We start from the raw sequence: 57472 nt of genomic DNA on the forward strand, positions 1-57472 counted from the left end.
CAGCTCCCCCGTCAGCTCCAAAGCACCAGATTTGGACGTCAGCGTGATCGGCTCATTTGCGAAAGATGCAGTCGCACAAAGAAAGAGTGCGGCACCGAGTACCGCACGCTTTCCATAGTTTCTTAACGGGTCCGCGTTTCGCCAAATCATCTCGCGGCGAATGTCAGGTCCTCGTAGATGTTTTTCAAGACGAGAATTTCACCAATCGCATTACAGTCCGGAAGTGTCATTTCTAGGTCAGTAATTCCGGTGGTGCGGTTCGGGCCAATTTGAATGGCCTGAGCATTGATGACCTTGCCACAGTTTTTGTCTTGGATAACTGCTTCCACACTCAACTGAATGCTGCTTGTGGAGGAAGATTGACCGGCCGGATAGGTGTAGATCTCTGCGGCATAATCGCCATTGGTAAAGCTCGCGACCATGCCGGTTTCGGCAGATCCATTCACGCCCTTCCAGATATGACCGTCTTCGCCATAACTCGACGATTGGCGCAAGGCGTGCAACTCAAAGCCGTGCGCGCCCTGCCACTGAAGCACAGCGCGGTCATAGTCATTCATGTCGGAGACGAAGGCTTGCGCCATTGTGGAGGCGCCATCCTCGAATGTGACAATGAAGAGCGCATGTTCATTCAAAGCAGGGATCGACAATTGCGCGAGGCCCAAATCATCGGTCATGGCAGAGATCGTCATGCCCTGATGATAGATGGCAAAAGACGCTTCTGTTTGGCAGGGTGCGTCAAGCGTAAGGTCCACCATCGCCATGTCAGAGGCCGTAGCGAGAACGCGCAAACCACAGCTTTGCGCAACGTCTTGCACTGTATCAACCACTTCGGCGTCGAGTGTCATCGGTGAAATCGTCAGGTCTTCAACAACGTCTGCGGCCGCCAGTTCCATCTCCGGCGCTTCGGTCGCAGTTTCATCTATCGGGCTCTCGGCCTCTGCCGCCTCATCATAAGGCAACAAAAGGGTCGGCACATTGATATCTTCTGGAATCTCGGTCAGGGCAACATTGCTGGTTGCGGGAGCTGTTACCTCTGGCGTCGGCAACACCGGTGGAGCAACAACGCTTGCCGTTGCAGGCATGATGATCTGCTCATCAGTTTCGGCGGCGGCTTGCGGTTCAGGAGCCGTATCTTGGCCACCAACACGAGACGCAACCGCGTCGCCATATTGAATGACAAAACCAATCGTCAGGGCTGTTGCGAATGTTGCGGCGCCAATGCCGTAACGCTTCAATTTTGTACGATCCATAACCAATTCCCTTCCCAAGAACGGGAAACAATCTGTTCCAGATCAGTGACGGCAGAGGGACCCTAGCGGGGTATTTGATAGGCCTTAATGTGGCAAAGATCAGGCCAAACGGCCGTGACAATGCTTGAATTTCTTGCCAGATCCACACGGACAAGGGTCGTTTCTGCCCGGCGATCCCCATGTTGTTGGATCGTCTTCCACAAAGCCTTCGCGCGGGGTTGAGCCCTGTCCAGTTGGGTCAGACGTCGCACGTTCAACACCTTGGGCTGCGGCCTCTGCCGCGGCCTGCTGTTGCTGGCGCATCTGTTCGATCAACTGAGCCTGCTCTTCCGCGCTCATCGGGCGAATTTGGGCCAGCTTTTGCGTCACATCCGTGCGCAAACCATCCAACAACCGCTCAAATAGCTGGAACGCCTCAGACTTATATTCGTTCAAGGGATCGCGCTGTGCATAGCCACGGAAGCCAACAACAGACCGCAAGTGTTCCAAGGTCAAAAGATGCTCACGCCACTTCGCATCGATGGTCTGCAGCAACAGCTGCTTTTCGATGTTGCGCATGGTCTCAGCCCCGAAGGCCTCTTCCTTCTCGGCCATGTATTTGTCGCTGGCCTCTTCCAAGCGCTCGCGAATGGCGTCGTTGTCGACACCTTCTTCATCGGCCCAAGCCATCACAGGAACATCAACGCCGATGTCCTTAATCACTTCAGCATACAGACCCTCAGTATCCCACTGATCTGCATAGGATTTTGGCGGCATGTAGTCATCGACCAAATCTTCAATCACCTGATACCGCATATCCTGAATAATCTCGGACTGGTCCTGGCTTTCCATGATGTCGCGACGCTGGCCGAAGATGACCTTCCGCTGCTCATTCATCACATCGTCGAATTTCAAAAGCTGCTTACGAATGTCAAAGTTACGTCCTTCAACCTTCGCCTGCGCGCGTTCAAGCGACTTGTTCACCCAAGGGTGCTCAATCGCCTCGCCTTCCTTCATGCCAAGCGTTGAGAGCACTTTGTCCAAACGCTCAGATCCGAAGATACGCATCAAATCATCTTCCAAGGACAGGAAGAATGACGACCGGCCCGGATCGCCCTGACGGCCGGAACGGCCGCGCAACTGGTTATCGATCCGGCGGCTTTCATGACGTTCCGTCGCCAGAACATAAAGGCCACCCGCATCCAGCACCTTTTGTTTTTCGTCCGCATGGCTTGCTTCGATCTCAGCCCGCACGGTATCTGGATCAGCGTCCGGATCAGCGGCCAGCGCTTCCAACACCTTCATCTCAACGTTGCCGCCTAGCTGAATATCGGTGCCACGTCCGGCCATGTTGGTCGCAATCGTTACCGCACCCAGCTTTCCCGCGTCGGCAATGATCTGCGCCTCTTGCTCGTGCTGGCGCGCGTTCAAAACGTTGTGCTCAATCCCCTGCTGTTTAAGCAACTGGCTGAGGAATTCTGATTTCTCAATGGACGTCGTACCCACAAGCGTCGGTTGACCCTTTTCATTCGCCACTTTGATCTGTTCGACAACACCGTCGAACTTCTCCTGCACGGTGCGATAGACCATGTCGTTTTCGTCAACACGGGCGACAGGCCGGTTGGTGGGCACTTCCACCACGCCGAGGCCATAGATTTCGTCAAATTCGTCGGCCTCTGTCATCGCCGTACCAGTCATTCCGGCCAGCTTGTCGTAGAGGCGGAAGTAGTTCTGGAATGTTACCGAAGCCAAAGTCACGTTCTCTGGCTTGATGGTCAGCCCTTCCTTCGCCTCAATCGCCTGATGCAAACCATCGGACAAACGGCGGCCAATCATCATACGACCGGTGAATTCGTCGATCAGCACCGCTTCGTTATCGCGAACGATGTAGTCCTTGTCCTTGGTGAACAGCTTATGCGCCCGCAAACCTTGGCTGACGTGGTGCACCAGCGATGCACTTTCAGGATCATAAAGCGACTGACCTTCGGGTAGCAGGCCCACCTGCGCCAATCGTTCTTCTAGGAAATCGTTGCCTTCATCATTGAACGTGGCAGAGCGGCTCTTTTCGTCGATAACGAAATGCTCGTCTTGCACCTCTGGGATCAGCTTATCAATCTGGCGATACATCTCTGACCGGTCCTGCGCAGGGCCGGAAATAATCAACGGCGTCCGCGCTTCGTCGATCAAAATCGAATCCACCTCATCGACAATCGCAAAATTGTGGTAGCGCTGATGCATCTGAGACAGCTCAGATTTCATGTTGTCGCGCAGATAATCGAACCCCAGCTCATTGTTCGTCGCATAAGTCACGTCACAGCCATAAGCGGCGGCTTTTTCCTCTTCCGGCTGATGCGGGATCACAACGCCAGTGGTCAGACCCAAGGCGCCATAAACCTTACTCATCCACTCCGCGTCACGCTTCGCCAGATAGTCGTTCACAGTGACGATATGCACGCCCTTGCCGGACAGCGCGTTCAAATACGCTGGGAAGGTCGCCACAAGGGTTTTACCTTCACCCGTCTTCATTTCAGAGATGTTGCCTTGGTGCAGAAAAATCCCACCCAGTAGCTGCGTATCAAAAGCACGAAGACCCAGCGCGCGTTTCGCCGCTTCACGACAGTTGGCAAAGGCTTCCGGCAACAGCGCATCCAAGCTTTCACCACCGGCAAGACGCGATTTCAGCTCTTCGGTTTTTTCCTTCAAACCATCATCTGACAGCTTCTCAAATTCTGCCTCAAGATCGTTGATCTTTTTGACCATCGGACGTGCTGCTTTGACCTTCCGATCACTCGGGGTTCCAAAGACTTTTTTGGTTATTGATCCTAAACCAAGCATATTTTCTCCGCGGTCGGCGACCTGTCTGACATCTAATTGAGAGGAGGTTGCTTGTCGCCGTCGAAGCAGACGCCTAAACAGGGTCGAAGCCAGCCCTCTCGAGGCATTTATCGCATGTAAGGGGCTGTGTATGTTGTGTCAACGGCGCGGCAAGCGCGCAAACATCAAGGGAACGTAAAATGCTGAAACATATCACCGTTTTGGGGGCATCTGCGTTTGCCCTGATCACCGCCACAACCGCCGTCGCTCAAGACGCGGATACCGTCGTCGCAACTGTTGGCGACGTTGAGATCACGTTGGGCGAAATGATCATCGCGCGCTCACAGCTGCCGCAGCAATATCAACAGTTCCCGCCAGAAATTCTGTTCAATGGCCTCTTGGACCAATTGATCCAGCAGCAACTTTTATCGAACGACCTGGAAGACGCGCCAAAGCGTCTGGAGCTGAGCATTCTGAACGAGCGCCGCAACCTGATGGCGGCGGAAGTCATCAACGAAATCTCTGAGCAGGTTTTGACCGAAGAGGCTCTACTGGCCGCATATGAGGCGCGTTACGCAGATGCCGAACCGGTTCTGGAATGGAACGCGTCCCATTTGCTTGTCGACACAGAGGAAGAGGCTATCGCCGCAAAGCAGCGCGTTGAAGGCGGCGAAGTCTTTGCCGACGTGGCGCGCGAGGTCTCAACTGGGCCATCCGGCCCAAGCGGCGGTGAACTCGGCTGGTTCGGCACAGGCCGCATGGTGCCTGCGTTTGAGAGCGCCGCGGCAGCACTTGAAGTTGGCGAAGTTTCTGACCCTGTTCAAACGCAGTTTGGCTGGCACGTGATCATCCTGAATGACACCCGCGAGCTTCCTCCTGTCACATTCGAGCAAGCGCAAGGCGAACTGGCCAATGAAATTCGCGAAGCCGCTATTCAGGCGCGCTTGGCGGAGCTTGAAGCTCAGTACGACGTGGTGAAGCCAGAAGCCGGTGCATTCGATCCAAACCTGCTGACCAACTTTGATCTGCTGGACTAAGACATGGAAAAATCCCCGCTTGCTCCGGATCACTTCCCTGATCTGCCTGTCATCGATGGCGTTACCTTCGCGGCGATCGCTGCGGGGGTGAAGTACAAAGACCGCACGGACGTGATGCTGGCCGTCATGGCACCCGGCACGCAGATTGCGGGGGTTTTCACCAAGTCTAGCACACGATCTGCGAACGTATTGGACTGTCAGGCCAAACTTGGCGGCGCGTCAGATGCGGGTGCGGCGATCATCGTGAATTCGGGGAATTCCAACGCTTTCACCGGTAAGGCAGGGGAAGGATCGGTTGCAGCGGTTTGCGAGGCCACGGCGGATGCTCTTGGCATCCCAACGGAACGTGTCTTCACAGCAGCCACCGGTGTGATTGGTGAACGTCTTCCGCACGACAAAATCACTGCCAAGATCGATGAACTCGTCGTCGCGCAAAACGCGGGTGGCTTGGAAGCCGCCGCCAACGCGATCATGACGACCGACACCTTTGCCAAAGGTGCTACGAAAACAGTTGAGATTGACGGGAAACCGGTAAAGATCGCCGGCATCGCCAAAGGCTCTGGAATGATTGCGCCGGACATGGCGACGATGCTGGTCTATATCTTTACGGATGCAAAACTTGGCCAAGACGAACTTCAAGCGACGCTTGGTTCTCTCTGCGATGAGACGTTCAACTGCATCACTGTGGACAGCGATACCTCGACATCCGACAGCCTGATGTTGGCCGCGACCGGCGTGTCTGGTGTAGATGTTTCCGGCAACGCCTCTTTCACCAACGCGCTAAAAGATGTGATGCTCGATCTGTCCCACCAAGTCGTGCGCGACGGTGAGGGCGCGACCAAATTCGTCGAAGTCACCGTGACAGGCGGCGCGACGGACGCGTCAGCGAAAACCATTGGCCTTGCGATCGCAAACTCACCTCTCGTCAAAACTGCCATCGCTGGGGAAGACCCGAATTGGGGGCGTATCGTCATGGCGATAGGCAAATCCGGCGAACCCGCAGATCGCGACAAAATCTCGATCCACTTTGGCGACATCCTCGTCGCTGAAGAAGGCTGGGTCGCAGACAGCTATACTGAAGACGCTGGTGCCAGCTATATGAAGGCGCAAGACCTTAAAATCAGCGTCGATCTCGGTATTGGCACCGGTACCAGCACTGTTTGGACCTGCGACCTGACCCACGGCTACATTACAATCAACGCAGACTATCGGTCATGAAAACCGTCCTCGTTTCCGCCGTCGCCCTGATCGACATCGACGGGCGCGTCCTGCTGGCCCAGCGCCCAGAAGGGAAATCCATGGCGGGTCTTTGGGAGTTTCCGGGCGGCAAAGTCGAACCTGGCGAAACACCCGAAATCGCATTGATCCGAGAGCTTGAAGAAGAGCTTGGCATCAACACATGGGAAAGCTGCCTCGCCCCGCTGACCTTTGCCAGCCATAGCTATGATGACTTCCACCTCCTTATGCCGCTCTTCGCCTGCCGCAAGTGGGAAGGCACCCCGCAAAGCCGCGAAGGGCAGGCTTTGAAATGGGTGAAAGCAAACGCGTTGAAAGACTACCCGATGCCAGAAGCGGACATTCCGCTGATCCCAATTCTGAGGGACTGGCTCTAAATTTCGCTCAGTATACCGTTGTATGCCGTAGACGTTTCTGACGGCTTCGTCTAAAGAGCACTCAAACGTCATAGAGGTTCGATTCCATGTCTACTCCCGATATTATCTACACAAAAGTCGATGAAGCGCCCGAGCTTGCCTCCGCGTCCTTCCTTCCGATCATTCAGAAATTTGCTGCCGCTGCTGGCGTGACTGTTGGCACCAAGGATATCTCTCTTGCTGGCCGTATCATCGCGACCTTCCCAGAAGCACTGACCGAAGATCAGCGGATCAACGACGATCTGGCTGAACTGGGCCGCTTGGTCAAAACGGCGGAAGCAAACGTCGTCAAACTGCCAAACATCTCCGCCTCAGTCCCTCAGCTGGTTGCCGCAGTCGAAGAGATGCAAAGCCAAGGCTACGCGCTGCCGAACTATCCAGAAGACCCGCAGACGGACGAAGAAAAAACCGTGCGCGCGAAATATGATGGGATCAAAGGGTCTGCCGTGAATCCTGTTTTGCGCGAAGGCAACTCTGACCGCCGCGCCGCGAAGGCCGTCAAAAGCTACGCCCAGAACAACCCGCATCGCATGGGCGATTGGGTAAGTGACAGCAAAACACGCGTCGCATCGATGGACGGGAACGACTTCCGCTCCAACGAAGTATCCGCGACTTTGGCTGCGGAAACTGGCGCGAAGATCGTGCTGGAAACAGCGAATGGCGAAACGGTCCTTAAGGACGGGTTGAGCTTCCCAGCAGGCACCGTTGTTGACGCGACATTTATGTCCGCCGCAGCATTGGACGCCTTCCTTGAGGCCGAAATTGCAAAGACCAAAGAGGAAGGCATCCTCTTCTCGCTGCATATGAAAGCAACGATGATGAAGGTCTCCGACCCGATCATCTTTGGCCATGCGGTGAAAGCCTTCTTGAAACCTGTATTCGACAAATTCGGTGCAGAGATGGAGGCACTTGGCGTCAACCCAAACCAAGGGCTGGGCGCGGTGCTTGAACGCGTAGAAGGCAATGCAGAAATCAAGGCCGCCATCGACGCCTGCATGGCCGACCAGCCACCGATGTATATGGTAGACAGTGACCGCGGCATCACCAACCTGCACGTACCATCCGACGTGATTATCGACGCCTCCATGCCCGCCCTGATCCGCGCAGGCGGCAAGGGCTGGGGTCCAGACGGCAAGGAAGCGGACGCAGTTTGCGTAATCCCCGATAACTCCTACGCGCCGGTCTATGATGAAACGATCAACTTCTTCAAAGCCAACGGCAAACTGAACCCCGCCACAGCTGGCACCGTTCAGAACATCGGCCTGATGGCGCAGAAGGCAGAGGAATACGGTTCCCACCCGACCACGTTCGAGATCGCTGAAGCGGGCACCGTTAAAATGATCCTCGACGACGGTACGGTTCTGCATAGCCACGACGTGCAGCCAGGCGACATCTGGCGCTCTGCCTCTGCGCGTAAGGCCCCGATTGAAGACTGGGTGAACCTTGCAATCTCACGGCAAAAGGCCGAGGGGTGCGAGGCTGTGTTCTGGCTTGATGAAACGCGCGCCCACGATGCCGAACTGATCGCCTACGTTACACCGATTCTTGAGGCCGCTGGCGTGGCCGACAAATTCAAAATTATGGCACCGCGCGAAGCGACCCGTGCTGCGTTGGAAACGATCACCGCTGGCAAGAACCACATCGCCATCACCGGCAACGTGTTGCGCGATTATCTAACCGACCTGTTCCCGATCCTGGAACTAGCGACATCGGCGAAGATGCTCTCTATCGTGAAGCTGATGCAAGGCGGCGGCTTATTTGAAACCGGCGCTGGCGGCTCCGCACCAAAGCACGTGCAGCAATTGAACGAAGAAAATCACCTGCGTTGGGACTCGCTAGGTGAGTTCACAGCGCTTGGCGAAAGCTTCCAGTTCCTGGCTGAAAACCGCGGCAACGCCAAAGCGAAGATCCTCGGCGAAGCTGTCGATGCCGCAACGCAAGGCATCCTAGACAACAACCGGTCGCCATCCCGCAAAGTCGGCGAACCAGACAACCGCGACAGCCACTATTGGTTCGCGCGCTATTGGGCCGAAGCTCTGGCAGCCCAGTCTGATGATGCTGACCTTGCCGCGCATTTTGCGCCAATCGCAAAGGCGCTAGTCGATGGAGAAGAGGCAATTGTCGCTGAACTGGCGGCTGCACAGGGGGCGCCAGCTGATTTGGGAGGGTACTACAAGACCGACCCAGCGAAGACGGCTGCAGTGATGCGCCCGTCCGCGACGCTGAACGCGATTATCGACTAAACGAACTGGCGCCCTGTGAAAGCAGGGCGCCGCTAGAAACGTTCGGCCCGCAGGATTTCGGTATCGGTGATTGACACCACGCCGATGTGCTTCTCAACCACCTCAAAGGCCGCTTCGAGTAATCCATCCAAACGCTCTGGCCTGATCAAACAGATCACAGCAAACATCCCAGACCCGCGGGAGATTTGTCCATCCCGCGTCCATGGACCAGACCGACCGGAACCACCTTTCACCGGAAGAACGGTATAGCCGCTGACGTCAGCCGATTGCAAAGAATCCGTCAAACGGGACAAGAGCGCCGCTTCGATGATAATCTCAACACGTTTGGCCTTATGTCGTTGCATGGCTTAGCCTCCGGCAAGGGTCGTTGAAATCGCGGTATAGAGCGGTATCCCAACGGTTAGGTTGAACGGGAATGTGACGCCCAAAGACAGCGTCAGATAGATTGAGGGCTTGGCCTCCGGCAGTGCCACCCGCATGGCAGCGGGAACCGCGATATAGGACGCAGAGGCCGACAACGTCATCAAGAGCGCAGCACCACCTGGAGACAAGCCAATGGCAAGCGCGGCCATCAAACCGAACGCGCTGCCGACCAGCGGCATCAGCAACCCAAATGCAATCGCACCGCCGCCGACTTCGCCGCGGCTGTCTCGCAAGCCGCGACCTGCGACCAGACCCATATCCAGCAGGAAGAGGCACAAAACACCTTGGAACGGCGCGACAATGAACGGCGCGATCTGGTTCAAACCGTCCTGCCCTGTGATCGCGCCGATAAAGAATGACCCGACCAAAAGCACGATGGAGCCGTTGAGCAAAATCTCTCGATAAAGACCCTTCGTTGCAGATGCACCGCCCCCTTTCCTCGCCACGATCCAAAGAGCGGACAAGATGGCCGGAGCCTCCATCACCGCCGCCGCTGCGACCATGTATCCTTCGGCCACCAAACCTTGGGTTTCGAGAACCGACGTCGCCGCCACAAATGTCACAATGGAAATTGACCCGTAGTGCGCTGCCACAGCGGCCTTATCCAGTGTCGTCAGCTTGGTCATGAACCCGAGCAAGCCAAAGGCGATGAACGGCAGACCAAAGGACAGCACTCCAGCCGCAACCAGCGTGCCGACGAGTTTGGCATCAACGCCATGCGCCGCGACGCCGACGCCGCCTTTGAACCCAATTGCAAACAGCAGGTAGATCGACATCCCCTTCGCGACCGCCTCAGGAATAGTCAGATCGGATCGCGCGAGGGCAGCGGCAACGCCCAAAACAAATGACAGAATGATGGGAGAGATCAGGTTGCCAGCGGCAAGGGAGAAAATGTCAGCCATGTTACCCTACGTCGTTTTGAGGGAAGTAGCGCGACAGGGTGGGGCTTTCAATATGATGGGGCGGTTTTTCGGCACTCAGAATAGAGGCGCGATCAATCCAGCGAACGCTCCATAAAATAAACCCTTTCGCGCCATATGTCGGGGACATCGTCAGGTGTTGGCATGAGTGTGAAGCCTGCGTTTTCGTACATTTCATGCACATAAGGAAGGAATGTCGCGGACGAGAAAAAGGCGCGTTTGTAGCAGTCTGATTTCATCTGCTCAAACATGCGTTCCAGCAGCTTGCGTCCGATAGCGTTTCCGCGGGCCGAGGTGCTGACGAACAACCTGTTAAACCGCGCTGACCGGTCTCCGGCATCAGCATACATCACGCAGCCCGCCGGTTGGTCGTTCAGGTACGCCACGAGTATCCCGCCCTTTGGGCGCGCGTGGAGGTTTGGGAGGTCTTCGATGATGGCACCAAAGCGTTTGGAGTCCATCGGGTGGTCGTCGCCTTTGGGCCAATCGTCAGGGTAGATTTCCCAGTGGACCTTTAGCCACTCGCGACAGAGGTGCTGCGCGGCGTCGAAGTCGCTTTCCGTATCAGCGAGTTTGAGGGTGAGGTTGGTCAAGATGGTGCGTCCGGTTCGGCTTTGCTGGACCGTTGCCCGATAGGGTTGTGGTGTCAATAATGGGATATGACGCAGGTCATCGTTCGGTGATCCAACGCGTTGTTCAGGAACGGATGGCAAAACCGTTGTCGGACGTCCCGAAGGCGCGGATCACTTCCCGCGCCCCGTAGATCCAGGTTTCACGAGTGCTGTGCGATTGGGCGCGCAGTGCCAGAGTACCGACCCCCTTGGGGTTGACCGCCAAGGGTTACTGGAACCAATTGCAAGGCGGCCGCCACGCACTGATCTTTCCCATTATCTATGCACACCCCGGTTGCCGATTCAGGCAAGCCGGGCTGGTGGTGCTTGTGGGACGTAAGCTGGGCTCATCGCCGACCCGCGGGGTGGCAAACAGGGTCGGAGACCTAGGCACTCAATCCCAGCAAAGCACATCTTTCGGGTCTACCGAAAGCCACTGCAGCAAAATCGCCTCCCCTCCGGGGTGGGTCGGCGATGAGCCCGGCGCCTTCGGTTAGATTCCGGGCTTGTTTGCACAAATGTACGTTTTGAACCCAACTTGCAAATTTCTCCCCGCTCCACCAACGTCTGCTTAAATGCAAAAGCAGAAGCGATTGAGAGCATGAATTTAAGTTGGAAGAATTTGTCAAATAAGCAAAAAACCATACGAACCGCAATCGGCGGAGGTATTGCTATAGCAGCAAGCCTTTATTGGTTTGATGAAATTTTGCTGTGGGAAAGAGGCAGAGGTTATGTGTTCCTGGCGGCATCCTTTATTGTTGCACCGTTGCAAACACTTTTCTTTGGTATGAAATGGCTCAAGGAGTAATCCAAATAGTCTGAATTTAGCTGTTCTACCACTAGTCAAGAATTACCAATGGGTCCTCGCCCTAAACTAGAGAACGGCGACCTCATCAGAAACTAGCTGAACTGGAAAATTGTCGAGAAACCCGATCTTCAATCAAAAAAGGCGGCCCATCGGCCGCCTCTCTAATCCTTAATCCAACTTCCGTTCGACTTCTTCGCGTTCGAAGATTTCGATCACGTCGTCGGGGCGGATGTCGTCGTAGTTTTCGAACGCCATACCGCATTCCTGACCGGACTGGACCTCGGCCACTTCGTCCTTGAAACGCTTCAAAGTTTTCAACGTCCCTTCGTGGATCACCACGTTGTCACGCAGCAAGCGCACGCCAGCGGAACGACGCGCGACGCCTTCGGTGACAAGACAGCCCGCAACCTTGCCGACGCCTGTGACCTTGAACACCTCTTTGATGTTCGCGTAGCCGATGAAGTTCTCTTTGATCTCCGCTGACAGCAGGCCAGAGGCCGCGGCTTTCACATCATCCACAAGGTCGTAGATGACGGAGTAGTAGCGGATCTCCACACCCTTCTGGTTCGCGGAATTCCGCGCTGGTGTGTTCGCACGAACGTTAAAGCCGATCACAGGCGCGCCGGAGGCTTCGGCCAAGCCGACGTCTGTTTCGGTGATCGCACCAACACCGGAGTGCAGCACGCGCACGCGGACCTCATCGTTGCCGATTTTCTCCATCGCTTGGATGATCGCCTCGGCAGAGCCTTGCACGTCTGCTTTCACAAGGATCGGCAGTTCGGAGACGTTCTCATCCGCTTTGGCGTTCGCCATCAACTGATCGAGCGTCACAGCCGCACCCGCCGCTGCGCGTTTGTCTTTCGCCGCAGATTCACGATAGTCGGCAATCTCACGCGCCTGCGCTTCTGTGTCGACCACGTTCAGAACGTCGCCTGCTTCTGGCGTACCGTTCAGGCCCAAAACCTCAACTGGCACAGATGGACCAGCCACTTTCACACGGCCACCTTTGTCGTCGACAAGCGCGCGAACTTTACCCCACTGCTCACCCACAACGAAGATATCGCCTTGTTTGAGGGTGCCGTTCTGAACCAGAACGGTGGCAACAGGGCCGCGTCCCACGTCAAGCTGCGCTTCGATCACAGCGCCAGAAGCGGCGCGATCCGGGTTTGCTTTCAGTTCCAGAATTTCCGCCTGAAGCGCAATCGCCTCCAGCAGTTCATCAAGGCCCTGACCGGTGATCGCAGAAACTTCGACGTCCTGAACCTCACCCGACATTTTCTCAACGATCACTTCATGCTGAAGCAGATCGGTGCGCACTTTGTCTGGGTTTGCGGCTTCACGGTCGATCTTGTTGATCGCGACGATCATCGGCACGTCCGCCGCTTTCGCGTGGTTGATGGCTTCAATCGTCTGCGGCATCACAGCATCGTCTGCCGCAACCACCAGAACAACGATATCCGTCACCTGAGCACCACGGGACCGCATGGACGTAAACGCCGCGTGGCCTGGTGTATCGAGGAACGTCAGAACCTGGCCGCCTTCGGTTGTGACCTGATACGCACCGATGTGCTGCGTGATCCCGCCTGCTTCGCCGGCTGTCACGCGGGTTTTGCGGATCGCATCCAAAAGCGATGTTTTACCGTGGTCAACGTGGCCCATGATCGTAATGATCGGCGCACGCGGCTTGAGGTCTTCTTCTTTGTCCTCAACAGCGTCGATCACGTCTTCCACGTCAGCGTCAGAAACGCGAACAACAGTGTGGCCGAATTCTTCGACGATCAGTTCCGCTGTATCGGCGTCAATTGTCTGCGTCTGAGTCGCCATGATGCCGTTGGTCATCAGCGCCTTTACAACGTCAGCAACCTTTTCGGACATCCGGTTGGCCAATTCGCCGACCATGATCGCCTCTGGCAGCTGGACTTCGCGCACAACCTTTTCGCGCTCGACCTGACCGCCCATCGCTTTTTGACGCGCACGCTCTTGCTTGCGCTTCATCGCTGCGACGGATTTCTGATGGCCACCGCCACCGCGCAAAGCGTCGTTCAACGTCAGCTTGCCAGACCGGCGGCCTTCATCCTGACGGCCTTTCTGTTGCTTTGGCTGGCGCGTATCGCGCTGTTCGCGGTCTTTGTTCCGCGGTGCGGAAGACGGACGCGCAACGGCTGCTTCACCCGGGATATCTGCTGGGTTTGGCGCGGCGGGCGCAGACTTTGGCTTGGCCCTTGCCGCAGCCGCTTCGGCTTTCTTGCGCTCTTCTTCTTCCGCTTTGGCCTTGGCGCGGGCTTCGCGTTCGCGATCTTCAGCCTCTTTCGCTTCAGCTTCGGCACGGCGCCGCGCACGCTCTTCGTTTCGCGCCTTTTCTTCGGCTTCGCGTTTCGCAGCTTCTTCCGCTTCACGTTCTTTCGCAGCCTGAAGCGCCTTCATGCGGCGCTGATACTCAGCCTCGGAAATCCCACCAGGGCGCCGCGATGGATCACTGCCCGCAGGTTTCGACCCACCAGCAGTTGGCTTTGCGGCACCGGGCTTTGGAACCACAACGCGCTTGCGTTTGGTTTCCACCACCACGTTCTTGGTCCGTCCGTGGCTAAAGCTCTGCTTCACATTGCTTGGACGTGATCCGCCAAGACCCAGTGTTTTTTTGCCGTCGTTTTCGCTCATCTAGCTTCTATTCCTTCTCGGTGGCCGGTTTGCCACCGTCTAACTCACGCAAGCCACGTAGCTTTGTGGCTTCCTCTACAACACGATCGCCGAGTCCACCAGCCGCGAGTGCGCCATGTATCACACTTTGCCGCCCAAATGCCAAACCCAACTCGGCAGATGTGAAGCAGCCGAAATATCTGGCCCCTTCTGGCGTCCATAATTTTGCTTTCCCGCGTTCTGATCCGTCGCTTGCTTGCAACAACACCCGAACCCGTTCACCGCCTGCAAGCCAGCCTTTGACTTTTTCAAAGCCACAGACCGCACGACCCGCCTTGCGGGACATTGCGATCAAATCCAACGCCCGTCTGACCAACTGACGCTCAACTTCGTCAACAAGCCCTTCGGGCACCGTCACAGCCATCTTAGCAGACCGTGAAAATTGACCCTTACTGGCAACCTCCAAAGCCGCCCGATCCGCCGAGACATACATGCCGCGCCCTGGCAGTTTGCCAAGGATGTCGGGCACGACCTGATTGTCTGGCCCGACAACGAACCGGATCAAACCAGCTTTGGGCTGGCTTTCACCTGTGACGATGCATTTGCGTTCCGCACCGCCCGATCGATCTTTCTTTTGGCCGCCCCGCGTCATACGCGTTTCTCCGGAGGCCTGAAATCAGACCTCCGCCTCCTCGGCGGCTTCGCCTTCTTCGGCCTCAGCAGCTGCGGCCGCTAATTCCTCTGGATCGACCCAACCCAGCATCACGCGGGCTGTCATGACCAAGTCTTGCGCTTCTTCGAGCGAGACGTCGAATTTCTCCAAGACGCCATCATCTTTCACGCGCTCGCCATCAACCATGGTCCAACCACCGGCGAGTTCCCAGTCAGCACAGGTTGCGAAGTCTTCCAGCGTTTTCACACCATCTTCGGCCAGCGCTTCGATCATCCGCGGTGTCAGACCCTCGAATTCAACAAGGCTGTCTTCCACACCCAATTCGCGGGCATGGTCCATCGCCTTTTTGTTCTGCGCATCCAGATAATCACGGGCACGGGCCTGAAGCTCACTCGCGGTGTCTTCATCAACACCTTCGATAACGAGAAGTTCTTCGATCTCGACGTAGGCGACTTCTTCCAAGCTGGTAAAGCCCTCAGAGACAATAAGCTGGGCAAAGAACTCGTCCAGATCAAGGGTCTCCATGAACATTTTTGTCCGGACTTCGAATTCAGCCTGACGACGCTTGGATTCTTCTTCTTCAGTCAGAATGTCGATATCAAGGCCAGTCAGCTGAGACGCCAAACGCACGTTCTGACCACGGCGACCAATCGCAAGGGACAGCTGCTCATCCGGCACAACCACTTCGATTTTTCCGGCTTCTTCGTCCAGAACCACCTTAGCCACTTCGGCAGGCTGCAACGCGTTCACAAGGAAGGTTGGCATATCTTCATTCCAAGGAATGATGTCAATCTTTTCACCCTGAAGCTCATTCACAACCGCCTGAACGCGGGAGCCGCGCATACCAACACACGCCCCAACAGGGTCGATGGAGCCGTCATAGGAAATAACAGCAATCTTCGCGCGAGAACCCGGGTCACGGGCAACGGCTTTGATCTCAATGATGCCTTCATAGATTTCAGGCACTTCCATCTTAAAGAGCTCAGCCATGAATTCTGGCGCTGTCCGAGACAGGAAGATCTGTGGCCCGCGCTGTTCGCGGCGCACGTCTTTGATGTAGCAGCGGATACGATCGTTCGGGCGATAGGCTTCGCGGCCGATCTTTTCGTTCCGGCGCAAGACAGCTTCGCCCGCGCCCACATCAACGATGACGTTGCCATACTCTTCGCGCTTCACAGCGGCGTTGATGATTGTGCCTGCACGGTCTTTGAATTCCTCGTACTGCTTGTCACGCTCTGCTTCGCGGACCTTCTGCAAGATCACCTGCTTTGCAGATTGTGCAGCAATACGGCCCATTTCAACAGGCGGCACTTCTTCGATGAACTGCTGACCCACTTCAGGGTTTTCCATGTACTGCTTGGCCTGCTCAACCGTGAACTCGGCCTGATAGTTTTCAAGCAATTCATCCTCTACAACCGTCCGCACACGTGTAAACGTCGCTTTACCGGTCTTGCGGTCAATCGACACGCGGATGTCCATTTCAGAGCCGTAGCGAGATTTCGCGGCACGGGCGAGCGATTCTTCCATCGCCTCAACAACCAACCCAGGGTCGATCATCTTTTCGCGGGCCACGGCCTCTGCTGTTTGCAAAAGCTCAAGCTGGTTTGCGGATGTGATTGCCATCAGGACTTCTCCTCGCCATCAATGATGGTTTCAATTTCGTCAAATTGCTCTTCGTCAATTTGACCTTTGTCTTTGCGACCGCGCAGAACGTCGCGGATCAAGTCATCTGTCAGAACGAGTTTCGCATCTGACAGCCATTCGAATTTCAAGCCAATTGTGCCCTCGGCGATGGTGATCAGAACTTCGTCACCCTCTACGCCAGCCAACTGCCCCTTAAAGCGGCGGCGACCATCGATCAGCTCATCAGTTTCGATCTTGGCCTCAAAGCCTTCCCACTGGGCGAAATCCTTCAATCGTGTCAAAGGACGGTCAATGCCCGGGCTGCTGACCTCTAAGTTATACTGATCGAGGATCGGATCTTCGACGTCGAGAACCGCGCTCACAGCAGTACTGATCTCGGCACAGTCATCAACCTCAATTGTCCCGTCCGGTTTCTGCGCCATGATCTGCAGAACCGTATCTTTGCCCGACATCAGACGCACGCGCACGACTTCATAGCCCATGTCCTCAATGACTGGGGCGATGATCTCTGTCACGCGGCGGTCGATGGCCGCTTTGGCAATCAAATCGTTCATATCTTTCACGCACAAAAAAACGGGCGCGCGGCCCGTTGTCGTTTTCCGGTGGGCGTTGGGTTTGGACCCCAGCGCGCCGCTGTTGCAAGTCATATACGGATTGATCGGTGAGTCTGCAAGGGCTCTCTCATCTTGGCCCGCAAACTCCCGCTGGAGGCATTCAAAAATGAGGACGCCCCGCCAATTGGCGGGGCGTCCATTGTTTCAAATCAATCCGGCTTACGCCACAGACCAACGCTCAGCCATTCGGCCGTTATCCATCTGCCAAAGGTTACCGACAGTTTCAGGCGACGAAATCCGGTTGTTCACCGCTTGTACGTAGTTCGCAAACATTGGCACCAGAACGCCACCATCATCACGCAAGATCTGCTGCATTTCGAAGTATTGCGCGCGGCGCTTGTCACTGTCGAGCTCTGCGCGTGCCATGACCAGAAGTTCTTGGAAGCGGGCGCTGTCCTTCTCATCCCACTGGCTGTCGTTCCATGGAACACCAGCTTCATAGGCTGTTGAGAACATCCAATCCTCCGTCGCGCGGCCAGACCAGTAACACGCACAGAAAGACTTCTTCAGCCAAACATTGGACCAGTAACCGTCAGCCGGTTCTTGGATCACATTGATATTGATCCCGCCTGCGCTCATCGAGGCTTGCATCAACTGAGCTGCGTCAACCGCACCTTCGAAAGCTGCGTTAGACGCAGACAGATCAAGGTCGATGCTGCTTAGGCCTGCTTGCTCAAGATAGAACTTTGACTTGTCTGGATCATATTCCAGCTGTTCCATCTCGGTGTTGTAGTATTGGTTCGCAGGACCGATTGGCGTGTCGTTTCCAACCGCGCCGTGCCCTAGAAGGATCTTGTCGACCAGTTCCTGACGGTTTACGCCGTATTTGATCGCGCGACGGACATTTACGTCATTGTATGGCGCTGTGTCGGTCAGCATCGGGAAGGTATACTGCTGGTTGCCGGTGACTTCCTGAATGCGCAGCGCTGGGTTTGCCCGCAGAAGCGCCTCTGTCTTGAAGTCGATCCGGTTGATGGCATCCACTTGACCCGTCATCATCGCATTCATACGCGCTGTGTTGTCGTTGATGGCGATATATTCGATCTCGTCAAACAGCCCAACAGAATCGCCTTTGTAGTGATCGTCGACACGTGTTGCGACCATGCGTACGCCTGGATCGAACGACTGAACCTGGTAGAGGCCCGTACCTATGCCCTGCGCGATCGCTTCTTCGATCTGACCGGCTGGATACATCAGGATGTGATAGTCAGACAAAAGGTATGGGAAGTCAGCATTCGGAGCAGAAAGAACCAATTCCAACTGATGTTCACCCAGTTTGTTCATCTCAACGATGTTTTCAACAATAGGCTTTGCCGCAGATTTGGAGTCTTCTCCAAGGTGCATGCTCAGCGACTCTATCACGTCGTCAGCGCCGAATGCCTTACCGTTATGGAATTTTACGCCTTGGCGCAGGTTAAACACCCAAGTTTGCGCGTCCGAAGACTCCCAGCTTTCTGCAAGCTCGCCCACGAGGCTACCGTCAGCTGCGACTTCTGTAAGGGAGTCGAATACCGCGCCTTGAGCTGAAGCAATCATAAACAAGTCGGAGTGCGTCCGGCTGTCCCAACTGTCTGATGTGTTTGCACCTGACAGCCCTGCCGTCAGCTTGCCGCCGCGCGTCTGTGCCCGCAAAGGCATACCCGTCAAGCTCAAGACACCTGCCGCGGTGCCTGTCTTGAGCAGGCCACGTCTGCTAATTCCGTTCATATTGAGTTCTCCCTTGTTTTAACAAATGGACCCATTCAGGCCCGCTTATTTTCTCAATCACCGAAGTGATTCGATTTACATCTTATCAACTGCAGCGTCGCCGATGTTATCAACTCCGCGCTCATTGAGTAGATTTGTGAGCCAATCCGGGTCCATTTCGGGTACGGATGACAGCAATAGGTCCGTATAAGCGTGGTGCGGCGGCTGGAACATTTCAGCTTTTGCGCTTTGTTCAATCACACGGCCATCTTTCATCACGACGACCTCATCTGAGATCGCACGCACGGTCGCCAGATCATGCGTGATGAACATATAAGACAACGACAGCTTGTCTTGTAAGTCGGCAAGGAGTCGCAGGATGCCTTCCGCAACCAATTGGTCCAGAGCCGAAGTAACTTCATCGCAGATGATGAATTTAGGTTCCGCAGCCAACGCCCGTGCAATACCGATACGCTGCTTCTGACCACCTGATAGTTCAGACGGAAGGCGGTTGAAGTACTTATCCGGCTCCAACTCAATCTGTTCCAACAATTCGTCCACGCGCTGACGAAGCGCTTTGCCAGAGAGACCCATGTAGAACTGTACGGGCCGCTCGATGATCTTGCCGATCGACATTCGCGGGTTCAGCGCCGTGTCTGCCATCTGATAAATCATCTGCGCCTGACGCAGTTGGAATTTGTCACGAGCTTTGTAGCTCGCTGGCAAAACCTGTCCATCGAACAGGATCTGACCCTTCGTCGGAGGCAAAAGGCCAGTGATGCAACGTGCTGTTGTGGATTTACCAGAGCCTGACTCGCCAACGACCGCAACCGTTCGACCTTCGTGGATGTCAAAACTCACATCTTCCAAAACCTTCACTGTGCCGTATGCGGCATCGACGTTTTGGATGCTGACAACAGGCGTTGCACCTGTGTTGATCGCGGGTTTTGCTGGGCGTTCAAAACTACGAACAGCCCAAAGCGATTTCGTATATTCCTCTTGCGGCTTCGACAGCATCGTGCGCGTGTCGGCGGTTTCAACCTCATCGCCTTTCAGCAGAACTTTGATATTGTCAGCCATTTGCGCCACAACCGCGAGGTCGTGGGTGATGTAGATTGCCGCCGTGTCGTACTCCTCGACGATCTCTCTGATCGATGCGAGCACTTCAATCTGCGTCGTCACATCAAGCGCAGTCGTCGGTTCGTCAAAGATGATCAGATCAGGCCGGCAAGACATGGCCATCGCCGTCATCGCACGTTGTAGCTGCCCGCCGGAAACCTGATGCGGATAGCGGAAACCGATGGTTTCGGGGTTCGGCAAACGCAGCTTGTTGTAGAGCGTGATGCCGTCATCCACACTTTCGTTTCGCCCCATGACACCGTGCTGAGTCGGTGCCTCTGTGTGTTGATCGATGATCTTATGGGCTGGATTAAAGCTCGCCGCCGCGGACTGCGCGACATAGGCGATCCGCTTCCCGAGCAAACCGCGCTTTACAGCCGCAGATGCCGTCAGAAGGTCGATCCCATCAAATTCGACGGACCCTTCAGAAATGCGCACGCCATCGCGGGTATATCCCATGGCCGCAAGACCGAGGGTGGATTTACCGGCACCAGATTCACCAATCAGCCCAAGCACTTCACCGCGATTGAGGGTGAGGTCGACACCATTAATGATAGGCATCCACATTTCATCTGAACGGCCTTCCAACTTGAGGCCGCGAATTTTGACGAGAGGATCACTCATTCTTTCAGCCCCGATGATCTATGCAGCATCCAGTCGACCACGAAGTTCACCGCAACGGTCAGAAGCGCAATCGCGCCAGCTGCAAGGAGAGGTGTTACCGCCGCCAGTGGCGCGAAGGCTGCGAAGTTGATGAATGGTGCGAGGTCGCGAACCATTGTTCCCCAGTCAGCCAACGGCGGCTGAATACCCACGCCAAGGAAGGACAGTGCCGCAATCGTCAGGAACACAAAGCAGAAGCGCAGACCGAATTCCGCTAGCAGCGGTGCGGTTGCGTTTGGAAGGATTTCACGGAAGATAAGGTGCCCCATGCCTTCACCGCGCAGCTTTGCTGCTTCGATATAGTCCATGACGACGATATTCACGCCGACCGCTCGTGCTAATCGGAACACCCTCGTACTGTCGATCACAGCGATAATGACGACCATAAAGATCGTGAGCGGTATACCCCATTCGCTCGCCCAGACGGATGCAATTGTCATCAGCAAGAGCGCGAAAATCAAAGATGGGATCGCCATCAACACGTCAACCGCGCGCGACAGGAGTTGATCCAACCAACCGCCAAGAACGGCGGCCAACAAGCCGAAGGTCGCACCAAGTGCAAAGGCCAGACATGTCGTTGCAAAGGCGATACCGACGGTGTTTTGGGCGCCGTAGATCAAACGGCTCAGAATATCTCGACCGATCTGGTCAGTACCCAGTGGATGTGCAGGGTCGCCGCCCAGCGCAGGATCACCGCCCGGAAGCACGTTAGCCTGTTCGAAAATCTGTTCCTGACCATACGGGGCGATCGCGTCCGCAAAAATCGCGAAAATCGCGTAGATGATGATCGTCAAAATCCCGAATGCTGCGGTAAGCGGCATCGCACGGAACAGTTTCTTCGAATTTGCTGTGCCGATGAGGCGGCCAAGAAATCTAAAGACATAGGCCGCGATCATTGCGATGATGAGGCCTTGAACACCCCATCTAAAGAACATCACACCTGCGTTTGGCAGCCCTTGTTCTGTCGTTACGGGCTGGAAGTAATACCAGATCGCCCATGCAAGGATGGAAACGCCAAGAACGTAGCCGAACGCGACGCCATACGGCATGTCACGAAACCTTGGCGCGTTTCCTGTTACTGTTTGACCAGCAAACCGGAAGACCCAGCCAGCAACCGCAATACCGCCAAGAACGGTAACCAACCAAAGCAAAGTACTCATTTAGGATGCCTCAGTCGTGGGTTGGACAGGATCGATAAAATGTCGGCCATCAAGTTCAGTAGGATGTAGGCCGCTGCAAAGATCAGACAGCAGGCTTGCACAACAGGGATGTCACGGATTTTCACCGAGTCGACGAAGAGTTGCCCGATGCCCGGGTAAACGAACACCACCTCCACAACGACAACGCCAGTGATCAGGTAGGCAAGGTTCAACGCAATAACGTTAATGATCGGCGCCAAAGCGTTAGGCAAAGCGTGCTTCACAATAACACGCATCGGCGAGATACCTTTTAGTCGCGCCATTTCGATATAGGGGCTCGCCAGCAAACTGATGATCGCTGCGCGTGTCATCCGCATCATATGCGCAGTCACGACCAAAGTGAGCGTCAGTGCTGGCAACATTGTTTTTTCGAGCTTTTCGCCGAAGGTCATCCCTTCGTAGATGTTGGACAGCGATGGGAAGATTGGGTTTAGAACCGCAAGGAACAGGATCAGGATGTAGGCCATGAAGAATTCAGGCGAACTGATCGAGCTTAAGGTTGCGATGTTCGCGACTCGGTCAAACACGGTGTTTCTATAAAGCGCCGCTAAGATACCGAGAGTGACGGCCAACGGAACAGCGATCATCGCGGTGACCGACGCAAGGAACATCGTATTCGCGAACCGTGGCGCAATTTGCTCCGCAACAGTCTTACCGCCGGTGCCGCCAAGGTTTGTTTGGAAGTTAAGCTGCGCAAAGCTTGTCCCAAGATCACCAGTGACCATGCCACCAAGCCATGAGAAATAGCGCGTGACCATGGATTGATCCAAGCCAAGGTCACGCCGGATCGAAGCAACCGATTCCGGTGTCGCCGCCTGCCCAAGGATCAATTCAGCGAAATCCCCGGGAAGGAGGTTCACGGCAATAAAGATCACGATGGAAACGACGAGAAGGGTGAGGAGACCAAGCGCTAAGCGCTGCAAGATAATCTTGAGAACATTCTGCAATGGACTTGTTACCCCCCCCTAAGGTTCTGACACCTTAGCAAGGGAGTGAAACCTGTAAACCCTCAAAGTTTCAAGATTTTTGCGCGCGTCGCGAAGGTATCCATGGATCGGACAAGTTCAGCACTAATTCCCCGTTCCGATAAAGCATGCCCAGCGCGGCCCACCATCGTCAGTCTGGCTTCTGGCCATTTTTGAGCGAGATCATAGGCAGATTGAGGCGGGCAGATCATATCAAACCTACCCTGAACAATAACGCCGGGTATGTGCGCAATGCGGTCCATTCTAGCCAATACTTGTTGGCTTTCGTCCAAGAAACCGCTGTTTACGAAATAGTGGTTCTCAAGCCGAGCGAAGGCGCGGGCGTAGTCGGCCGGGCTTTCGCCCGTAACCCCGTCGCTGTCGATAGAGGCTAAAGCATTTTCCCATGACGACCAAGCGCGTGCGTATCGCGTTTCGGTCGTCAAATCGCCGGAGAACAAGCGCCTGTGGTAGGCTGCAATAAAATCATTGTGTTCGTCTTTTGGGATACCAACCGTGAACTGCTTCCACAAATCCGGCCAAAAGCGTCCTGCACCGCCACCATAGAACCAATCCAGCTCTTCCTGACGCATCAGAAAAACACCACGCAATGCCAATGCAGCCGCGCGATCTGGATGTTCCTGCGCATAGATCAAGGACAATGTGGCGCCCCAGCTTCCTCCAAAGACAATCCAACGGGCGATCCCAAGCGTTTCTCGGATCAATTCTATGTCGCGCACCAAATGCCAAGTTGTGTTGTTTTCGACGCTTGCATGAGGGCGCGACCGTCCGCAGCCACGTTGGTCAAAGAGAACAACCCGAAACACCTCTGGATCGAAATACCGGCGCATCGCGGGGCTACACCCACCCCCCGGTCCACCGTGCAGAACAACCACTGGAATGCCATCAGGATTGCCACACTGCTCTACATAGACACGGTGACCGTCCCCAACGTCCAACATCCGCTGGTCAAACGGTTCCACCGGCGGGTACAAATAGGAGATTGCGCTCTTTTGGCTCAAGACCTTGTCCATGTTTGTCCTATATAGCGTTGTACCGGAAGAAGCCACGTTTAGCCGACCATGCAAAGGCCCAAGATGCAAGCAGAAGCAACCAATACAGTCGACCCATCTGAAATCGCTAAGTTTGAGGCGATGGCAGCGGAATGGTGGGACTTAGAGGGCAAGTTCAAGCCCCTTCACATGATGAACCCTGTTCGGCTGGAATACATCACAACACAAGTCGCGGCAGAGTTTGATCGCGATCTTGATGATCCACTTCCCTTTAAAGGTCTGCGCATTCTCGACATCGGTTGTGGCGGCGGCCTTTTGTGCGAACCGATGGCGCGGTTGGGGGCTACGGTTGTTGGCGCCGATGCAGCAGAGCGGAATATTCCTGTTGCACGCATCCACGCCGAACAATCGGGTTTAGAGATCGACTACCGCCACACGACGGCGGAAGCGATGGCCTCAGCGGGTGAGCAGTTTGACGTGGTTCTGAATATGGAAGTCGTTGAACATGTTGCCGATCCACAGGGGTATCTAACAGCCTGCCAACAGCTTCTGCGACCCGGCGGGCTTCACCTGTGTTCGACAATCAATCGCAACCCAAAATCCTTTGCGATGGCGATTGTCGGTGCGGAGTGGGTCATGCGTTGGTTGCCGAAAGGTACGCATGAATGGTCCAAGTTCATAACACCTGATGAGCTTTTTGATCTGATGACCAAAGCGGGGATGGAGCCGGTGGATCGCAAAGGCTACGTATTTAACTTCGCCCGGTTCACTTGGTCGATCTCTGATCGGGATTTGTCAGTGAACTATGTCACCGCGGCAACAAAGCCCGCCTAGTCCTCGTTCAGCTTGATTCGAAGGTCACGCAAAACAGGGAGCGTTGCGCGGACCTTTTCCTCTCCAACGCTGTCGACAGCGTCAGAGATGATCGGAGCAATCGCAGCTATCGCGGCGTCGCGCGCGGCGATGCCAGCAGGGCTGATAGACACCAATTTCTTGCGGGCGTCATCCCAATCTGGCCTGACATGCACCCAGCCCGCCCATTCTAGTTTGGACAGCGTATTTGTCATCGCACCGCGCGTCAGATGAAAGCTGCGCGCAAGCTGGCCTGGCGATTTCTCTCCATTCGCGTGGGCGAGATGGTTCAGAACGGAGAAATGAGACAGCTCCATTCCTTTCGGCAAAACGCGCGCAATGCTCATCCGCGCCAACTGATCGAGGGTCAGCAGCTCGCTAAAGAGAGTGATGGCTAGATTCTGTTTCGCGTCGCTCATTCAGGGTCTTCAAAAGGTCGATCATGGGTCAAAGCCGGAATTTGGCTACGCACCTTAGATACCTCTGAAGGATCAATTTCAACAATTGATACACCTGTCTGCGTTCCAGCGTCACAGATCACCCTGCCCCATGGGTCCACGGCTAGGCTGTGGCCATGTGTGGTGCGGTGGCGTCCTGTGGATGTCGGATGGTTGCCGGTTTGGGCCGCCGCAAACACAAAGGACCCCGTTTCAATCGCCCGCGCACGTAGCAAAGTTTCCCAATGCGCAGCACCCGTGACAGGTGAAAACGCAGCTGGCACAAGCATTAGCCCAGCGCCAGAATGGGCGAGCTTTCGATATAGATGCGGAAACCGGACGTCATAGCAGATTGTCATGCCTACTTTGATTACGGGCATATCTACCGTGACGGCCGTGCCACCCGGCCGATAGCCGTCGGATTCTCGGTAGGTCTCTGTTTCATTCACCGCAACATCGAACATGTGGATCTTGTCGTAAGTCGCGACTACTTCGCCCATCGGATCAATCATAAAGGAGCGATTTGCAAACCGACCTTCGGGATCATGCGTTTTTAGGGCAAGCGACCCAATCGAAATCCATACGCCCAGCGCCTTAGCTTCATCACGCAAAGCCTTTAGCGTGATGTCATCATCCTGATGCTGCAGCACGGATTGTTGGTGCGCGCGGTCAAGCGTCACACAATTCGTCACTTCGGGCGTGAGAATGAGGGATGCACCCTGCCCCGCCGCCTTGCGCACCAATTCAAGAGTGCTCGGCAAGTTCTCAGCTGGCTGATCGCCAGAGGTCAGCTGCAGCAGCGCAATTTTCATGAGGCGAGCATTTTGTCCAATTTGCCGTTGCTTTCCGCGGCGGCGAGATCATCAAACCCACCGACATGCTTACCGTCGATGAAAATCTGCGGAACAGTGCTGCGACCATTCGCACGCTGAATCATCTCTGGGCGCTTCTTTGGTTTGAGCAGAATGTCGGTCTCTTCAAAAGAAACGCCTTTTGCTTTCAGCAAGCGTTTTGCGGCGTGGCAGAAGCCGCAGGTCATCTTTGTATAAATCTCAACGCGGGCCATGGTCTTTCCTTAGGCTGATGTCCCGCCCTATTTAGGTGTCTTTGGCGACGCGGGCCAGTACCAGCACGGACACAGTTTCGGCACCGGCCTTTTTGCAAGCTCCCGTGCAGGCCGCGAGCGTGGCGCCAGACGTCATAACATCGTCGATCAAAACGATTGATCTGCTTTGGATTTGTTTGCTCCGTTCAGAGTTTGGCTTGATCACATCTTGTAAGATTTGAAACCGCTCTTCCCTTGATTTGCCATCCAACTTGGGCGTTTGCTGCGCTCTTACCAACGCGTCTAAGCATACTTCATGCCCCGTTATTCGCCCCATAGATTTCGTGAGTTCTGCAGCCTGATTGTATTTCCGACGAAATAACCGCCAACGATGTAGCGGGACGGGCACCAACAATGGGTTGCCTTGAAAGAGGTCTTTGCCGGACGCCGCCATCCACCGCGACATGGTGGGGAGATAGTCCAATCGATCTCCATGCTTTAGCCCCAGAACCAGTTTCCGCCCAACATCGGCATATGCCAGCGCAGCCCGCCCTCTGTCCCATGGCCGGGCAATCCTCATGCAGTCATCACAATGGAAAACCACACCTCCAGCATCGCCAGGAAGCGGGACACCACATTTGTCGCAGATCGTCCCCGTGATGAACTTTGTCTGAGGCCAGCACTCCCCGCAAAGTCCGTGTTCCATGTCAGTCGGCGCGGCGCAGGCAATGCACTGCGGCGGATAGATCGCTTGAATCAGGCTTTGCATCAGCATTGGCATTCTCTAAAGCAGCGTCATGACAACAAACCGTCCTGACTTGTTTGACCCCAACGCCCTCGCAAAAAACCGAGCGCGCGCCAAATGCGCACCGGTGGATTTTCTGCGCGAGGCAGCGATTGACGATGTTCAGGAAAGACTCAACGAGGTTAACAGATCGTTTAATTCGGTCGCCGTCGTGACGCCTCGCCCTAATTTGTGGGACAGTTTTCAAGAAGCGGCGACATTTGTAGCTGACGACGAAATCCTGCAGCTCGAAGAGACTGCCTTTGACCTCGTGATCCATGATCTTTGCCTGCATTGGTCGAATGATCCGGTTGGTCAGATCGTGCAAAGCCGTCGCGCACTCAAGCCGGATGGGTTGTTTATCGGAACACTTTTCGGAGGCCAAACGCTCAACGAACTCCGATCATGTCTCGCCCAAGCCGAAGCGGAAATCACCGGTGGCCTCTCTGCCCGCATCGCTCCAATGGCCGAAATTCGCGATCTTGGCGCTCTGCTCCAACGCGCTGGGCTGGCCTTGCCGGTTGCAGACGGAACACCGTTTAATGTGAGCTACGCGAGCCCGTTCGATCTGATGAAAGAGCTGCGGCAGATGGGCGAAGGCAATTGCATCACCCAGCGGGCTAAGCACTTCAGCAAACGCGCGATATTCCTTCGCGCCACCCAAATCTACGCCGAAACCTTTGGCACCGAAAACGGCCGCGTCACAGCAACGTTCGAGATTATCACTCTCACAGGTTGGGCGCCGGATGCGGGCCAACAACAACCGCTCAGGCCCGGAAGTGCAAAAAACCGACTGGCTGACGCGCTTGGGGCCGTGGAAACCAAATTAAAACCGTTCTAAGATTGATCTGGCAGTTGTTCCGACTAAATCACACCTCAAATGAATTGAACCGCTAGGATGACGATGTTTGACTCCCAAAACTCCGACGCCACGGGAACCTGCCCGGTCCACGCACCTGCGGACCATCCAAAGGTAAAACCGGCAAAAGTTGGCATCTTGATCGCCAATCTGGGTACACCTGATGCGACCGACTATTGGTCGATGCGCCGGTATCTGAATGAGTTTTTGTCTGACAAACGCGTGGTCGACTATTCGGCGTGGCTTTGGCAGCCACTTTTGCAGCTGATCATCCTGTCAAAACGCCCGTTTTCCTCTGGTGCTGCCTACCGGTCCATCTGGAACAATGAAGCGGACGAAAGCCCGCTTTTGACCATCACCAAAGCTCAGACGGCAGCCATCAAAGACGTGATGCAGCAGCGTCATGGCGATCAAGTACGCGTCGATTTTTGTATGCGTTACGGGAATCCATCAACGAAATCCAAGGTACGCGAAATGGTTGAGGCGGGGTGTACCAAGATCCTGTTCTTCCCGCTGTACCCACACTACGCGGGCGCAACATCGGCGACTGCGAATGACCAATTCTTCCGTGCCTTAATGGAAGAAAAATGGCAGCCAATTGCCCGCGTGGTTGAGCCTTATTTTGAAGAACCGGCCTATATCGACGCTTTAGCCAAATCGATCGAAACTGCCTACGCCAATGCTGAAACCAAACCCGAAAAGCTGGTTTGCTCCTATCATGGTGTGCCAGAGCGGTACCTGCGTGAGGGTGATCCATACCATTGCCAGTGCCAAAAGACGACGCGCCTGTTGAAGGAGCGGCTAGGCTGGAGCGACACGGATATTATGACGACCTTCCAATCGCGCTTTGGCCCCGAAGAGTGGCTAAAGCCCTATACTGTGAATGAGGTGGCTCGATTGGCGGAAGAAGACGGCGTCAAAAACATCGCCGTTTGCGCGCCCGCCTTTTCTGCCGACTGTATTGAGACGCTGGAAGAGATCAACGAAGAGATCAAGGAAAGCTTTGAAGAAGCGGGTGGTGAACATTTCACCTATATTCCATGCCTCAATGACGACGACGCGCATATTCAAGCGCTCGCCGGTGTCATTGATCGCAATCTACTCGGCTGGATTGATCAATAGCGCCTCAGATCAACAAGACCTGAGTGCCAACCTTCGTCATGTTGTAAAGCTCGGCAATATGTTCGTTATAAAGGCCGATGCAGCCATTTGACGACCGGCGTCCGATCTTCCGCGTGTCGTGTGTTCCGTGAATACGGTAGTACTGCCACGTCAGATAAAGAGCGTGCGTGCCCATCGGATTGTCAGGTCCGGGTCCAATGAACTCTGGCCACTCAGGATTGCGTTCCCGCATCGACGGTGTCGGACGCCAAGATGGGCCTTCGACCTTGCGGATGATTTCGGTCCGACCCAATCGGGTCAGGTCTTCAGTCAATGGTACGGAAGTCGGATAGAGTTTGTAGATCGACTCATCCTCTGACCAATAGTGCAACGCCCTACTCTGAATATCGACCAGAACCGCACCGTTATTGAGGTTGTCGAAATACGGTTGCCAATCGAGCGACCGGAAGCTGGAGATATTCCGTTCTACCGCACCACTGATCTCGGCTTCAACTTCGGTGCTGTTTTCCGTCTGCCCAGTGGCAGCAGTTCCAAGTACAGCTGCTGAGCCGGCTACAAATGCGCGGCGGGACAAGGAAGACTTCAAAAATTCGGCCATCTGGGAACCTCCGAAGGCTCAGTATCAGTTTTCAGCGGTTTAGAGCTCCCGGACATTCGCATCAATTCAAAGTTTCGTCAGATTGGCGATCTGTTGCCGCTGTGGGTTTGAACTACTTATGCATTGCAGTTAGAGAAATCAAAACGACGCGGGTGCGATTGCGATGAAAAGAAGAGTGGTCTTGGCAGGATTGGCTGGTTTCAGCTTAGCGGCATGTGCGTCGACCGCGGGCCGCATTGGTCCGGATGGCCTCCCTCTTCCGCAAGTCTACAATATCAGCGCGCAAGAACCCGGCGATATCCAATTCAGAATGCTCGACAGTATCAACGCCTTGCGACAGGCGGCGGGCGTACCTCCGGTTGAATTGGATGCAAAGCTGAACGCGGCCGCTGCGACGCACGCACGCGATATGTCGATCCAGAACAGGCCATGGCTCTTTGGGTCCGACGGTTCATCGCCGCTTGACCGCGCGAGACGTGTTGGATTTGAAGGCCGTGTGCTGGGCGAAAATATCTCCGAAAGCTATGAGACAGAGCTTGAAACGCTGGCCGCTTGGATGAACCAAAACGATACAAGAGCGGTTGTTTTAGACCCTAACGCGAGGCGAATTGGGTTTTCTTGGTTTCAAGAAGAAGCTGGGAAGCTTTGGTGGACCTTGACCGTTGGAAGCGATCCTGCGGAAATTCAGCCGATACAATCGACAGCGCAGATCACGACGCCAGTCTAGGCATAAATGAAGATTGGTGTACCGACTCTTACCATTGCGTAGATATCTTCCATCTCGTCGTCAGAAACGGCGATGCATCCATAGGTCCAGTCGGTTTGACCTGCAAAGAGTCGAGGGGTTCCGTGGATGAATATGTCGCCCCCAGGCTCGCGACCGAGCGACCTAGCATACGCAATGTCGTCTGCGTTGGGGTATGAGATTCCAAGGGACAAGTGATAACGGCTATTCGGATTTTGCCGATTGATCCGATATGCGCCTTCAGGCGTGCGCCCGTCACCGTAAAACGCCTTATGCCCTTCCGGCGCGAAACCGAGTTCAAACTTGTAAGCCGCAAGCTGAGTGTTGTGGTGCAAAAGCTGCATCGCCCGCTGGCCTTTAAACACCTGAACGCGCGTCACTACAGGACCTGTATAAGTCTTGAACTTGCTGCTACACGCGCTCACCGCAAAGGTCGCGCTGCTCGCCAAGAACATCCGTCTTGTGATCATTGCCCTGCCTCTTTTTTTAACAGTTTACAGCAAAAGATACCCTGGCGTCATCACTTTCGTTTCAGACTCGCGTAAATCGGCCAACAAGCTCCACATGGGCCGACCATCTAAATTGGTCGATGGGCCGAACCCAGTTCATCTGGTAGCCAGAATCTATGAGAGTTTCCGCGTCGCGTGCGAAGGTAATTGGATTGCAAGACACCATCGCGATTTCAGAGATATGTGCCTTTGTTAGACACTGTATCTGAGCCTCCGCACCTGCGCGAGGCGGGTCCAGAACAACCGCCTCAAACTTGTTAAGCTCGTCTGGCTCCAACGGCCTGCGGAACAGATCGCGCACCTCGGTGGAAACTTTCTTGAGGCCGGCCGTCTGACGCCACGCTGTATCCAAAGAAGCGATCAAATCGGCTTCTCCTTCGACGGCATGAACTTCTGCCGTTTCAGCCAGAGGGAAGGAAAAGGTACCACAGCCAGAAAACAGATCTGCGACGCGTTTTGCGTCACCGAGACAGTTTTTCACAGCTGCGACCATGACGTTCTCAGCATCTGTCGTCGCCTGAAGAAACGCACCAAACGGAGGAACGACTTTTGCCGGACCCATCGTCACGAACGGCGGTTTCAAGGTGACAATGGTTTCATCGTTCCAAGACAGTCGCGCAAACTGGTGCTTTTGGGCGATATTCGCCAATTGAACGCGAAGTGCGTTGTCGACAGGTTTGTCGGCTTGTACCCACACATCCGGCCCAGCTTCGCTTTGGTTCACGGTGAACTGAACCTCTGACTTTCGGGACGCGCCCAAGGGGACAAGCTCCAAAAGCCCTTCCTTCACCTCGAGAAGCTCTGACACGACCAATTTGCAATCCGGCGTTTCCACCAATACAGCCGATGACGCCCCGTGAAAGCCCACGATCGCGCCTTTCTTCGTCCGACGACCCGAGAATTTTGCGCGGCGGCGGCTTTCCGCTGGTGATGTGTAGATCGGGAGGATCTCAGTCTCTAACCCGCGTGCGGACAAAGCACTTTCGACGATGCCTGTCTTCCATTTTGCCACGAATTCATCAGAGGCGTGCATGACCGAACACCCACCACATGATTTGGAATGTCGGCATGGCGGATTGACGCGATCGGTCGAGGGCTCTAGAACCCGAACCTTGCCGCCGTCTGCGACTTCAATCGTCTCGCCTGGCAATACATTCGGGACCAGATCGCCAGAGGGCGTTCTGCCCAAGCCGTGATGGGTTAATGTTTCGATGACTTCAGGCATCTATTCCGCTGCGCGTTGCACGTTGATGAAGCCGCCCGATTGTCGGTTCCAATAGCGGGTGTAAAGCCCATTTTGAGCGATAAGGGTCGCATGGTTCCCCTTCTCCACAATCCGGCCCTCATCCAGAACGATGATACGGTCCATCTGCGCCAAGGTAGAAAGCCGGTGGGCAATTGCGATCACCGTTTTTCCATCCATGACAGACTCTAACGCTGCCTGAATGGAAGCTTCCACTTCCGAATCCAACGCGCTGGTGGCTTCATCAAGCACCAGGATTGGTGCGTCTTTCAGCATGGCTCGCGCGATGGCGATCCGTTGCCGTTGGCCACCTGACAGCTTTACCCCACGCTCACCAAGATATGCGTCGTAGCCTGTTCGCCCACTGTGATCCTCAAGCCCCTCGATGAACTCATTCGCCTCAGCCCTCTTCGCGGCATTGCGCATATCATCTTCGCTCGCTGTCGGGTCGCCGTATAGGATGTTGTCGCGGGCGGATCGGTTAAACATCGCCGTTTCTTGCGTGACCATACCGATATTCTGACGCAGGCTTTCTTGCGTGACTTTGCTGATGTCAGACCCATCAATGCTTATGGTACCCTCTTCAGTGTCGTAGAGGCGCAAAAGAAGCGCGACCAAAGTAGATTTGCCCGCGCCAGATGCACCAACGATGCCCAAACGTTCGCCCGCATTGATCGTAAGGTTCACGTCGTGAATGCCGCCCACTGCCTTGCCGTAAGAGAACGAGGTGTGATCAAAAACGATCTGGCCTTTGGTGACCTCAAGCTCAGTTGCACCAGGCAAATCCTTTAGCGTATGCGCAGGTGACAACGTTCGAATAGCATCTTCGACTTCGCCAACATCCGCGTACATGGTCATCAGCGTAAAGCTGACCCAACCCGTCATCTGTGACAGCCGAAGGCCGATGGCGCCGCTGGTTGCAATTGCTCCGGCGGTCGAGTCTCCAATCGTCCAGGAATAAAGCGTAGCGCCCACCATCAGGATTGGAATGATCCCAGCGAGGGTCGTCAGAAAGAACCGGAAGCTCGCAGACGTCCAACCGAAATTAACAGATGCGTCCCAAAGTTCAGACATGGCGTCGATAGCGGCGCGGTCTTCACGGTCTTTGTGCGCAAAGAGCTTTACCGTTTTGATGTTTGTGACGGTATCAACAACCTGCCCCGTCACCATCGCGCGCTTGCTTGCCCTTTCTTTCGAGGCCGCGCGGATCTTTGGCATGAAGAAGCGGATCAAGAAGAAGTAACCGATCAGCCAAACCGTCATCAGCAATGCGGTGCGCAGGTCGATTGTCAGCATAAGGATTATGGAACCGATCAACGACGCGAGGGCGAACATGACCGTATGGATCATCTCAACCACCAGATTTGTGGCCGCGCGCGAGGCTTGAAGCTGTTTCTGCGCGATGCGACCAGCAAAATCGTCGTCAAAGAAGGAGACAGATTGACCAAGCGTATGCCGATGCAATCGCGAAAGGATCAAATTGGCGAGTGATGGACCAATTACGACAGATTGCATGATGCCGGACAGGCCCATGACAACAGGTCTAAGGATAAGAAAAAAGAGTGAAATAGCCAGTAATAGAGTCGTATTCTCTGAAAAGAACGACGCGCTATCCGACGTCAAAGCGGCATCAATAACTAGCCCAAGAATTAATGCCGTCGAAACGTCGACAACACCTGCCAAGATGGAAATGACGGACCCAAGTGCGACGTATTTGAAGCCCCCCGAGAATGACCAAACCAAGAATTTGAACAGGGTCGCCGGAGGGGGGCCATCAGCGGGAGCATAGGGATTGATAAGTTTTGCGACGTTCACATCGATCCCTTGCCTTTTGCTACGGTTTCGGCTTGATCACACGTTTTCAACCTCTCGGTGTCAACGCGAATTGTCGTGAACGCTCACGCAAAGATCAAAGCAGAAAAGATCACCAACCCTACCGCCATGATCCGCATGAAAATCCGCCAAGAGGTTTCATCCACTAATAGTCGAGATAGGAGCGATCCAAATCCCGTCCAGAATGAGCAGACAAAAAGGTTCAGTATTGAGAATGTTAGACCGAGTGTGATGGCTTGGCTTACGGGGGGTTGGTCAGCGAGAAAGGCGGTCGCCGTTAGGGCAACGGCCCAAATCTTTGGATTGACCCATTGGAACAAAAGCGCTTCAACGAATGTGAATGGGCGGTCACGGCTATCTACTTCTTTCGGCGACGAGCGCCAGAGTTGGTATGCCATCCAGAGAATCCAGCAACAGGCGATCACCTGAAGCACCACGAATAGGTTTGGGTTCGATGAAAGAACTTGACCAATGCCAAGACCCGTGAGGCCCGCAATAACTCCAACGCCAACCACGATCCCCAAGATGTGCGGGATCGTTCTGTTCCAACCGAACCGCGCACCTGATGCTGTGACGAGAATGACGTTTGGGCCTGGTGAAAACAGTCCGAAGAAGACGAAGCCTGTCAGCGCGAAGTTAATCAAGCAATTGATCCTTGGTCAGTTGGAACTCGGAAATAATCCAACGTTGTTCCAACTCCTTCAATTTGTCCCCTAATGCCTTACCGCTGAGGGTTGGCATAAGATCTAGAGCTTTAACCGGAAACTCTACTGACATACCGATTTTAGCATTTTCGACCTGTTTAGTGTCTAGATTCACACCAAAGTGCGCGGCCTGAATCATCAGATTGTGCAAAGCCAAATCCCTTAGGCGATAGCCCGCCTCATAAGGTGTTTCATAAACATCCCGATAAGCGGATAGTGTTCTCTCTTGGGCTTTGGAAAGTCTCATGTGGTTTTCCGGCTCTCCGCCCAGCGCGCAAAGCCGCGCGATGGGATCAACCACCAAGCCATATTCCGCCTCCAAATGGATCAAGACTGGAAGCGCAGTCGCACTTGATCCCGGCAGCACATGCATGAGAGCGCCGATTGCTTCCATTGAGGCCACAGCCACGGACGGATCGGGTGCACTCAAGAGTTTCAAAAGCTCTGTCGTGACTCGTTCTTTCGACAGGGATGGCAACTGATCCACATGCTCGGCGCAGGCTGCCAAACCCTCTGGCTCGATACCCTCGTTGGTGTCCCCATACCACGCATGAAACCGGAAGAACCTTAGAATGCGCAGGTAGTCTTCCTTGATCCGAAGATTTGCGTCACCGATGAAGCGCACAATGCCAGATTTGAGGTCAGTCAGCCCATCAACAGGGTCTAACACAGTGCCGTCGGGCTTTGCATAAAGCGCGTTCATCGTGAAATCACGGCGCTTGGCGTCCTCGCGATAGTCGTTGGAAAAAGCCACGACCGCGCGGCGACCGTCGGTTTCGACGTCATTTCGGAATGTCGTGATCTCATATGGCACGCCATCCTCAACGAAGGTGACTGTGCCATGGTCGATACCGGTTGGGATGACTTTGATGCCCTCGGCATCCGCTAAGCCCAGCATCTCAGAGGGTTCGGCGTTTGTTGCAAGATCAAGATCGGTCACTTCACGATCCATCAACTGATTTCGCACGCACCCCCCAACGAAAAAGATCTCATATCCACGCGACTGAAACGCGTCGCAAATGCGTTTTGACGCCGATGACGTTAACCAAGGCGCGTTGATCCGTGTCACGACGAGATCCGTTCAGCCAAACCGCGCAACATCCGAGCGGTTGCGCCCCAAATGTAATAGGGGCCAAAGGGCGCGACGTAGAAATGCCTCCGGCGGCCTTGCCAGCGGCGTGATTCAACTCGGAAGTTTTTTGGATCAGTCAGGAAAGAGAACGGAACCTCGAAAACTTCCTCGACCTCGCCCTGCTCCGGCTTTATATCAAATGAGCCCTCAATAACTGCCAATATCGGGCTGACTTGAAAGCCTGTGACCGTTTCATGGGCATCCATTTGCCCTAAGACGGTTGCGTTTTCCCTAGGCAGTCCAATCTCCTCCTTCGCCTCGCGTAGCGCCGTTTCGGCCAAGTTAGAGTCTGTTTCGTCCTGTTTTCCGCCCGGAAAAGCAATCTGACCGGGGTGGTGTTTTAGCCGAGACGAGCGTTTCGTCAGGATCACCGATTGCGTTTCCGCCCTCACCCCGATCAACACAGCTGCGGGTTTAAGCGTCCGGCCTTCCGGCAAGACAATATCGGGATTGAGATCAAAATCAGAGGATGCGCCGCCCGGCCGGGTCAGCGCATCGCTCAATATTTGATGAAGATCAGTTGCCATCGCCTGTAGCTTCAGCTTCAAATCCAAGCGTTGCCGGATCGAAGGCGTAATGTGCACCGCAGAACTGACAATCCGCTTCAACGATGCCTTCGTCAGTGGTCATCGTTGAAATGTCTTTTGCCGAGTAGATTGAAAGACTTTGCCGGACTCGCTCTTCAGAGCAGGTACAACCAAATCGGATCGCCTGCGTGTCGTAGACCCGCGCATCTTCTTCGTGGAACAAGCGCAGCAACAACTCCGTCGGCGTTACGGTCGGGCCGATCAATTCGATTTCTTCGACCGTATCCAAAAGCATATTCGCGCGGGACCAGTTTTCGCCTTCGTCATCGTCCAGCAAACTTGCCGCTGTCAACAGGCCGTCGGAATCCGGCTCGCCCTGTTCCATCAAGGGCGACGCCTTTGGCATGTGCTGCAACATCACTCCGCCTGCCCGCCAATGTTCGTTTTCGCCCGGCTGCTGGCTGCGGCCATATGTCAAAGCAAACCGCGTTGGAATCTGCTCAGATTGTGCAAAATAAGTCTCTGCACAGGCGGAAAGCGATCCCCCTGCAATCGGTGTGATGCCCTGATACGGCTGCATCCCTTCACCTTGGTCGATCAGAATGGCAAAATACCCCTGCCCGATCTGGCTGAATGGATCAGCGGAATGTTCCAGCGTTTCCGCATCATAGCTTGCATAGGCCCTGATCCGCGCCGGTTCACCCTCTTCGGTTGGCCCGTAGTAATCGGTCGCGATCAACCGCGCCGCGCCACTGCCGCGCACCTGCAATGAAAGTTTCCAGCGCAGTTTGACCGTCTGCCCGATCAAAGCGGTCAGCAAAGCCATCTCTGCCACCAACGCCTCTATCACAGGCGGGTAGTCGTGCTGTTTCAGAACAGACTCCAAAACCCCATCCAAACGCGCCACGCGTCCACGGATGTCGGATCGGTCGAGTTGGAACGGCAATACTGTGTCGTCCCAGGCTATTTTTGCGCCTGTGGTCATGTGCTTTCCTAACCTGTACGGAATTGCAATACCGCGCCTATATAGGTGGAACAAGCCAAGGTCCAAGGGGAGACGGCAGATGAAGCGATTTGGCGCAGCACCAAAATCGGGTCAAAAGTACAAATCGCGCCCCGGCGCCTACGCTATCTTACCGCGGCGCGGGCAGCTTTTGCTGACATGGCAGGGCGACCCGCATTTTGAGGTGCAACTGCCAGGCGGCGGGATTGATCCGGGCGAGTCTCCGATCACCGCTTTGCATCGCGAGGTTTTTGAGGAGACCGGATGGCGTATCGCCAAACCAAGGCGATTGGGCGCGTTCCGCCGGTTCACCTTCATGCCAGAGTACGACATGTGGGCCGAAAAGGTCTGCCATATCTATCTCGCCACCCCAACGATGCGTTTGGGCGATCCTGCAGAACCAGACCATGACGCCATTTGGATGCATCCAGATATGGCGATCAAAACCCTTTACAATGATGGCGACGCAGAGTTCGTGGCTGGCTTGCTCTGACAGGTAAATCGCGGTATCGCGCGCTGAAATGGAATCATCGCTGAAAGCTTAGAACATGTCCGCACCTAAGAAAGTCGTGCTTGCCTATTCTGGCGGGTTGGATACCTCGATCATTTTGAAGTGGCTACAAACCGAATACGGGTGCGAAGTTGTCACATTCACAGCCGATCTAGGGCAGGGTGAAGAGCTTGAGCCTGCGCGCGCCAAAGCAGAAATGATGGGCGCGAAAGCGATCTATATCGAAGACTTACGCGAAGAGTTCGTGAAGGATTTCGTGTTCCCAATGTTCCGTGCAAATGCCCTTTATGAGGGTCTATATTTGCTGGGTACATCAATCGCGCGTCCGCTGATTTCCAAACGTTTGGTTGAAATTGCCGAAGCTGAAGGCGCGAATGCCGTTGCGCATGGCGCGACCGGAAAAGGCAATGATCAAGTGCGGTTCGAATTGGCGGCATATGCGTTGAATCCAGACATCAAAGTGATCGCGCCTTGGCGGGATTGGGATCTGACAAGCCGGACGAAGTTGTTGGAGTTTGCAGAGCAGAACCAAATTCCTGTGGCCAAAGACAAGCGCGGTGAAGCACCGTTCAGCGTTGACGCGAACCTGCTGCACACCTCTTCCGAAGGCAAAGTTTTGGAAGATCCGGCGGAGATGGCACCAGATTACGTCTATCAGCGCACCGTAAACCCTGAAGACGCGCCAAATGAAGCAGAGTACATCGAAATCACTTTCGAAAAAGGTGACGCGGTTGCGATCAATGGCGAAGTAATGTCGCCCGCAACGATCCTCACGAAGCTGAACGAACTTGGCGGCAAACATGGCGTTGGCCGCTTGGATTTGGTCGAAAACCGCTTTGTTGGGATGAAGTCGCGGGGCATCTACGAAACGCCTGGCGGAACCGTTCTGCTGGAAGCGCACCGTGGGATCGAGCAGATTACGCTCGATAGCGGCGCAGGCCACCTGAAAGATAGCATCATGCCGCGCTATGCGGAACTGATCTACAACGGTTTCTGGTTCAGTCCAGAGCGCGAAATGCTGCAAGCACTGATCGACAAGAGCCAAGAGCATGTCTCCGGCACCGTTCGGATCAAGCTTTACAAAGGCTCTGCCACAACTGTCGCACGTTGGTCAGATCATTCGCTCTATTCAGAGGCCCATGTGACGTTCGAGGATGACGCTGGTGCTTACGATCAAACAGATGCGAAGGGCTTCATCCAGTTGAACGCGTTGCGTTTGAAGCTGCTGGCTGCAAGGGATCGCCGGCTGAAGGGTTAAGATGGACGTTAAGCTAATACCGATCACAGGCGCAGACGTTTGCCGTTGGAAAAGATCACGGTCACTGATGAACAGGATCGGTTTGTAGCGCCAAATCCAATCACTATTGCGCAAGCTCGTTTTGAGAAGGGTGCGTATGATTTTTGTATTTGGGATGGCAACCGCCGCGTCGGTTTGATCGCGCTCATCGACATGTCAGAGCACGACGATCTCGACGAAATCGATGATCCTAACGCAGCCTATGTTTGGCGTTTGTTGATTGGACAAGACCATCAGGGCAAAGGCTACGGCAAAGCAGCTATGCATTTGGCCGAAGACTGAGCAAAGATGCGTGGTTGTCCATTGGTACAAATCCAAGCCGTCGAAGATAACGACGCTGCAATTGGATTGTATGAGTCGCTCGGTTACGAAAAGACTGGCAAGCGGGCCGGTAAGGAAATCCAGCTGGAAAAGAAGCTCTAAACCTTCATTTTTGCGAGCTTCTCATAGATTGGCAATGCTTGCTCTAGCAATTCGACTTGATCCTCACAGTCAGGCAGTGGGCCCTCGGCACCGGCGAATCCGGTACTTTTATGAACTGCGTCATACCAATGTTTCGCCCAAACCCCGTCAAAGCGCCTTGGCCCAGCCTCCCAAGAGAGCATCGCGGGATCAAATTCGAGGCCGATTTCAGCACAGATCTGCTCTAGTTTTGATCTTGGATCTGCTCGGATATCCGCGCTGTCTACGATAAGGCCGCCAACTTTCTCATACACATCGAATTGCTGTTGGAAACCGATATCGCTTAGAGTTGCTTGCTCTCGCTTTCTGCCATAGCTCGCGATCACTCGGGCAGGGTGGCGTATGAGATGTATGTTCACGCATTCAGACGCCCAATCCAGGGGAAAACCATCGATCATATGATGCGGCATGTGCTTCATATAGAAGTGCGGTTTTTCGTCTGGAATAGACCCTAAACAGGCGTTTGCGACGCTAATCGGATCGGACTCGTGACTGGCAATGATTTCTTGCGCAAGCGGATGATCCAGACCCGTTGCTTTGAGGTAAGGCGCATAAAACGGCTCATCCCACGCGGCAAAATCTTCGCGATTGGCAAAACTGTACATCATGGCTGTCGATAGATTTCTTGGCCCGGACCACATCGCAATGCGCATTTCACCCTCCGTTTTTTCGGACGCTAGCTTCAAAGGGTGACTATTCCAAGCTGTAAACTTCCTGTGAGCTCACGGGTCAGTGAATTGAAATTTCAGCCGCTACTTGACCAGAAACGTTCGCAAAGGAGATGTGTTATGTCTATCAGCATTCAAACGACTAAAACTGCACTTCTGGCCGCCGGCATTACACTCGCCACAGTGATGTCCGCAAAGGACGCGCAGGCAGAAGATATTCAAACCACTGTTTTTGCAGGTGGGTGTTTCTGGTGCGTCGAATCTGACTTTGAGTCACTCAACGGCGTTGTTGAGGTTGTGTCCGGATATGCTGGGGGGTCCATCGCAAACCCGACCTACAAACAAGTGACAGCTGGCGGATCGGGTCATTATGAAGTGGTCGAAGTCACCTATGATGCAGATGTGGTTTCCTACGGCCAGCTCTTGCACGCATTCTTCCGCTCTGTTGATCCAACTGATGCAGGCGGGCAGTTCTGCGACCGGGGTGAAAGCTATAGAACAGCCATCTTCGTGGAAAACGCTGATGAGCGGGCAATCGCTGAACAAGCAAAGGCGCTTGCGGGTCAAGAGCTCGGTCAGCAAATCGTGACGCCTATACTTGATGCAGCAACATTCTACCCTGCTGAAACGTACCATCAAGACTACTACAAAGGCACATCAACCGTTTGGACGCGTCGCGGCCCAAAATCGCAGGCCAATGCCTACAAGTTTTATCGCGAGGCTTGTGGACGGGATGAACGCGTCAGTGAGCTTTGGGGAAATCAAGCTCTGTTCGCGAGCTAAGGCCTGAAGTCCCGAACTTCCGCTAGGTCGGGGATCACATCTGCGGTCCCCTGCCTTGTGACCATTAAAGCGCCAGCCTTTGTTGCAAGATGAATGGATTGATCCAGCGGCAGACCTCTGTCTAATCCGGCCAGGACGTAGCCGGTGAATGTATCGCCTGCGCCAGTCGTATCAATCGGGCTAACGGGGATGGCTTCAAACGAAGTTGGTTCCCAGTCATTTGAAGACGAATAGAGGTCCGCGCCATAACCGCCTTTGGTGACAATAACAGTGTCTATTCCAAGATCTTTTGGTTCTTTTCCCAACGAGGCGCGCAGTTGGCCCATCTCAATTTCATTCAGAATGAGAAAGTCCAAGTATTCAATCAAGGCCTCCACCGCATCCGCGTCGAAGGGTGCAGCGGCGTAGGCAACCTTTAGCCCAAGCTCACGTGCCATCCGTACGCCTTCAGCCTGAAGATTGGTTTCATTCTGACAGACAAACCAATCACCGACCGCCGCTTCCGCGAGTGCAGATTGAAGAGCATCGAGAGGAATCTGAACATTTGCCCCTTGGAATAGGATGATTGAATTCTCTCCGGACGAATCCACCGCGATGATCGCTTGGGCAGTTTCATGCGCAACTTCGGCAATGCTTCTGGTGTCGACACCGTATTCCAAAAGGCGATCTATAGCCCAACGCCCGTCAGCCCCAACAGCACCGATATGGCGGACATGCGTGCCTGCGCGCGCAGCGGCGACCGACATGTTTGTACCTTTACCGCCCAAGAACACTTGTCGATCGGTTGAGGCGAGGGTCTCACCCGGTGCTGGAATATGCGGCACAGAATAGACGAAATCAGCGTTGATAGAGCCTAAATTCCAGATCGTCATAGCTTACCCAACCCGACAAGCAGCAAGAACGGCCATGTTCATGATGTCGTTGACGGTCGAGACAGTTGAACAGATTTGGACGGGTTTATCGATGCCGGACAAAATCGGACCGATGACTGTGGCACCAGCCATTTCCTGCATCAGCTTTACCGAGATTGACGCCGAATGTCGGGCAGGCACGACAAGCACGTTGGCCGGGCCCGACAGGCGTGAGAAAGGATATTGCTCCATGGCTGCGGCGTTAAGTGCCACATCCACCGTCATTTCGCCTTCATATTCGAAATCAACGTTTCGCTCGTCGAGGATGTTTGGCGCGAGGTTCATTTTCTCTGCTCGTTCCGACACCGGATAACCGAAAGTCGAGAACGACAGGAACGCAACACGCGGTTCCAAGCCCAAATTGCGCGCAACTGAGGCACCGCGTTCGGCAATATCCGCAAGGTCTTTTTCGTCCGGCCACTCATGCACCAAAGTGTCGGACACAAGAACGATCCGACCATTGTGTAGCACCGCCGATACACCAACCGCGCCGCTTTGCGGCGTCGCGTCAAAGACGTGGTTTATAAGCTCCAACACATGCGCGGATTTACGTGTAGCTCCCGTGACCATCCCGTCGGCGTGACCATGTGCCAGCATCAAAGACGCAAAGACGTGCCTGTCCCGCGCGGCAAGGCGGTGAACATCGGCGGCGTCGAAACCTTTTCGTTGAAGGCGCTCGTATAGGAACGATTTGTAGTCTTCGAGATGCTCGGTATTGGCGGCGTTGACGACCTCTATCTCTTGGATTGCATCTGCGAGACCAAGATCAGTCAATTTTGCTGCGACATCGCCCTCGCGACCAACGAGTAGGGCCTTACCCAGACCAGAGCGTTGGTAAAGTACGGCTGCGCGAATAACACGGGGATCATCGCCTTCAGCGAAAACCACAGTCGATTGAGCCGAACGTGCCCGTGTGTTGAGATTTCGAAGGATCGACGCCGTGGGATCCATGCGCGATTTCAACGAAAGCTCGTAACCCTCCATATCCACGATCGGACGTCGTGCGACGCTGGTGTCCATTCCTGCCTTTGCCACTGCAGGGGGAATGCGATGGATCAATCGCGGATCGAAAGGCGTCGGAATGATGTAGTCCCGCCCGAAGCTAAGCTTCGTGCCATAAGCCATGGCGACCTCATCTGGGACGTCCTCACGCGCAAGGTTTGCGAGAGCGTGGGCACAGGCGATCTTCATCTCATCATTAATGGCGCGAGCATGAATGTCCAACGCCCCACGGAACAAGTAGGGAAAGCCAAGGACGTTATTGACTTGGTTGGGGTAGTCGGATCGACCCGTCGCAACGATAGCGTCCTCGCGAACCGCCTGCGCGTCTTCTGGCGTGATCTCTGGATCAGGGTTCGCCATGGCGAAAATAACAGGGTTTGGTGCCATGTTAGACACCATTTCTTGCGTGACAGCTCCCTTTGCGGAAACACCCAAAAACACGTCCGCGCCCTTCATCGCATCATCGAGCGAACGAGCTTCGGTGGATGCGGCATGTGCCGATTTCCACTGGTTCATACCTTCGGTGCGTCCTTGGTAAATCACCCCTTTGGTGTCGCACATGATGCAATTGTTATGCTTTGCGCCCATGGCCTTCAGCAACTCCAAACAGGCGATGCCGGCCGCACCTGCGCCGTTCAAAACGATCTTGACGTCCTCGATCTTTTTGCCGGACAGATGCAGCGCATTGATCAAACCTGCTGCACAAATCACAGCCGTACCGTGCTGATCGTCGTGGAAGACGGGGATGTCCATCTCTTCCTTCAAGCGCTGCTCGATCATGAAGCATTCAGGCGCTTTGATGTCTTCGAGATTGATGCCGCCGAAGGTCGGGCCCATCAGTTTGACCGCATTACAAAACGCATCAACGTCTTCGGTATCCAGCTCAACGTCGATAGAGTTCACATCTGCGAAGCGCTTGAAGAGGACCGATTTCCCTTCCATGACCGGCTTCGACGCTAATGCACCAAGGTTCCCAAGACCCAAGACGGCAGTACCGTTTGAAATGACGGCGACCAGGTTGCCTTTGTTCGTATAGTCGTAGGCCGTGCTTGGCTTTTCTTCGATCTCTTCACACGGAACTGCAACACCCGGCGAATACGCCAGCGACAGATCCCTTTGTGTGGTCATCGGAACGGTGGCCCGAACCTCCCATTTGCCGGGGGTCGGGTTGAGGTGAAACGCGAGCGCGTCTTCGCGTGTCATCTTTGAATTCTTCATAAAGGCCTCCCTGCACCGAGTTGCCATTTTGGGGGAGTTCGAAACAGGGCGCAACAGGTGGAATTTGCACTTTCGTCGCTAACATTGCGTCGGTACTGTGTTTTGAGGCGCTTCGGGGGAAACGATGGCAGGCAAATCGGGCAATGTGACGCCAATGATGGCACAGTATTTGGAGCTTAAGGCCCAATACGCTGATGCACTGCTGTTTTACCGGATGGGCGACTTTTATGAGATGTTTTTTGACGACGCGGTCGCGGCCTCGTCGGCTTTGGACATCGCGCTGACGAAGCGCGGGAAGTTGAACGATCAAGACATTCCCATGTGCGGTGTACCTGTTCATGCGGCTGAAGGGTATTTACTGACGCTCATCCGCAAAGGGTTCCGTGTCGCAGTTTGCGAGCAGATGGAAAGCCCTGAGGAAGCGAAAAAGCGAGGGTATAAGGCCGTCGTTAAGCGCGATGTTGTGCGGTTGGTGACGCCCGGAACCTTGACCGAGGATTCCTTGTTGGACGCACGGCGGCATAACTACCTTGCGGCCTATTCGGAGGTTCGAGATAGTGGCGCACTCGCTTGGGTCGATATTTCAACCGGTGCATTTCATGTGATGCCATGCCCAAGGGTGAGCTTGGGACCGGAGCTGGCCCGATTGAGTCCGCGCGAACTGATCGTGGTTGATGGGTCGGAGGCTGAGTTTCAGGAACTGGCTGACGACGCTGCGATTAGTCTCAGCAGTTTGGGAGGCGCTGCTTTTGACAGCACAGCGGGCGAAAAGCGCATGACAGCATTCTTTGGTGTTAAATCACTGGATGCTTTTGGGCAATTTGAGCGCAGTGAGGTCGCCGCGTTGGCCGCCATCCTTGAGTATTTGGAAATCACGCAGAAGGGTAAACTCCCGCTCTTGGGGTCTCCAGTGCGGGAGCAGCAGAATAGCGCCATGCAGATCGACGCGGCGACGCGGCGCTCTTTGGAGCTCACACAAAGTATGCAAGGCGGGCGGAATGGGTCGCTTCTCTCTACCGTTGATGCAACTTTGACGGCGGCAGGCGCGCGGTTGTTGGAGCGGCGTATTTCCAGCCCGTCACGGAATTTACAGACACTAATAAGTCGTTTGGACCCCGTTTCTTATTTTGTCGACCGCTCCGCCGACGGCGAAAACCTACGCGACTTGCTCCGCGCTGTGCCAGATGTGGATCGGGCGCTGTCTCGTTTGGCGCTCGATCGTGGCGGGCCGCGTGACCTTGCAGCCATTCGGAACGCAATTGGTCAGGCCACACATTTGGCGGATCGTATTATAGACGACGAGCTGCCTGAATTGCTGACGTTCGCGGCATCGTCTTTGGTAGGGCATGACGACATTCTTGATCTCTTGGATCAGGCGCTTGTGGCCGAACCGCCCTTGTTGGCGCGCGATGGTGGATTTGTCGCTGAAGGCTACCACGAAGAGCTCGACGAGATGCGCACTCTGCGGGACGAGGGGCGCTCAGTCATTGCGAAAATGCAGGCCGAATATGCTGAGCTTGCGGGTGTTTCGAGTTTGAAGATCAAGCACAACAACGTGCTCGGATATTTCATCGAAACCACGGCAACCCATGCCGAGAGGATGATGTCGGAACCTTTGAATGAAACCTTCATTCATCGGCAAACCACCGCAAACCAAATTCGATTCACAACTGTCGAGCTTAGCGAAATTGAAACGCGGATCTTGAATGCCGGTGGGCGGACGCTGGAGATTGAGAAGCAGATATTCGAGACACTCAAAGACACTGTTGTTGGGAATTCGGCTCAATTGAACCAACTTTCTGCGTCCTTGGCGGAGTTTGACATTGCGACTTCCTTGGCAGCCTTGGCGCGTCGAGAACAGTGGGTAAGGCCAGAGTTGGACAGCAGCCGCGCATTTGAAATTGAAGGCGGGCGGCATCCGGTGGTTGAGGAGGCTTTGAAATCGTCAGGCGATCCGTTCGTCGCGAATGATTGTTCGCTCACCGACGCGTCGATCTGGCTTTTGACCGGGCCGAATATGGCCGGTAAATCGACATTTCTGCGCCAGAACGCGCTGATCGCTGTTTTGGCTCAGGCAGGGTCTTTTGTTCCTGCGCAATCAGCCAAAATTGGCTTGGTTAGCCAGATATTCAGCCGAGTCGGTGCCTCCGACGATCTTGCGCGCGGGCGATCAACGTTCATGGTTGAGATGGTGGAAACGGCAGCGATCCTGAATCAAGCAGATGATCGCGCTTTGGTCATCTTAGATGAGATCGGGCGCGGCACGGCAACGTACGACGGGTTGTCGATTGCTTGGGCCACTTTGGAACACCTGCATGACGTCAACAGATGCCGCGCGCTTTTTGCGACACACTACCACGAGATGTCAGCGCTCTCGGCCAAATTGGACAACGTGGACAATGCGACTGTCGCCGTGAAGGAATGGGAGGGTGACGTGATCTTCTTGCATGAGGTGCGGAAGGGAACTGCCGACCGGAGTTATGGTGTTCAAGTGGCACGGCTAGCAGGGCTACCGCCAGCAGTCATTGAACGGGCAAAGGTTGTTTTGGAAGCTTTGGAGAAGGGCGAACGGGAAGGGGGATCGAATCGAAAGGCAATAATTGATGATTTGCCATTGTTCGCGGCCACTCCTCCACCGGTGGCGGAACCAGCCAAGGTGTCGGAAGTTGAGATCAAACTAAAAGAGCTTCTTCCGGATGAACTCACCCCGAAAGAAGCTCTGAATTTGATCTACGAATTGCGAGGTCTTGTCGACTAACTCGCTGGCATGGACGACACGCCAACTTGGGCAGGTCGGAGCAGGCGGTCGTGCAGCATGAAGCCTTCGGCCATAATCTCTAGGATGTCGCCGGTTTTCGTGCCTGGTACAGGCGCCTCAAACATGGCTTGATGGAATTGCGGATCAAACTTGTCGCCAACTTCAGGCACGATTGGCTCGATCCCATGCTTTTTGAACACGTTGAGCAATTCGCGCATCGTAAGTTCAACACCTTCCAACAACGCAGCATTGGCGTCGCCTTCAACCTCATCCTTGGATTTCAACGCACGGCGCATGTTGTCGTAGACTGGCAGCAAATCACGCGCCAGCTTGGAGCCGCCATAATTCTCTGCTTCACGACGGTCGCGGTCGGCGCGCTTGCGCATGTTTTCTGCATCAGCCAAAGCGCGCATGAATTTATCTTTGAACTCATCGCGTTCCGCTTCGAGTGCCGCGATCTCTTCAAACGCACCTTCGCCAGCCGCTTCCATCTCATCCGCTTCGGCAGCGAGTTCGTCCAAGCTCATCGGTTCAGCGTCTTGTTCGTTCATTTTGTCATCCTTTAGGAGCGGTCGGTGATGATCTTACCGATGCGCTGCGCGGTGTAGTTCACAATGGGGACAATACGTCCGTAATTTAGTCGAGTCGGGCCGATGACGCCAACGGCGCCAATAATCTTGCGGTCGGCGTTCATATAAGGAGAAACGACGAGAGAGGAACCCGAAAGTGAAAAAAGTTGGTTCTCTGAGCCAATAAAAATGCGAACGCCTTCACCTTCCTCGGTCAGATCGAGAAATTTGGCAATATCTCGCTTGCGTTCAAGGTCATCAAAAAGAACGCGGATGCGTTCTAGATCTGATTCAGATTCGTTTTCGGTTAGAAGATTTCCGCGGCCTCGAACGATAAGGCGTTCGTTGGTTTCGCCTTCGTTCTCCCAAAGGGCCATGCCACTTTCAACGAGAGTGGCGGCAAGGTTATCGATCTCTTGCCGACGCTGTTGGATTTCGCGGGAAATGATCCCACCAAGAGAAGACAACGTTTGGCCCTCTGCAATGGCATTGATGAAATTCGCCGCTTCGCGCATGGATGAAGGTGTCTGGCCAGCGGGAGGAGTAAAGATACGGTTCTCAACCTGACCGTCGGCAAAAACCAAAACGACCAAGGCGCGGTCCGCCGCAAGCGACACGAATTCGATGTGCTTAATTGGCGCTTCGTGTTTTGGCGTGAGGACGAGGCTCGCGCCTTGCGTGACGCCTGAAAGCGCGGAACCGACGCGGTCAAGAAGAGCTGTGACGTCATCCTCGCCGTCTGTCAGTGTTTGGTCGATTTTGCGACGATCTTCTCCGCTCAGGTCGCCAACTTCGAGCAGACCATCGACAAACATACGCAACCCGAGTTGCGTCGGTATCCGTCCCGCACTGACGTGCGGACTGTCGAGTAAGCCTAGATACTCGAGATCCTGCATCACGTTGCGAATGGTCGCGGCGCTGACATTCTCCGAAAGTGTTCTGGTCAGCGTGCGCGATCCGACTGGATCACCTGTTTCGAGATAGCCTTCGACAACGCGGCGAAACACTTCGCGCGAGCGGTCATTCATATCTTCAATGTTTGGTGTCTGATCTGACATTGTAAGAGAGGCAAATTTCGGCTGGTCAATTAAAACCAAGGGCGCGGGAAGGTCAATCGGGGTTGGTTTTTGAAATCAGGGCGCGTATGCCAAACGGGAACAAAAGATGGAGAGTTTTATGCGTCCTTCCGGCCGTCAGATAGATCAAATGCGGAGCGTTACAATTGAGTTAGACGCCACACGTCACGCCGAAGGGTCTTGTATGATCAAATGCGGGGATACGCATGTGCTTTGTACCGCCACGGTTGATGAACGGGTCCCGCCGTTTCTGAAAAACTCCGGTCTTGGCTGGGTGACGGCGGAATACGGGATGCTGCCACGTGCAACACATACGCGAATGCGGCGTGAGGCGAAGAATGGTCAATCCGGCCGGACGCAAGAAATCCAGCGTTTGATTGGCCGCAGCTTGCGCGCGGGTGTTGACCGCGTTGCATTGGGTGAACGTCAGATCGTTGTGGATTGTGATGTCATTCAGGCCGATGGCGGAACTCGTTGTGCGTCGATCACTGGTGGATGGGTCGCGCTTAAATTGGCCGTAAACAAACTGATGAAGGCGGGCGAGATTTCGTCTGATCCGTTGACTGATCCTGTGGCTGCGATTTCTTGTGGAATTTATGCGGGGCAGGAAGTTCTTGACCTTGATTACCCTGAAGACAGCGACGCCGGTGTTGATGGAAACTTCATTATGAACGGATCAAAGTTGGTTGAAGTTCAGATGTCGGCTGAAGGGTCAACCTTCACGCGGGCTCAGATGGATAAGCTTCTTGATCTTGCGGAGAAGGGGATCGGCGAACTGAACGCGATCCAAATGGACGCGGTTTCTTAATGCGAAGGTTTGAAGGGACAGAGCTGGTTGTGGCGACCCACAACATTGGGAAGCTGGAAGAGATTGCAGCCCTTCTTGAGCCGTACCAGATAAAAGTAACATCGAACAGGGATCACACTCTGCCTGAACCGGAAGAAACCGAGACCACCTTTGCGGGCAACGCACGGATCAAAGCCCATGCTGCTGCAAAGGCGACGGGGCTGCCTGCGCTTGCGGATGACAGTGGGATTGAGGTTGATGGGCTTGATGGTGCGCCGGGTGTTTACACCGCGGATTGGGCCGAAGGCCCGGAGGGTCGTGATTTTTCGAAAGCGATGACACGGACATGGAAGGAGCTGGAAGAACGCGACGCGCCTTTCCCTCGAACGGCGCGGTTTTGTTCGACGCTGGTTCTGGCCTGGCCAGATGGGCACGACGAAGTTTTTCCTGGTAAGATCGAAGGCGAAGTTGTGTGGCCCATGCGTGGCGATCAAGGGCATGGATATGATCCAATCTTTCGACCAAATGGGTATGACATCACTTTCGGGGAAATGGACCGTTGGGAGAAGAACAAAATCAGCCATCGGGCAGATGCGTTTTCGAAATTGATCGCTGGTTGTTTTGACTGAAAATTGGCAGCGCGGCGGGTTTGGGCTTTATGTTCATTGGCCGTTCTGCGAGGCCAAGTGCCCCTATTGCGACTTCAACAGCTACGTTTCCCAATCGATTGACCATGATCGATGGAAGGCCGCCTATCTTTCGGAGCTTAATCGTGTTGGGTCTGAAACACCCGATCGTGTTTTAACGTCTATCTTTTTCGGTGGTGGTACGCCGAGTTTGATGGAGCCCAGTGTTGTCGAAGAGATTATCAAGACCGCTGGTAAGCTTTGGCCGTTCACAAACGATATCGAAATTACGATAGAAGCGAACCCATCTTCGGTTGAGGCGGAACGGTTTAAGGGCTTCCAAGCCGGTGGTGTCAATCGCGTCTCGCTTGGTGTTCAAGCGTTGAACGATACGGATCTGAAGGCGCTCGGCCGGCTTCACTCGGTGAAAGAAGCGCGTGAGGCTATCGAAATCGCGCAAAACACCTTCGAACGTGCGAGCTTTGATCTGATCTATGCGAGGCAGAATCAGACACTAAGTCAGTGGGAATCCGAACTTTCAGAGGCTGTGGCGATTGGAACCGACCATCTGTCGCTTTACCAATTGACGATCGAGCAGGGGACAGCGTTTGGGGATCGGCATAAGCGCGGGATGCTACGTGGTTTGCCGTCAGAGGATTTGGGCGCCGACATGTATTTCGCGACGCAAGATATTTGCGAGGCGGCCGGGTTGCCTGCCTATGAGACCTCCAATCATGCGCGGACAGGCGAGGAAAGCCGGCACAATCAGATTTATTGGAGATCAGGGGATTATGTCGGGATCGGGCCTGGGGCGCACGGGCGGGTTACTTTGAACCAAATGCGCCTCTCGACGGAGTCTTTCCTTGCGCCAGGAGAGTGGTTGAAATCCGTGGAAGATCTAAATTCTGGGGAGTCTGAAAGGGATCCCTTGGACCTTGGTGACCAAAAAGACGAATTTCTTCTGATGGGATTACGAATGTCGGAAGGGGTTGATCTTTCTGTATTCGATTTTTCTGATAAATATAATGAAATCAATAATTTATCGGAATTGGGATTGGTCGATAAGAAGGACGATACCCTTAGAGTTACACCTCAGGGGCGGCCGTTGCTCAACTCAATACTGGCGCGGCTCGTTTAACCCCCAGACAGAACGCGCAACAGATCATCGAGCTGCTCAAAGCTCTTGTAGCTGATTGAAATCTTACCACCTTCACCACCAGCTTGATGTTGAATGTTGACCGGCATCTTCAGCGTCGCAGAGAGCTCTTTTTCGATCTGGACTGTATCTGCATCTTTGACTTTGGGGGTTGCTTGTCGCGCGCTCGGTTTATTCAATCCGGTCTTCACCAATTTCTCGGTATCACGGACGGATAATCCTTTCCGGATAATATGAGCAGCGAGTTGGCTCGCTTCTTCATTTCCGACCAACGCTCTTGCGTGGCCAGCGGTAAGAGAGCCATCTTTGATCCATGATTGGACATCTTTGGGAAGCGTCATCAGGCGAAGATAGTTCGCAATATAGCTCCGGCTTTTGCCAAGGGCCGATGCAACCTGTTCTTGGGTATGGCCGAACCGGTCCATCAGCTGACGGTAACCTGCGGCCTCATCGATCGCGTTGAGATCGGCGCGCTGGATGTTTTCAATAATCGCAACTTCCAGCACTTCAGTATCGGTAAAGTCGCGCACGACAACCGGAACTTTGTGAAGCTGAGCGATTTGAGACGCGCGCCAGCGGCGTTCACCAGCAACGATCTCATATCCGTCTCCCTTTTGCCTGACGATGAGCGGTTGGATCACTCCTTTGATCCGGATAGACTCGGCAAGCTCTTCAAGGGCGCTTTGATTGAAACTCCGACGCGGCTGATCTGGATTTGGTGACACCTTCTCGATCGGCACCATTGCATCGAGTTTCTGCGGTTTAGACCCTTCATTCATGTCTTGAGGAATGTCAGCCATCAAAGCGGATAGACCCCGACCGAGGCCGCGTGGTTTGCTCTTTTTATCAGCCATTTTTCCCTCCCACCGGGTTTTGTCGTTGGTCTAATTCCTGTGCCAAGAGACGATACGCTTGGCTGCCCTTTGACGCACTATCGTAGGAAAGCACTGGCATCGCAAAGGATGGTGCTTCACTCAAGCGCACATTGCGCGGAATGACCGTTTTAAAAACCAAATCTCTTAGATTATCGCGCGCATCCTGTTCGACCTGCTGGGAAAGGTTGTTTCTGATATCGTACATCGTCAGCACCACACCTTCGATCCTAAGGTTCGGGTTTGCGGTTTCACGTACATCCCTCACGGACAGCATCAGTTGGGACAGACCCTCCAAAGCAAAGAACTCACTTTGGAGCGGAACCAACACGGAATCAGATGCTACGAGCGCGTTTACCGTCAATATGTTGAGGCTTGGTGGGCAATCTATCAAGATGTAGTCGAATTCAAAAACATCCATACTGAGCTGGTGCAAAGCATCGCGAAGCAAAAAACTGCGTTTTTCGTTTGAGATCAGCTTAATGTCTGCAGAACTCAGATCTGTATTTGCAGGGATAATATAGACATTCTCGAACTGGGTTTTTTGAATCGCAGCACCAGGCGAGACCTCGCCCGCGAGGAAATCATAGGTGGTTATTGTCCGGTCGCTTTGGGAAATGCCTAGCCCCGTTGAAGCGTTTCCTTGCGGATCAAGGTCGATGAGAAGGGTTTTTTTACCGATTTCCGCCAATGCCGCAGTCAAATTGATGGAGGTTGTGGTTTTGCCCACGCCACCCTTTTGGTTTGCAACAGATATTATTTTGGCGCGCCTGCTAGTTGATCGGTTCAATATTCCAAGCCTCGATGATCTTGGCCCTTTTATCGGTCAAACTGGGGTGCGCGACAACGTCAAACTTCCAGTTTTTGCGTGCTTGTTCGATCTCATCTCGAAAGGATTGTCCTTTTTGAAAAACTGCACGTCCATTTGGCTTAAGGTGCTGAATTGCGTGGTGAAAAAGATCGTCTAGCGGAGCCAATGCACGAGCCGAAATAACATCTGCGTCCTGACTTGGCGCCGCTTCAATACGTTTGGCTATCACCACGCAATTTAGCTCCAGTTCTCGGCTTACTGTTCGGAGAAATGTAGATTTTCGAGCGTCGCTTTCTATAAGTGTAAACTTGGCGTTCGGATAGTGTTCCTTCGCAAGTGTCGCGACAACCAACCCAGGGAAACCACCGCCAGATCCGATATCGACCCAGTTTTCTGGGATCTCATGTAGAACCCCAAAAACTTGCGCGGAATCAATAATATGGCGATCCCAAACATAGTCCAAAGTGCTCTTAGCTACGAGATTGATTTTTGGATTCCACTTTTTAACTAGAGATTCGTAGCCCTTCAGCCGATCAAATGTTTCACGTGAAACATCAATTCCCGCGATTTCCACACTCATCCTGCAAAACGCTTCGAGGGATCACGGATTGCAGCCTGTAATACCATCAGCGCCGCCGGAGTCATTCCGTCGATTTTTTTGGCCTGTGCAATGCTACTTGGTTTTGCCAGAAGGACTTTCCGTCTTAGTTCATATGAAAGTCCGCCAAGACCTTCAATATCAAGGTTTTCCGGGATTTTTGCCCCCTCATCCCTTTGCATCGCCTCGATATCTTTCTTCTGGCGCTCGATATAGTTGGCATACAAAGCGTCACATTTGAGTTGTTTCAGCACTTTTTTGTCCATCTCATCGGCTTCCGGAACCAACGAAAAAAGCTCAGATGGTCCAAAATCTGCAAGAGAAAGTGCATTATAGCCTGACCGTGAAGGAGAATCCGGATTGATTTTGGCGCCTGCAGCCTGCAAATCTCTAGCAGAAAGGCTAATTGCCTCCAAATCAGAACGACTGCGGTCCAGCTTTTCCTTGAACTCAGAATAAGCGGCCCAGCGGACATCGCCTACTAGCCCAATCTCTCGACCGATTTCAGTAAGGCGTTGGTCTGCGTTGTCAGAGCGTAAGGAAAGCCGGAACTCAGCACGTGAGGTAAACATACGATAGGGTTCAGCCACACCACGGGTGATTAGATCGTCGATCATTACGCCAATGTAGGAATTTGTCCGCGAGAATGTCGCCACCGGAAGACCCAAAGCCTGTCGCGCAGCGTTTACGCCAGCAACCAAGCCTTGCGCCGCGGCCTCTTCATAACCCGTTGTCCCATTAATTTGACCACCAAGGAAAAAGCCATCCACGCTCTTGCATTCCAATGTCTCATTTAACGACCTCGGGTCCACATAGTCATATTCAATCGCGTAACCAGGCTGAAGAATCGTAGCGTTTTCAAGGCCTTTGATCGATTTGACGTAGTCTTTCTGGATCGGGGAGGGAAGGGAGGTCGATATTCCGTTAGGATAAACCGTTGAGTCATTTAAGCCTTCCGGCTCCAGGAAGACTTGGTGAGACGTCTTATCGGCAAAACGAACCACCTTATCTTCAATAGACGGACAATATCTTGGGCCAACACCCTCAATATGGCCACCGTACATGGCTGATCGCTCTAAGTTCTCCCTGATGATATCGTGCGTTTTCTCGTTTGTATGAGCGATTCCACACGCGACCTGACGGACGGCTGGCCCGTTTGAGAGGGACGAGAACATCGATGGCTCATCATCGCCGTCCTGCATTTCTAAGACATCCCAATCAATCGTATTGCCATCTAGGCGAGGCGGCGTACCTGTTTTCAGCCGACCAAGCGGCAATTCAAACGAATCCAGACGCTCCGCCAACTTTGTGCTCGGCCTATCACCCATACGGCCACCTGGCCTCTGCTCATCTCCAATATGGATGACACCGCGCAGAAAAGTGCCTGTCGTCAGCACTACTGCATTTGTCTCGATCCTTTGACCTGATGCCAAATCCACACCAGCGATAGCTTGACCATTCAAGACAAGATCAACCACCTCATCCTCTATGATCTCAACGGTTGAGTTGCTTTGCGCCTCGTTCTGCATGAACGCGCGATACAAAGCGCGGTCGATTTGAGCGCGTGGTCCTTGGACCGCTGGGCCTTTCTTGCGATTCAACAGGCGAAATTGAATTCCAGCAGCGTCTGCGCCACGACCCATCACCCCGTCAAGCGCATCAATCTCACGGACCAAATGCCCTTTTCCCAATCCACCGATCGCAGGATTACAGGACATTACGCCAAGATCTTCCCGGCGGAGCGTGACGAGTGCCGTTTTCGCACCAGCTCGATCAGCCGCAAACGCCGCTTCGCAGCCTGCGTGACCACCGCCAATCACAACCACATCAAAATGTTTCACGTGAAACACTCCTATTTGCCGATACAGAAGCTCGAAAAAATTTCGCCAAGAAGGTCTTCTACATCTACATGACCGACGATCATGTCAACCGATCGAACGGCCGCGCGCAGTTCTTCGCAGATCAAGTCGACCGGCTCGTCCAAAGCGATCTTTGAAATAACATCTGACAGCTGGCTATCGCAGGATAGCAACGCAACCCGATGACGCTCTTTGATCGCCACGCCAACAGAAGAAACCCTTGCCTCAAAAACAGCAACGATCTCATCAACGAGTTCGTCCAAACCTTCTCCAGTTTGACCAGAAACCCCTAGACCATCGCCCGGACTAAGATCAGCTTTAGGGCGTCGTATGATATCGTCTGCCTGAACTTGGATTTCTAATAAGTCCTTGTTTTCTTTTAGAAAAACTCTAAGGTCAGCATGCTTTGCCCGTGAAACCGCCCGCTCAACACCCAACTTCTCGATTTGGTCATCGGTATCGCGTACTCCGGCGGTATCGATGAACGTAACTGGAATACCTTTGAGATCCATTTGAACTTCGATAACGTCACGGGTCGTTCCCGCAATTTCAGACGTGATCGCCGCGTCCCGACCGGCAAGACGGTTCAGAAGCGTCGATTTGCCGACATTGGGGCGACCCACGATCGCAACCTCAAAACCCTCTTTCACACGCTCGGCGACAAAGGATCCCTCGACTTCACGGGCAATGTCCTCCCGTGTCCGATTGATCAAATCGTTCACTTCGGGGAATACGTCCGTCGGGACCTCTTCATCGGCGAAATCTATCGTTGCTTCAAGCAGAGCAATCGCCCGAATAAGATCAGCCCGCCACGCCTCAGCTTTCGCACTCAACCCCCCCTCGAAGACACGTAGCGCTTGTAGGCGCTGCGCCTCGGTCTCCGCATCAATCAGATCAGCAAGGCCTTCGACCTGCGCTAGGTCGAGCTTTCCGTTGTCCAAAGCTCTTCTCGTAAACTCGCCCGCCTCCGCTGAGCGTAAATCTGGCAGTTTTGAGAGTTCCGCCAGGACAGATTTCAGAATTGCCGGGCTACCATGAAGCTGAAGTTCGACAACGGGTTCCCCGGTAAAACTGGCAGCGCCTTCGAAATTAAGAACGAGGGCTTCATCCAAAACCCCGCCACTTTCATCTCTTAGCTTCCTAACACCACGAGATGTAGGAACGTTCCCACACAACGCTTTCGCTGCTGCCTTGGCCTTTGGTCCGGAAATCCGCACAACAGCAACGCCAGACCGCCCAGGTGGCGTTGCAGCTGCATAGATGGTGTCCATCACCGTACACTCATCGAAACGAACGCTAGGCGTTCATAGAATCGAAGAAGTCAGAGTTTGTTTTAGTCTGCTTCAATTTCCCGATCAGGAATTCGATCGCATCCGTGGTTCCCATCGGGTTCAAGATACGGCGAAGCACATAGGTCTTCTGAAGATCGACCTTATCGACAAGCAGCTCTTCTTTCCGCGTACCGGATTTCAAAATATCCATCGCAGGGAACACGCGCTTATCTGCAACCTTACGATCAAGCACGATTTCAGAGTTACCCGTACCCTTGAATTCCTCAAAGATAACTTCGTCCATGCGGCTACCGGTATCAATCAGTGCGGTCGCGATGATGGTCAGCGAACCGCCTTCTTCGATGTTCCGAGCCGCACCAAAGAAACGCTTGGGACGTTGCAAAGCATTCGCATCCACACCACCGGTTAGAACTTTACCAGAGGACGGCACCGTCGTGTTGAATGCGCGACCAAGGCGGGTGATCGAATCGAGAAGGATCACCACATCACGCTTATGCTCGACAAGACGTTTCGCCTTTTCGATCACCATCTCTGAAACAGCCACGTGTCGCGACGCGGGTTCGTCAAAGGTCGAGGAAACAACCTCACCTTTCACAGACCGCTGCATGTCCGTCACCTCTTCCGGACGTTCGTCAATCAGCAAGACGATCAAGTAGCACTCTGGATGGTTCTTCTCGATTGAGTTCGCGATGTTCTGAAGCAGGACTGTCTTACCCGTCCGTGGTGGCGCGACGATCAGGGAACGCTGACCTTTCCCAATTGGCGCTACAAGATCGATGATCCGCGCAGACCGATCCTTTGTCGCTGCATCGGTCTCAATTTCCATCTGCAAGCGCTCATCTGGATAAAGCGGTGTGAGGTTGTCGAAGGCAA

Annotated in this window: 55 protein-coding genes (2 of these 55 cut by a window edge); 17 read left to right on the forward strand and 38 right to left on the reverse strand. The window is 54.2% G+C overall.

Annotated features, from left to right (window positions below):
• The 3 genes from BUA85_RS10735 to secA form a co-directional block, all read right to left on the reverse strand.
• Positions 1-150, reverse strand: partial view of a phosphate ABC transporter substrate-binding/OmpA family protein gene (locus tag BUA85_RS10735; RefSeq protein WP_072900992.1) — the 5' portion only. It extends 1422 nt beyond the left edge of the window; 150 of the gene's 1572 nt are visible here — the first part of the coding sequence; it begins with the start codon at positions 148-150; the stop codon falls past the left edge of the window.
• Positions 147-1250, reverse strand: coding sequence for a hypothetical protein (locus BUA85_RS10740; protein WP_072900994.1), 1104 nt, complete (start codon positions 1248-1250; stop codon positions 147-149). Before BUA85_RS10740 ends, BUA85_RS10735 begins: the two co-directional genes overlap by 4 nt.
• A gap of 99 nt (positions 1251-1349) precedes the next feature.
• Positions 1350-4064 (reverse strand): preprotein translocase subunit SecA, encoded by a 2715-nt coding sequence (gene secA, locus BUA85_RS10745; RefSeq protein WP_072900996.1) that lies wholly within the window; start codon positions 4062-4064, stop codon positions 1350-1352.
• 179 nt (positions 4065-4243) lie between these two features.
• On the opposite strand from secA, the gene BUA85_RS10750 reads away from it, so the two are divergent.
• The 4 genes from BUA85_RS10750 to BUA85_RS10765 all read left to right on the forward strand — a co-directional run bounded on the left by BUA85_RS10750 (position 4244) and on the right by BUA85_RS10765 (position 8975).
• Complete coding sequence (locus BUA85_RS10750; RefSeq protein ID WP_072900998.1) at positions 4244-5080, forward strand: peptidylprolyl isomerase; 837 nt, start codon at positions 4244-4246, stop codon at positions 5078-5080.
• 3 nt (positions 5081-5083) lie between these two features.
• The gene (gene argJ, locus BUA85_RS10755; RefSeq protein ID WP_072901000.1) at positions 5084-6298 is read left to right on the forward strand and encodes a bifunctional glutamate N-acetyltransferase/amino-acid acetyltransferase ArgJ; all 1215 of its coding nucleotides are present in this window, start codon (positions 5084-5086) and stop codon (positions 6296-6298) included.
• Positions 6295-6693, forward strand: a complete 399-nt coding sequence (gene mutT / locus BUA85_RS10760; protein WP_072901001.1) for an 8-oxo-dGTP diphosphatase MutT — start codon at positions 6295-6297, stop codon at positions 6691-6693. Before argJ ends, mutT begins: the two co-directional genes overlap by 4 nt.
• An 86-nt stretch (positions 6694-6779) precedes the next feature.
• Positions 6780-8975 (forward strand): NADP-dependent isocitrate dehydrogenase, encoded by a 2196-nt coding sequence (locus BUA85_RS10765; RefSeq protein WP_072901003.1) that lies wholly within the window; start codon positions 6780-6782, stop codon positions 8973-8975.
• Positions 8976-9007: 32 nt separating this feature from the next.
• Here BUA85_RS10765 and BUA85_RS10770 read toward each other — a convergent pair whose 3' ends face one another.
• The 3 genes from BUA85_RS10770 to BUA85_RS10780 all read right to left on the reverse strand — a co-directional run bounded on the left by BUA85_RS10770 (position 9008) and on the right by BUA85_RS10780 (position 10911).
• Positions 9008-9319: a P-II family nitrogen regulator gene (locus BUA85_RS10770; protein ID WP_072901005.1), complete on the reverse strand. Its 312-nt coding sequence runs from the start codon at positions 9317-9319 to the stop codon at positions 9008-9010.
• A 3-nt stretch (positions 9320-9322) separates the two neighbouring features.
• On the reverse strand, positions 9323-10300 hold the full coding sequence (locus tag BUA85_RS10775; protein ID WP_072901006.1) for a sodium-dependent bicarbonate transport family permease: 978 nt from the start codon (positions 10298-10300) through the stop codon (positions 9323-9325).
• A 92-nt stretch (positions 10301-10392) separates the two neighbouring features.
• Positions 10393-10911, reverse strand: a complete 519-nt coding sequence (locus BUA85_RS10780) for a GNAT family N-acetyltransferase (protein ID WP_131802793.1) — start codon at positions 10909-10911, stop codon at positions 10393-10395.
• 556 nt (positions 10912-11467) lie between these two features.
• On the opposite strand from BUA85_RS10780, the gene BUA85_RS10785 reads away from it, so the two are divergent.
• Entirely contained in the window at positions 11468-11737 is a 270-nt protein-coding gene (locus BUA85_RS10785) for a hypothetical protein (RefSeq protein ID WP_131802794.1), read from the forward strand.
• A 168-nt stretch (positions 11738-11905) separates the two neighbouring features.
• Here the strand turns inward: BUA85_RS10785 and infB are convergent, their stop codons facing one another.
• The 9 genes from infB to pip all read right to left on the reverse strand — a co-directional run bounded on the left by infB (position 11906) and on the right by pip (position 23971).
• A complete protein-coding gene (gene infB, locus BUA85_RS10790; RefSeq protein ID WP_072901012.1) occupies positions 11906-14395 on the reverse strand; it encodes a translation initiation factor IF-2 in 2490 nt (829 codons plus the stop codon).
• Between the two features lie 7 nt (positions 14396-14402).
• Positions 14403-15026 carry an RNA-binding protein gene (locus tag BUA85_RS10795; RefSeq protein WP_072901014.1) on the reverse strand — a complete coding sequence of 208 codons (624 nt, stop codon included), beginning with the start codon at positions 15024-15026 and terminating at the stop codon, positions 14403-14405.
• Positions 15027-15050: 24 nt separating this feature from the next.
• A complete protein-coding gene (gene nusA, locus BUA85_RS10800; protein WP_072901015.1) occupies positions 15051-16670 on the reverse strand; it encodes a transcription termination factor NusA in 1620 nt (539 codons plus the stop codon).
• Complete coding sequence (rimP, locus tag BUA85_RS10805; protein ID WP_072901472.1) at positions 16670-17245, reverse strand: ribosome maturation factor RimP; 576 nt, start codon at positions 17243-17245, stop codon at positions 16670-16672. Before rimP ends, nusA begins: the two co-directional genes overlap by 1 nt.
• A gap of 219 nt (positions 17246-17464) precedes the next feature.
• Positions 17465-19012: an ABC transporter substrate-binding protein gene (locus BUA85_RS10810; RefSeq protein ID WP_072901017.1), complete on the reverse strand. Its 1548-nt coding sequence runs from the start codon at positions 19010-19012 to the stop codon at positions 17465-17467.
• Positions 19013-19087: 75 nt separating this feature from the next.
• Positions 19088-20734: an ABC transporter ATP-binding protein gene (locus tag BUA85_RS10815; protein WP_072901019.1), complete on the reverse strand. Its 1647-nt coding sequence runs from the start codon at positions 20732-20734 to the stop codon at positions 19088-19090.
• On the reverse strand, positions 20731-21933 hold the full coding sequence (locus BUA85_RS10820; RefSeq protein WP_110559086.1) for an ABC transporter permease: 1203 nt from the start codon (positions 21931-21933) through the stop codon (positions 20731-20733). The genes BUA85_RS10815 and BUA85_RS10820 overlap by 4 nt, the downstream gene beginning before the upstream one ends.
• Positions 21930-22919, reverse strand: a complete 990-nt coding sequence (locus BUA85_RS10825) for an ABC transporter permease (RefSeq protein WP_072901020.1) — start codon at positions 22917-22919, stop codon at positions 21930-21932. The genes BUA85_RS10820 and BUA85_RS10825 overlap by 4 nt, the downstream gene beginning before the upstream one ends.
• Before the next feature lie 62 nt (positions 22920-22981).
• Entirely contained in the window at positions 22982-23971 is a 990-nt protein-coding gene (gene pip, locus BUA85_RS10830; RefSeq protein WP_072901022.1) for a prolyl aminopeptidase, read from the reverse strand.
• A gap of 63 nt (positions 23972-24034) precedes the next feature.
• Here pip and ubiG point away from each other — a divergent pair, with 63 nt between their 5' ends.
• Complete coding sequence (gene ubiG, locus BUA85_RS10835) at positions 24035-24784, forward strand: bifunctional 2-polyprenyl-6-hydroxyphenol methylase/3-demethylubiquinol 3-O-methyltransferase UbiG (RefSeq protein WP_072901024.1); 750 nt, start codon at positions 24035-24037, stop codon at positions 24782-24784.
• On the opposite strand, the gene BUA85_RS10840 is transcribed toward ubiG, so the two are convergent.
• Genes BUA85_RS10840 through BUA85_RS10855 form a run of 4 tightly spaced genes read right to left on the reverse strand, consistent with a single transcriptional unit; the run spans position 24781 to position 27059 of the window.
• On the reverse strand, positions 24781-25221 hold the full coding sequence (locus BUA85_RS10840; protein WP_072901026.1) for a MarR family winged helix-turn-helix transcriptional regulator: 441 nt from the start codon (positions 25219-25221) through the stop codon (positions 24781-24783). The two genes, ubiG and BUA85_RS10840, sit on opposite strands and share 4 nt — an antisense overlap.
• On the reverse strand, positions 25218-26051 hold the full coding sequence (locus BUA85_RS10845) for a carbon-nitrogen hydrolase family protein (RefSeq protein ID WP_072901028.1): 834 nt from the start codon (positions 26049-26051) through the stop codon (positions 25218-25220). Before BUA85_RS10845 ends, BUA85_RS10840 begins: the two co-directional genes overlap by 4 nt.
• A complete protein-coding gene (gene grxC / locus BUA85_RS10850) occupies positions 26048-26305 on the reverse strand; it encodes a glutaredoxin 3 (protein WP_072901030.1) in 258 nt (85 codons plus the stop codon). Before grxC ends, BUA85_RS10845 begins: the two co-directional genes overlap by 4 nt.
• 31 nt (positions 26306-26336) lie before the next feature.
• Positions 26337-27059, reverse strand: coding sequence for a ComF family protein (locus BUA85_RS10855; RefSeq protein ID WP_072901476.1), 723 nt, complete (start codon positions 27057-27059; stop codon positions 26337-26339).
• Positions 27060-27081: 22 nt separating this feature from the next.
• On the opposite strand from BUA85_RS10855, the gene BUA85_RS10860 reads away from it, so the two are divergent.
• Together BUA85_RS10860 and hemH are read left to right on the forward strand one after the other, a co-directional pair.
• Entirely contained in the window at positions 27082-27909 is an 828-nt protein-coding gene (locus tag BUA85_RS10860; protein WP_072901032.1) for a methyltransferase domain-containing protein, read from the forward strand.
• A 57-nt stretch (positions 27910-27966) separates the two neighbouring features.
• Positions 27967-29049 (forward strand): ferrochelatase, encoded by a 1083-nt coding sequence (gene hemH, locus BUA85_RS10865; protein ID WP_072901033.1) that lies wholly within the window; start codon positions 27967-27969, stop codon positions 29047-29049.
• Positions 29050-29053: 4 nt separating this feature from the next.
• On the opposite strand, the gene BUA85_RS10870 is transcribed toward hemH, so the two are convergent.
• A complete protein-coding gene (locus BUA85_RS10870) occupies positions 29054-29647 on the reverse strand; it encodes a L,D-transpeptidase (RefSeq protein ID WP_072901035.1) in 594 nt (197 codons plus the stop codon).
• Positions 29648-29810: 163 nt separating this feature from the next.
• Between BUA85_RS10870 and dalA the strand changes: the two genes are divergently transcribed.
• Positions 29811-30374 carry a divisome-associated lipoprotein DalA gene (gene dalA / locus BUA85_RS10875; RefSeq protein WP_072901037.1) on the forward strand — a complete coding sequence of 188 codons (564 nt, stop codon included), beginning with the start codon at positions 29811-29813 and terminating at the stop codon, positions 30372-30374.
• Here dalA and BUA85_RS10880 read toward each other — a convergent pair.
• The 7 genes from BUA85_RS10880 to hslO all read right to left on the reverse strand — a co-directional run bounded on the left by BUA85_RS10880 (position 30371) and on the right by hslO (position 37325).
• Positions 30371-30862, reverse strand: a complete 492-nt coding sequence (locus tag BUA85_RS10880; protein WP_072901039.1) for a L,D-transpeptidase family protein — start codon at positions 30860-30862, stop codon at positions 30371-30373. The two genes, dalA and BUA85_RS10880, sit on opposite strands and share 4 nt — an antisense overlap.
• A 61-nt stretch (positions 30863-30923) precedes the next feature.
• Positions 30924-32126 carry a class I SAM-dependent RNA methyltransferase gene (locus BUA85_RS10885; protein WP_072901041.1) on the reverse strand — a complete coding sequence of 401 codons (1203 nt, stop codon included), beginning with the start codon at positions 32124-32126 and terminating at the stop codon, positions 30924-30926.
• Positions 32127-33959 carry an ABC transporter ATP-binding protein gene (locus BUA85_RS10890; protein ID WP_072901043.1) on the reverse strand — a complete coding sequence of 611 codons (1833 nt, stop codon included), beginning with the start codon at positions 33957-33959 and terminating at the stop codon, positions 32127-32129.
• An 83-nt stretch (positions 33960-34042) separates the two neighbouring features.
• A complete protein-coding gene (locus BUA85_RS10895) occupies positions 34043-34621 on the reverse strand; it encodes a LysE family translocator (protein WP_072901045.1) in 579 nt (192 codons plus the stop codon).
• On the reverse strand, positions 34614-35750 hold the full coding sequence (locus BUA85_RS10900; protein WP_072901047.1) for a CCA tRNA nucleotidyltransferase: 1137 nt from the start codon (positions 35748-35750) through the stop codon (positions 34614-34616). Before BUA85_RS10900 ends, BUA85_RS10895 begins: the two co-directional genes overlap by 8 nt.
• Positions 35747-36340 (reverse strand): CoA pyrophosphatase, encoded by a 594-nt coding sequence (locus tag BUA85_RS10905; RefSeq protein WP_072901049.1) that lies wholly within the window; start codon positions 36338-36340, stop codon positions 35747-35749. Before BUA85_RS10905 ends, BUA85_RS10900 begins: the two co-directional genes overlap by 4 nt.
• Entirely contained in the window at positions 36330-37325 is a 996-nt protein-coding gene (gene hslO / locus BUA85_RS10910) for an Hsp33 family molecular chaperone HslO (RefSeq protein ID WP_072901051.1), read from the reverse strand. The genes BUA85_RS10905 and hslO overlap by 11 nt, the downstream gene beginning before the upstream one ends.
• Positions 37326-37404: 79 nt before the next feature.
• On the opposite strand from hslO, the gene BUA85_RS10915 reads away from it, so the two are divergent.
• From BUA85_RS10915 to BUA85_RS10925, 3 genes are read left to right on the forward strand one after another with little or no spacing between them, the layout of a single operon-like run.
• Positions 37405-37836 carry an NUDIX hydrolase gene (locus BUA85_RS10915; RefSeq protein WP_072901053.1) on the forward strand — a complete coding sequence of 144 codons (432 nt, stop codon included), beginning with the start codon at positions 37405-37407 and terminating at the stop codon, positions 37834-37836.
• A gap of 55 nt (positions 37837-37891) precedes the next feature.
• On the forward strand, positions 37892-39112 hold the full coding sequence (locus BUA85_RS10920; RefSeq protein WP_072901055.1) for an argininosuccinate synthase: 1221 nt from the start codon (positions 37892-37894) through the stop codon (positions 39110-39112).
• 39 nt (positions 39113-39151) lie between these two features.
• Positions 39152-39433: a GNAT family N-acetyltransferase gene (locus BUA85_RS10925; protein WP_083526256.1), complete on the forward strand. Its 282-nt coding sequence runs from the start codon at positions 39152-39154 to the stop codon at positions 39431-39433.
• 137 nt (positions 39434-39570) lie between these two features.
• Here the strand turns inward: BUA85_RS10925 and BUA85_RS10930 are convergent, their stop codons facing one another.
• The gene (locus BUA85_RS10930) at positions 39571-40266 is read right to left on the reverse strand and encodes a sulfotransferase-like domain-containing protein (RefSeq protein ID WP_072901058.1); all 696 of its coding nucleotides are present in this window, start codon (positions 40264-40266) and stop codon (positions 39571-39573) included.
• A gap of 135 nt (positions 40267-40401) precedes the next feature.
• On the opposite strand from BUA85_RS10930, the gene msrA reads away from it, so the two are divergent.
• Positions 40402-41064 carry a peptide-methionine (S)-S-oxide reductase MsrA gene (gene msrA, locus BUA85_RS10935; RefSeq protein ID WP_072901061.1) on the forward strand — a complete coding sequence of 221 codons (663 nt, stop codon included), beginning with the start codon at positions 40402-40404 and terminating at the stop codon, positions 41062-41064.
• On the opposite strand, the gene BUA85_RS10940 is transcribed toward msrA, so the two are convergent.
• On the reverse strand, positions 41061-41936 hold the full coding sequence (locus BUA85_RS10940; protein WP_072901063.1) for a ribokinase: 876 nt from the start codon (positions 41934-41936) through the stop codon (positions 41061-41063). The genes msrA and BUA85_RS10940 overlap by 4 nt on opposite strands.
• A 3-nt stretch (positions 41937-41939) precedes the next feature.
• A complete protein-coding gene (locus BUA85_RS10945) occupies positions 41940-44195 on the reverse strand; it encodes an NADP-dependent malic enzyme (protein WP_072901065.1) in 2256 nt (751 codons plus the stop codon).
• 124 nt (positions 44196-44319) lie between these two features.
• Between BUA85_RS10945 and mutS the strand changes: the two genes are divergently transcribed.
• Positions 44320-46953 carry a DNA mismatch repair protein MutS gene (gene mutS / locus BUA85_RS10950; protein ID WP_423219903.1) on the forward strand — a complete coding sequence of 878 codons (2634 nt, stop codon included), beginning with the start codon at positions 44320-44322 and terminating at the stop codon, positions 46951-46953.
• Here mutS and BUA85_RS10955 read toward each other — a convergent pair.
• Together BUA85_RS10955 and hrcA are read right to left on the reverse strand one after the other, a co-directional pair.
• Positions 46950-47504: a nucleotide exchange factor GrpE gene (locus BUA85_RS10955; RefSeq protein ID WP_072901067.1), complete on the reverse strand. Its 555-nt coding sequence runs from the start codon at positions 47502-47504 to the stop codon at positions 46950-46952. The genes mutS and BUA85_RS10955 overlap by 4 nt on opposite strands.
• A gap of 11 nt (positions 47505-47515) precedes the next feature.
• Positions 47516-48580 (reverse strand): heat-inducible transcriptional repressor HrcA, encoded by a 1065-nt coding sequence (hrcA, locus tag BUA85_RS10960; protein WP_072901069.1) that lies wholly within the window; start codon positions 48578-48580, stop codon positions 47516-47518.
• 118 nt (positions 48581-48698) lie between these two features.
• Here hrcA and rph point away from each other — a divergent pair, with 118 nt between their 5' ends.
• The 3 genes from rph to hemW are packed head-to-tail and all read left to right on the forward strand — an operon-like array spanning position 48699 to position 51149.
• The gene (gene rph, locus BUA85_RS10965; protein WP_072901479.1) at positions 48699-49406 is read left to right on the forward strand and encodes a ribonuclease PH; all 708 of its coding nucleotides are present in this window, start codon (positions 48699-48701) and stop codon (positions 49404-49406) included.
• The gene (rdgB, locus tag BUA85_RS10970) at positions 49406-50014 is read left to right on the forward strand and encodes an RdgB/HAM1 family non-canonical purine NTP pyrophosphatase (protein WP_072901071.1); all 609 of its coding nucleotides are present in this window, start codon (positions 49406-49408) and stop codon (positions 50012-50014) included. Before rph ends, rdgB begins: the two co-directional genes overlap by 1 nt.
• On the forward strand, positions 50007-51149 hold the full coding sequence (hemW, locus tag BUA85_RS10975; RefSeq protein ID WP_072901073.1) for a radical SAM family heme chaperone HemW: 1143 nt from the start codon (positions 50007-50009) through the stop codon (positions 51147-51149). The genes rdgB and hemW overlap by 8 nt, the downstream gene beginning before the upstream one ends.
• On the opposite strand, the gene BUA85_RS10980 is transcribed toward hemW, so the two are convergent.
• The 6 genes in view from BUA85_RS10980 to rho are tightly spaced (at most 25 nt apart) and all read right to left on the reverse strand, a layout consistent with a single transcriptional unit that may run on beyond the window.
• Positions 51146-52021: a ParB/RepB/Spo0J family partition protein gene (locus BUA85_RS10980; RefSeq protein WP_072901075.1), complete on the reverse strand. Its 876-nt coding sequence runs from the start codon at positions 52019-52021 to the stop codon at positions 51146-51148. The genes hemW and BUA85_RS10980 overlap by 4 nt on opposite strands.
• Complete coding sequence (locus BUA85_RS10985; RefSeq protein WP_072901077.1) at positions 52014-52832, reverse strand: ParA family protein; 819 nt, start codon at positions 52830-52832, stop codon at positions 52014-52016. Before BUA85_RS10985 ends, BUA85_RS10980 begins: the two co-directional genes overlap by 8 nt.
• Entirely contained in the window at positions 52813-53430 is a 618-nt protein-coding gene (gene rsmG, locus BUA85_RS10990; RefSeq protein ID WP_072901079.1) for a 16S rRNA (guanine(527)-N(7))-methyltransferase RsmG, read from the reverse strand. The genes BUA85_RS10985 and rsmG overlap by 20 nt, the downstream gene beginning before the upstream one ends.
• Positions 53427-55289, reverse strand: a complete 1863-nt coding sequence (gene mnmG / locus BUA85_RS10995; protein ID WP_072901480.1) for a tRNA uridine-5-carboxymethylaminomethyl(34) synthesis enzyme MnmG — start codon at positions 55287-55289, stop codon at positions 53427-53429. Before mnmG ends, rsmG begins: the two co-directional genes overlap by 4 nt.
• An 11-nt stretch (positions 55290-55300) precedes the next feature.
• Positions 55301-56578 carry a tRNA uridine-5-carboxymethylaminomethyl(34) synthesis GTPase MnmE gene (gene mnmE, locus BUA85_RS11000; RefSeq protein ID WP_072901081.1) on the reverse strand — a complete coding sequence of 426 codons (1278 nt, stop codon included), beginning with the start codon at positions 56576-56578 and terminating at the stop codon, positions 55301-55303.
• Positions 56579-56603: 25 nt separating this feature from the next.
• Positions 56604-57472, reverse strand: partial view of a transcription termination factor Rho gene (gene rho / locus BUA85_RS11005; RefSeq protein WP_072901082.1) — the 3' portion only. It continues 406 nt past the right edge of the window; 869 of the gene's 1275 nt are visible here — the last part of the coding sequence; its start codon lies off the right edge, out of view; it ends in the stop codon at positions 56604-56606.

It is taken from the genome of Cognatiyoonia sediminum (assembly GCF_900129845.1).
Classification (GTDB): Bacteria; Pseudomonadota; Alphaproteobacteria; order Rhodobacterales; family Rhodobacteraceae; genus Cognatiyoonia; species Cognatiyoonia sediminum.

Bases quoted from the DNA above. Each gene is read 5' to 3' on its own strand.
- BUA85_RS10740 (WP_072900994.1), bottom strand. From the start codon at position 1,250: ATGGATCGTACAAAATTGAAGCGTTACGGCATTGGCGCCGCAACATTC.
- secA (WP_072900996.1), bottom strand. From the start codon at position 4,064: ATGCTTGGTTTAGGATCAATAACCAAAAAAGTCTTTGGAACCCCGAGT.
- BUA85_RS10750 (WP_072900998.1), top strand. From the start codon at position 4,244: ATGCTGAAACATATCACCGTTTTGGGGGCATCTGCGTTTGCCCTGATC.
- argJ (WP_072901000.1), top strand. From the start codon at position 5,084: ATGGAAAAATCCCCGCTTGCTCCGGATCACTTCCCTGATCTGCCTGTC.
- mutT (WP_072901001.1), top strand. From the start codon at position 6,295: ATGAAAACCGTCCTCGTTTCCGCCGTCGCCCTGATCGACATCGACGGG.
- BUA85_RS10765 (WP_072901003.1), top strand. From the start codon at position 6,780: ATGTCTACTCCCGATATTATCTACACAAAAGTCGATGAAGCGCCCGAG.
- BUA85_RS10770 (WP_072901005.1), bottom strand. From the start codon at position 9,319: ATGCAACGACATAAGGCCAAACGTGTTGAGATTATCATCGAAGCGGCG.
- BUA85_RS10775 (WP_072901006.1), bottom strand. From the start codon at position 10,300: ATGGCTGACATTTTCTCCCTTGCCGCTGGCAACCTGATCTCTCCCATC.
- infB (WP_072901012.1), bottom strand. From the start codon at position 14,395: ATGAGCGAAAACGACGGCAAAAAAACACTGGGTCTTGGCGGATCACGT.
- BUA85_RS10795 (WP_072901014.1), bottom strand. From the start codon at position 15,026: ATGACGCGGGGCGGCCAAAAGAAAGATCGATCGGGCGGTGCGGAACGC.
- nusA (WP_072901015.1), bottom strand. From the start codon at position 16,670: ATGGCAATCACATCCGCAAACCAGCTTGAGCTTTTGCAAACAGCAGAG.
- rimP (WP_072901472.1), bottom strand. From the start codon at position 17,245: ATGAACGATTTGATTGCCAAAGCGGCCATCGACCGCCGCGTGACAGAG.
- BUA85_RS10810 (WP_072901017.1), bottom strand. From the start codon at position 19,012: ATGAACGGAATTAGCAGACGTGGCCTGCTCAAGACAGGCACCGCGGCA.
- BUA85_RS10815 (WP_072901019.1), bottom strand. From the start codon at position 20,734: ATGAGTGATCCTCTCGTCAAAATTCGCGGCCTCAAGTTGGAAGGCCGT.
- BUA85_RS10820 (WP_110559086.1), bottom strand. From the start codon at position 21,933: ATGAGTACTTTGCTTTGGTTGGTTACCGTTCTTGGCGGTATTGCGGTT.
- pip (WP_072901022.1), bottom strand. From the start codon at position 23,971: ATGGACAAGGTCTTGAGCCAAAAGAGCGCAATCTCCTATTTGTACCCG.
- ubiG (WP_072901024.1), top strand. From the start codon at position 24,035: ATGCAAGCAGAAGCAACCAATACAGTCGACCCATCTGAAATCGCTAAG.
- BUA85_RS10840 (WP_072901026.1), bottom strand. From the start codon at position 25,221: ATGAGCGACGCGAAACAGAATCTAGCCATCACTCTCTTTAGCGAGCTG.
- BUA85_RS10845 (WP_072901028.1), bottom strand. From the start codon at position 26,051: ATGAAAATTGCGCTGCTGCAGCTGACCTCTGGCGATCAGCCAGCTGAG.
- grxC (WP_072901030.1), bottom strand. From the start codon at position 26,305: ATGGCCCGCGTTGAGATTTATACAAAGATGACCTGCGGCTTCTGCCAC.
- BUA85_RS10855 (WP_072901476.1), bottom strand. From the start codon at position 27,059: ATGCTGATGCAAAGCCTGATTCAAGCGATCTATCCGCCGCAGTGCATT.
- BUA85_RS10860 (WP_072901032.1), top strand. From the start codon at position 27,082: ATGACAACAAACCGTCCTGACTTGTTTGACCCCAACGCCCTCGCAAAA.
- hemH (WP_072901033.1), top strand. From the start codon at position 27,967: ATGACGATGTTTGACTCCCAAAACTCCGACGCCACGGGAACCTGCCCG.
- BUA85_RS10870 (WP_072901035.1), bottom strand. From the start codon at position 29,647: ATGGCCGAATTTTTGAAGTCTTCCTTGTCCCGCCGCGCATTTGTAGCC.
- dalA (WP_072901037.1), top strand. From the start codon at position 29,811: ATGAAAAGAAGAGTGGTCTTGGCAGGATTGGCTGGTTTCAGCTTAGCG.
- BUA85_RS10880 (WP_072901039.1), bottom strand. From the start codon at position 30,862: ATGATCACAAGACGGATGTTCTTGGCGAGCAGCGCGACCTTTGCGGTG.
- BUA85_RS10885 (WP_072901041.1), bottom strand. From the start codon at position 32,126: ATGCCTGAAGTCATCGAAACATTAACCCATCACGGCTTGGGCAGAACG.
- BUA85_RS10905 (WP_072901049.1), bottom strand. From the start codon at position 36,340: ATGGCAACTGATCTTCATCAAATATTGAGCGATGCGCTGACCCGGCCG.
- hslO (WP_072901051.1), bottom strand. From the start codon at position 37,325: ATGACCACAGGCGCAAAAATAGCCTGGGACGACACAGTATTGCCGTTC.
- BUA85_RS10915 (WP_072901053.1), top strand. From the start codon at position 37,405: ATGAAGCGATTTGGCGCAGCACCAAAATCGGGTCAAAAGTACAAATCG.
- BUA85_RS10920 (WP_072901055.1), top strand. From the start codon at position 37,892: ATGTCCGCACCTAAGAAAGTCGTGCTTGCCTATTCTGGCGGGTTGGAT.
- BUA85_RS10930 (WP_072901058.1), bottom strand. From the start codon at position 40,266: ATGCGCATTGCGATGTGGTCCGGGCCAAGAAATCTATCGACAGCCATG.
- msrA (WP_072901061.1), top strand. From the start codon at position 40,402: ATGTCTATCAGCATTCAAACGACTAAAACTGCACTTCTGGCCGCCGGC.
- BUA85_RS10940 (WP_072901063.1), bottom strand. From the start codon at position 41,936: ATGACGATCTGGAATTTAGGCTCTATCAACGCTGATTTCGTCTATTCT.
- BUA85_RS10945 (WP_072901065.1), bottom strand. From the start codon at position 44,195: ATGAAGAATTCAAAGATGACACGCGAAGACGCGCTCGCGTTTCACCTC.
- mutS (WP_423219903.1), top strand. From the start codon at position 44,320: ATGGCAGGCAAATCGGGCAATGTGACGCCAATGATGGCACAGTATTTG.
- BUA85_RS10955 (WP_072901067.1), bottom strand. From the start codon at position 47,504: ATGAACGAACAAGACGCTGAACCGATGAGCTTGGACGAACTCGCTGCC.
- hrcA (WP_072901069.1), bottom strand. From the start codon at position 48,580: ATGTCAGATCAGACACCAAACATTGAAGATATGAATGACCGCTCGCGC.
- rph (WP_072901479.1), top strand. From the start codon at position 48,699: ATGCGTCCTTCCGGCCGTCAGATAGATCAAATGCGGAGCGTTACAATT.
- rdgB (WP_072901071.1), top strand. From the start codon at position 49,406: ATGCGAAGGTTTGAAGGGACAGAGCTGGTTGTGGCGACCCACAACATT.
- BUA85_RS10980 (WP_072901075.1), bottom strand. From the start codon at position 52,021: ATGGCTGATAAAAAGAGCAAACCACGCGGCCTCGGTCGGGGTCTATCC.
- rsmG (WP_072901079.1), bottom strand. From the start codon at position 53,430: ATGAGTGTGGAAATCGCGGGAATTGATGTTTCACGTGAAACATTTGAT.
- mnmE (WP_072901081.1), bottom strand. From the start codon at position 56,578: ATGGACACCATCTATGCAGCTGCAACGCCACCTGGGCGGTCTGGCGTT.